The organism is Anaerovibrio sp. JC8 (assembly GCF_002100115.1).
In the GTDB taxonomy this organism is placed as follows: domain Bacteria; phylum Bacillota; class Negativicutes; order Selenomonadales; family Selenomonadaceae; genus Anaerovibrio.
Genome location: NZ_ANBM01000002.1, coordinates 115,344 through 173,014 on the forward strand (window position 1 = coordinate 115,344; position 57,671 = coordinate 173,014).

The 57,671-nt window shown below is 44.0% G+C and carries 53 protein-coding genes (2 of these 53 cut by a window edge); 3 read left to right on the forward strand and 50 right to left on the reverse strand.

Annotated features, from left to right (window positions below):
- The 4 genes from rnr to pyk form a co-directional block, all read right to left on the reverse strand.
- On the reverse strand, positions 1-452 hold the beginning of the coding sequence (rnr, locus tag D081_RS02245) for a ribonuclease R (protein ID WP_085022509.1). It extends 1,912 nt beyond the left edge of the window; only the first 452 of its 2,364 coding nucleotides appear in the window; the start codon lies at positions 450-452; the stop codon falls past the left edge of the window.
- Positions 453-536: 84 nt separating this feature from the next.
- Positions 537-1,298, reverse strand: coding sequence for a carboxylesterase (locus D081_RS02250; protein ID WP_233127394.1), 762 nt, complete (start codon positions 1,296-1,298; stop codon positions 537-539).
- 62 nt (positions 1,299-1,360) lie between these two features.
- Positions 1,361-1,585, reverse strand: a complete 225-nt coding sequence (gene secG / locus D081_RS02255; RefSeq protein WP_085022511.1) for a preprotein translocase subunit SecG — start codon at positions 1,583-1,585, stop codon at positions 1,361-1,363.
- Positions 1,586-1,657: 72 nt separating this feature from the next.
- Positions 1,658-3,076 (reverse strand): pyruvate kinase, encoded by a 1,419-nt coding sequence (pyk, locus tag D081_RS02260; protein WP_085022512.1) that lies wholly within the window; start codon positions 3,074-3,076, stop codon positions 1,658-1,660.
- 201 nt (positions 3,077-3,277) lie between these two features.
- Here pyk and D081_RS02265 point away from each other — a divergent pair, with 201 nt between their 5' ends.
- Positions 3,278-5,545 (forward strand): anaerobic ribonucleoside triphosphate reductase, encoded by a 2,268-nt coding sequence (locus D081_RS02265; RefSeq protein ID WP_085022513.1) that lies wholly within the window; start codon positions 3,278-3,280, stop codon positions 5,543-5,545.
- A gap of 102 nt (positions 5,546-5,647) precedes the next feature.
- Here the strand turns inward: D081_RS02265 and D081_RS02270 are convergent, their stop codons facing one another.
- Both D081_RS02270 and D081_RS02275 read right to left on the reverse strand, forming a co-directional pair.
- Positions 5,648-6,217, reverse strand: a complete 570-nt coding sequence (locus D081_RS02270) for a hypothetical protein (protein WP_085022514.1) — start codon at positions 6,215-6,217, stop codon at positions 5,648-5,650.
- Positions 6,214-7,497 carry an AAA family ATPase gene (locus D081_RS02275; RefSeq protein ID WP_085022515.1) on the reverse strand — a complete coding sequence of 428 codons (1,284 nt, stop codon included), beginning with the start codon at positions 7,495-7,497 and terminating at the stop codon, positions 6,214-6,216. The genes D081_RS02270 and D081_RS02275 overlap by 4 nt, the downstream gene beginning before the upstream one ends.
- 331 nt (positions 7,498-7,828) lie before the next feature.
- Here D081_RS02275 and D081_RS02280 point away from each other — a divergent pair, with 331 nt between their 5' ends.
- Entirely contained in the window at positions 7,829-8,488 is a 660-nt protein-coding gene (locus tag D081_RS02280) for a hypothetical protein (RefSeq protein WP_143272098.1), read from the forward strand.
- A 211-nt stretch (positions 8,489-8,699) separates the two neighbouring features.
- Here the strand turns inward: D081_RS02280 and D081_RS02285 are convergent, their stop codons facing one another.
- From D081_RS02285 to D081_RS02485, 40 genes are all read right to left on the reverse strand, one after another.
- Positions 8,700-9,593, reverse strand: a complete 894-nt coding sequence (locus D081_RS02285; RefSeq protein ID WP_085022517.1) for an alpha-1,2-fucosyltransferase — start codon at positions 9,591-9,593, stop codon at positions 8,700-8,702.
- A 55-nt stretch (positions 9,594-9,648) separates the two neighbouring features.
- The gene (locus tag D081_RS02290) at positions 9,649-10,566 is read right to left on the reverse strand and encodes a glycosyltransferase (protein ID WP_085022518.1); all 918 of its coding nucleotides are present in this window, start codon (positions 10,564-10,566) and stop codon (positions 9,649-9,651) included.
- 679 nt (positions 10,567-11,245) lie between these two features.
- Positions 11,246-13,039, reverse strand: coding sequence for a glycosyltransferase (locus D081_RS02300; protein WP_085022520.1), 1,794 nt, complete (start codon positions 13,037-13,039; stop codon positions 11,246-11,248).
- 129 nt (positions 13,040-13,168) lie between these two features.
- Positions 13,169-14,518, reverse strand: coding sequence for a hypothetical protein (locus D081_RS02305; RefSeq protein WP_085022521.1), 1,350 nt, complete (start codon positions 14,516-14,518; stop codon positions 13,169-13,171).
- 26 nt (positions 14,519-14,544) lie between these two features.
- Positions 14,545-15,294 (reverse strand): cytidylyltransferase domain-containing protein, encoded by a 750-nt coding sequence (locus tag D081_RS02310; protein WP_085022522.1) that lies wholly within the window; start codon positions 15,292-15,294, stop codon positions 14,545-14,547.
- A complete protein-coding gene (locus D081_RS02315; protein WP_143272100.1) occupies positions 15,294-16,238 on the reverse strand; it encodes a Gfo/Idh/MocA family protein in 945 nt (314 codons plus the stop codon). Before D081_RS02315 ends, D081_RS02310 begins: the two co-directional genes overlap by 1 nt.
- On the reverse strand, positions 16,235-17,215 hold the full coding sequence (locus D081_RS02320; RefSeq protein ID WP_085022524.1) for a Gfo/Idh/MocA family protein: 981 nt from the start codon (positions 17,213-17,215) through the stop codon (positions 16,235-16,237). Before D081_RS02320 ends, D081_RS02315 begins: the two co-directional genes overlap by 4 nt.
- Positions 17,216-17,259: 44 nt before the next feature.
- Positions 17,260-18,411 carry a UDP-N-acetylglucosamine 2-epimerase gene (gene neuC / locus D081_RS02325; protein ID WP_085022525.1) on the reverse strand — a complete coding sequence of 384 codons (1,152 nt, stop codon included), beginning with the start codon at positions 18,409-18,411 and terminating at the stop codon, positions 17,260-17,262.
- Positions 18,408-19,403, reverse strand: a complete 996-nt coding sequence (neuB, locus tag D081_RS02330) for an N-acetylneuraminate synthase (protein WP_085022656.1) — start codon at positions 19,401-19,403, stop codon at positions 18,408-18,410. The genes neuC and neuB overlap by 4 nt, the downstream gene beginning before the upstream one ends.
- Before the next feature lie 11 nt (positions 19,404-19,414).
- On the reverse strand, positions 19,415-19,984 hold the full coding sequence (locus D081_RS02335) for a NeuD/PglB/VioB family sugar acetyltransferase (protein WP_085022526.1): 570 nt from the start codon (positions 19,982-19,984) through the stop codon (positions 19,415-19,417).
- Position 19,985: 1 nt separating this feature from the next.
- Entirely contained in the window at positions 19,986-21,065 is a 1,080-nt protein-coding gene (locus D081_RS02340; protein ID WP_085022527.1) for a nucleotidyltransferase family protein, read from the reverse strand.
- The gene (locus D081_RS02345; RefSeq protein ID WP_085022528.1) at positions 21,058-22,236 is read right to left on the reverse strand and encodes a LegC family aminotransferase; all 1,179 of its coding nucleotides are present in this window, start codon (positions 22,234-22,236) and stop codon (positions 21,058-21,060) included. Before D081_RS02345 ends, D081_RS02340 begins: the two co-directional genes overlap by 8 nt.
- A gap of 38 nt (positions 22,237-22,274) precedes the next feature.
- Complete coding sequence (locus tag D081_RS02350; RefSeq protein ID WP_085022529.1) at positions 22,275-23,483, reverse strand: polysaccharide biosynthesis protein; 1,209 nt, start codon at positions 23,481-23,483, stop codon at positions 22,275-22,277.
- Between the two features lie 59 nt (positions 23,484-23,542).
- Entirely contained in the window at positions 23,543-24,754 is a 1,212-nt protein-coding gene (locus D081_RS02355) for a polysialyltransferase family glycosyltransferase (protein WP_085022530.1), read from the reverse strand.
- Between the two features lie 55 nt (positions 24,755-24,809).
- The gene (locus D081_RS02360) at positions 24,810-25,781 is read right to left on the reverse strand and encodes a glycosyltransferase family 10 domain-containing protein (protein ID WP_085022531.1); all 972 of its coding nucleotides are present in this window, start codon (positions 25,779-25,781) and stop codon (positions 24,810-24,812) included.
- Positions 25,782-25,806: 25 nt separating this feature from the next.
- Positions 25,807-26,961, reverse strand: a complete 1,155-nt coding sequence (locus tag D081_RS02365; RefSeq protein WP_085022532.1) for a glycosyltransferase — start codon at positions 26,959-26,961, stop codon at positions 25,807-25,809.
- Positions 26,962-26,967: 6 nt separating this feature from the next.
- Complete coding sequence (locus D081_RS02370; RefSeq protein WP_085022533.1) at positions 26,968-27,717, reverse strand: glycosyltransferase family 2 protein; 750 nt, start codon at positions 27,715-27,717, stop codon at positions 26,968-26,970.
- Between the two features lie 45 nt (positions 27,718-27,762).
- Positions 27,763-28,680, reverse strand: coding sequence for a VirK/YbjX family protein (locus D081_RS02375; RefSeq protein WP_085022534.1), 918 nt, complete (start codon positions 28,678-28,680; stop codon positions 27,763-27,765).
- 86 nt (positions 28,681-28,766) lie between these two features.
- On the reverse strand, positions 28,767-29,264 hold the full coding sequence (gmhB, locus tag D081_RS02380) for a D-glycero-beta-D-manno-heptose 1,7-bisphosphate 7-phosphatase (protein ID WP_085022535.1): 498 nt from the start codon (positions 29,262-29,264) through the stop codon (positions 28,767-28,769).
- An 8-nt stretch (positions 29,265-29,272) separates the two neighbouring features.
- A complete protein-coding gene (gene rfaD, locus D081_RS02385; RefSeq protein ID WP_085022536.1) occupies positions 29,273-30,274 on the reverse strand; it encodes an ADP-glyceromanno-heptose 6-epimerase in 1,002 nt (333 codons plus the stop codon).
- A gap of 3 nt (positions 30,275-30,277) precedes the next feature.
- On the reverse strand, positions 30,278-31,285 hold the full coding sequence (rfaE1, locus tag D081_RS02390) for a D-glycero-beta-D-manno-heptose-7-phosphate kinase (RefSeq protein WP_085022537.1): 1,008 nt from the start codon (positions 31,283-31,285) through the stop codon (positions 30,278-30,280).
- A 15-nt stretch (positions 31,286-31,300) separates the two neighbouring features.
- Complete coding sequence (locus D081_RS02395; RefSeq protein ID WP_085022538.1) at positions 31,301-32,482, reverse strand: glycosyltransferase family 9 protein; 1,182 nt, start codon at positions 32,480-32,482, stop codon at positions 31,301-31,303.
- Complete coding sequence (locus D081_RS02400; RefSeq protein WP_158087530.1) at positions 32,466-33,410, reverse strand: glycosyltransferase family 9 protein; 945 nt, start codon at positions 33,408-33,410, stop codon at positions 32,466-32,468. Before D081_RS02400 ends, D081_RS02395 begins: the two co-directional genes overlap by 17 nt.
- A 109-nt stretch (positions 33,411-33,519) precedes the next feature.
- A complete protein-coding gene (locus tag D081_RS02405; protein WP_085022657.1) occupies positions 33,520-34,545 on the reverse strand; it encodes a glycosyltransferase family 9 protein in 1,026 nt (341 codons plus the stop codon).
- A 1-nt stretch (position 34,546) separates the two neighbouring features.
- Positions 34,547-35,023 (reverse strand): D-glycero-beta-D-manno-heptose 1-phosphate adenylyltransferase, encoded by a 477-nt coding sequence (gene rfaE2, locus D081_RS02410; protein ID WP_085022540.1) that lies wholly within the window; start codon positions 35,021-35,023, stop codon positions 34,547-34,549.
- A gap of 29 nt (positions 35,024-35,052) precedes the next feature.
- Entirely contained in the window at positions 35,053-36,054 is a 1,002-nt protein-coding gene (locus D081_RS02415) for a bifunctional heptose 7-phosphate kinase/heptose 1-phosphate adenyltransferase (RefSeq protein ID WP_233127395.1), read from the reverse strand.
- Positions 36,055-36,065: 11 nt separating this feature from the next.
- Positions 36,066-37,601: a hypothetical protein gene (locus tag D081_RS02420; protein ID WP_085022542.1), complete on the reverse strand. Its 1,536-nt coding sequence runs from the start codon at positions 37,599-37,601 to the stop codon at positions 36,066-36,068.
- A 157-nt stretch (positions 37,602-37,758) separates the two neighbouring features.
- A complete protein-coding gene (locus tag D081_RS02425) occupies positions 37,759-38,688 on the reverse strand; it encodes a hypothetical protein (RefSeq protein ID WP_085022543.1) in 930 nt (309 codons plus the stop codon).
- 297 nt (positions 38,689-38,985) lie between these two features.
- The gene (gene hemL, locus D081_RS02430; protein ID WP_085022544.1) at positions 38,986-40,305 is read right to left on the reverse strand and encodes a glutamate-1-semialdehyde 2,1-aminomutase; all 1,320 of its coding nucleotides are present in this window, start codon (positions 40,303-40,305) and stop codon (positions 38,986-38,988) included.
- A gap of 236 nt (positions 40,306-40,541) precedes the next feature.
- Complete coding sequence (hemB, locus tag D081_RS02435; protein WP_085022545.1) at positions 40,542-41,519, reverse strand: porphobilinogen synthase; 978 nt, start codon at positions 41,517-41,519, stop codon at positions 40,542-40,544.
- Positions 41,519-43,036, reverse strand: coding sequence for a uroporphyrinogen-III C-methyltransferase (cobA, locus tag D081_RS02440; RefSeq protein ID WP_085022546.1), 1,518 nt, complete (start codon positions 43,034-43,036; stop codon positions 41,519-41,521). The genes hemB and cobA overlap by 1 nt, the downstream gene beginning before the upstream one ends.
- Positions 43,037-43,467: 431 nt before the next feature.
- Positions 43,468-44,400 carry a hydroxymethylbilane synthase gene (hemC, locus tag D081_RS02445; RefSeq protein WP_085022658.1) on the reverse strand — a complete coding sequence of 311 codons (933 nt, stop codon included), beginning with the start codon at positions 44,398-44,400 and terminating at the stop codon, positions 43,468-43,470.
- A 1-nt stretch (position 44,401) separates the two neighbouring features.
- On the reverse strand, positions 44,402-45,694 hold the full coding sequence (hemA, locus tag D081_RS02450; protein WP_233127396.1) for a glutamyl-tRNA reductase: 1,293 nt from the start codon (positions 45,692-45,694) through the stop codon (positions 44,402-44,404).
- On the reverse strand, positions 45,657-46,304 hold the full coding sequence (locus tag D081_RS02455; protein WP_085022548.1) for a bifunctional precorrin-2 dehydrogenase/sirohydrochlorin ferrochelatase: 648 nt from the start codon (positions 46,302-46,304) through the stop codon (positions 45,657-45,659). The genes hemA and D081_RS02455 overlap by 38 nt, the downstream gene beginning before the upstream one ends.
- Before the next feature lie 231 nt (positions 46,305-46,535).
- Entirely contained in the window at positions 46,536-47,207 is a 672-nt protein-coding gene (locus D081_RS02460) for a response regulator transcription factor (RefSeq protein WP_085022549.1), read from the reverse strand.
- A gap of 209 nt (positions 47,208-47,416) precedes the next feature.
- Positions 47,417-48,703 carry a type II secretion system protein GspD gene (locus D081_RS02465; protein ID WP_085022550.1) on the reverse strand — a complete coding sequence of 429 codons (1,287 nt, stop codon included), beginning with the start codon at positions 48,701-48,703 and terminating at the stop codon, positions 47,417-47,419.
- The gene (locus tag D081_RS02470; protein ID WP_085022551.1) at positions 48,688-49,287 is read right to left on the reverse strand and encodes a hypothetical protein; all 600 of its coding nucleotides are present in this window, start codon (positions 49,285-49,287) and stop codon (positions 48,688-48,690) included. Before D081_RS02470 ends, D081_RS02465 begins: the two co-directional genes overlap by 16 nt.
- A 129-nt stretch (positions 49,288-49,416) precedes the next feature.
- The gene (locus tag D081_RS02475; RefSeq protein WP_085022552.1) at positions 49,417-50,865 is read right to left on the reverse strand and encodes a glucose-6-phosphate isomerase; all 1,449 of its coding nucleotides are present in this window, start codon (positions 50,863-50,865) and stop codon (positions 49,417-49,419) included.
- Positions 50,866-50,940: 75 nt separating this feature from the next.
- Positions 50,941-52,308, reverse strand: coding sequence for an MATE family efflux transporter (locus D081_RS02480; protein ID WP_085022553.1), 1,368 nt, complete (start codon positions 52,306-52,308; stop codon positions 50,941-50,943).
- Positions 52,309-52,357: 49 nt separating this feature from the next.
- Complete coding sequence (locus D081_RS02485; protein WP_085022554.1) at positions 52,358-53,116, reverse strand: YdcF family protein; 759 nt, start codon at positions 53,114-53,116, stop codon at positions 52,358-52,360.
- 370 nt (positions 53,117-53,486) lie between these two features.
- Between D081_RS02485 and D081_RS02490 the strand changes: the two genes are divergently transcribed.
- Complete coding sequence (locus tag D081_RS02490) at positions 53,487-53,831, forward strand: cupin domain-containing protein (RefSeq protein WP_085022555.1); 345 nt, start codon at positions 53,487-53,489, stop codon at positions 53,829-53,831.
- A gap of 73 nt (positions 53,832-53,904) precedes the next feature.
- Here D081_RS02490 and D081_RS02495 read toward each other — a convergent pair whose 3' ends face one another.
- The 4 genes from D081_RS02495 to nagA form a co-directional block, all read right to left on the reverse strand.
- On the reverse strand, positions 53,905-55,359 hold the full coding sequence (locus D081_RS02495; RefSeq protein WP_085022556.1) for a cell wall metabolism sensor histidine kinase WalK: 1,455 nt from the start codon (positions 55,357-55,359) through the stop codon (positions 53,905-53,907).
- A complete protein-coding gene (locus tag D081_RS02500; RefSeq protein WP_085022557.1) occupies positions 55,343-56,041 on the reverse strand; it encodes a response regulator transcription factor in 699 nt (232 codons plus the stop codon). The genes D081_RS02495 and D081_RS02500 overlap by 17 nt, the downstream gene beginning before the upstream one ends.
- Before the next feature lie 34 nt (positions 56,042-56,075).
- Entirely contained in the window at positions 56,076-56,954 is an 879-nt protein-coding gene (locus tag D081_RS02505; protein ID WP_085022558.1) for a LysR family transcriptional regulator, read from the reverse strand.
- Positions 56,955-57,023: 69 nt separating this feature from the next.
- Positions 57,024-57,671: the 3' portion of an N-acetylglucosamine-6-phosphate deacetylase gene (gene nagA / locus D081_RS02510; RefSeq protein ID WP_085022559.1), read on the reverse strand. The gene runs 516 nt beyond the window's last position; 648 of the gene's 1,164 nt are visible here — the last part of the coding sequence; its start codon lies beyond the right edge, outside the window; it ends in the stop codon at positions 57,024-57,026.

Consider the following 57,671-nt stretch of genomic DNA (forward strand, 5'->3'; position numbering starts at 1 on the left):
TGGGTAACCTCCACCACTACCTTGTCCCCGGTCTTGGCACCCAAAAATTGTCCTGCGGGAATATAAATATCCTCCCTTATACGGGTATCATCAGGAGATACAAAGCCGAAATTGCGGCTGGCGGAAAAAATGCCAACAATCTTGCTGTTGGCCCGCTCTATGACCTTATATACCTCCCCCTCCTTGGAACGTCCCGGAGTGACAGCGTACTGAGGAAACAGGCGCACCTGCACCTTGTCGCCGTTCATGGCAGTATTAAGGCCGGATTTTAAAATGAATATGTCATCCTCATTCTTTTGCATCCCCTCAGGGGTCACAAAACCAAAACCACGGCTGGACAGGGCCAATGTTCCTGTTACCAGATCCTCAGCCGCAGGCTCCTTATGAATTATTTTATTTTTTACTTGTTTTATTTTCTTGTTTATTTTTTTATGTTGTAATTTTCTCTTCATGTTTATCTCTCAAAAATATGCAATACATTATATGTAGTCATGGGGTTGCTGAGTTAAACATTTAGTCCCATGACTATTATCATTTTATGAGTGCTCACGAATAAATTCGTCAATAAGGGCAAAGGCCTTATCCCGCTCGCAGCCTATTGTTATCAAATGGCCAGACTCCTCCAGCCATACCAGTTCCTTTTCATAGCTTCCGGACAAATCGTATATTTTGTTGGCACTGCGGTCCCGGGCAGTGTGATCGTTGTGGCTATGTATTACCAGCATAGGGCACTTCACCCGTGGCAGCTCCCGCTTAGTTCTGTCAATGAGGTCAAGGAGCTCATGAACGGACATCATTGGATATTCCCCATAAGAGGCATTGCACACCTGGGGCACATCAAAATGCATCCGCTTCTTTTTAGGCCAGTATTTGTTACAGCAAAATTCCTTGGCCGGCAGCCTGTAAAGCTGTTTGTCCTCATGAATATAAATAGGGGCAGCCAAGGAACAGCAGCATACCACATGAGCATTGGCGGACAATATAATGCTAAGCAGACCTCCCATGGACTGGCCCACTACAGAAATTTTGTCGCACATAGAGGCCAATATGGAATAACCATCACACACGGAATCATACCAGTCCTCCGCCGTCATATGAGCCATATCCTCGGTGGTGGTTCCATGACCGGCCAGACGTACCCCCAACACAGTATAACCCCTGTCGTTGAGATAACGTCCCAATAAAGACATTTCTGCCGGAACTCCGGTGAATCCGTGAATTAAAAGAATGCCGTGTGGGCCTCCCTTCATGAAGAAAGGCTCGCCGCCGTTAATAATCATGGTGATTATTCCTTTCATAAATAAAAAACGCCTACTATCTACCATAAAGCTATGATGGATAGTAAGCGTCTGGTGTCTAATCACATAGTCATCTTTGCGATAACCAGGGTGACTACTGCAAAAAGAATTGCAAAGACTACAGTTACTCTTGCCAGCAATGCATCCATACCACGGGCACTGCTGCTGAATACTGTGTCACTGCCGCCGCCCAGGCCCATGCCTGCAGACTTTGGAGACTGAGCCAGCACTGAACCGATCAGTACAATAGCTACCAATGCATCTATTACCATTAAAACCGTAAGCATCTACGGACCTCCTATTCCATCTCAAAGTATAGTATATCATAACACAATATATTAGGAAATACAAGAGATGGATTAGTCGATGGTTCTGATCTGAATCTTATTGGTGTTGTTGCCCTTACTCATGTTGATGCCGGAGGTTACCACAGCAATGTCGCCCTGCTTTACGAAACCGGATCTGAGAGCGGCACTGATGGCTGCCCCGGTGCGGTCCGGCTCATCATCCCAGATACGGCCGTTAACCAGCTGTACACCCCAGCGCAGGTTCAGCTGACGGGCCACCTTGGAGGTGGTGGCATAGGCAATGATGGTTGCCTGCGGACGGTACTTGGACACCATCTGAGTGGTAAAGCCGGTCTCAGTTGGAGTAATAATGGCAGTGGCATCCAGCTCATAGGCCAGCTGCACAGTGGAATGGGCCACAGCGTCGGTAATGCTCTTCTTATGCTCCATCCCCTTGGTGATGAAGCGGTTTTCGTAATGAATGGACTCCTCAATGCGCTTGGCAATGGTGCTCATGGTCTGCACTGCCTCCACCGGATAATCACCGCTGGCAGTTTCACCACTGAGCATAATGGCATCGGTACCATCAAATACGGCATTACCTACATCAGAAACCTCGGCTCTGGTTGGACGAGGATTATTGGTCATGGACTCCAGCATCTGGGTGGCTACAATTACCAGCTTGCCCGCCTTGTTGCACTTGGCAATAACTTCCTTCTGGATAACAGGAACATCCTCTGCCGGAATTTCCACGCCCAGGTCGCCACGGGCTACCATGATACCGTCAGCCGCATCGATAATGGCATCAATATTCTTTACGCCCTCAAGATTTTCTATCTTGGCAATGATTTCCATATTGCCGTTGTTGTCCTTAATGAGCTTGCGGATAGCCTCCACATCGCTGGCACGCTGAATAAAGGAAGCGGCCACAAAATCCATGTCATGCTCAATACCGAAGAGAATATCCTTTTCATCCTGCTCGGAAATTGGCGGAAGACCAATGGCTACGCCCGGAACAGCTACACGCTTGCGGGTGCTCATCGGACCGTTATTCAAAATGGTGGTCACGATATCCTGACCCTGAATTTCCTTTACCTCCAGACCCACAAGACCATCGGAAAGAAGAATGGTATCCCCTGGCTTTACCTCGTTATAAAGGTTCTTGTAGCTGATAGGAGCCCCGGTTTCATCTCCCGGCTCATCGGACTGGGTAAGACGGAAGGTGTTGCCCTTGGTAAGCTGTACCTTGCCCTCCTTAAAGGAGCCCAAACGCATCTCAGGGCCCTTGGTATCCAGCAGCAGCGGAATAATGGTATCAGTGTGACGAGCCGCCTCACGCACCTTTTCGATTCTTCCCAGCTGTTCTGCGTGGTCACCGTGGGAGAAATTAAAACGGGCACAGTTCATGCCGTTCTTCATCAGCTCTTCAATAATCCCCGGCTTATCAGTGGTAGGACCCATGGTACATACGATTTTTGTCTTCTTAAACATTTGCTCAGCACACTCCTTACATTATTGCTATTTATATATCTTAAATTGGTTTATTAAAAAATGTTATACTTAGCCTATTCATTCTATTCTATTGTACCACGATTGTCTAGCACAAACGTGGTAAAAAATCAAGAATTGTTATTCATTGTGGTTTGGTATATTCTATAAAGGACAGTTTTTGAAATTAAGGAAGTGTACATAATGAAATTAAAGCACGTTATTAAGCGGTCCGGCACGGTGGTGGATTATGATTCCTCCAAGATTTTTAACGCTATTGCCGGTGCCAGCAAGGCTGTAAATGATTCCCTGTCCACAAGGGATATTCAGAAGGTTGTGGACCAGGTGGAATCCGCCATTGAGAACTGGGAAAATATCAACGTTGAGGATATTCAGGATATTGTAGAGAAAACCCTCATGGAGCAGGATTACTATGAAATAGCCAAGCGCTATATCATGTACCGCCAGCGTCATGCCAACCGTCGTGAGGCCCAGAAGCATCTCATGAACAGCTATCGGGATATCTTCTTTGCTGACGCTGTGGACTCCGACATGAAGCGTGACAACGCCAACATCAATACCGATGCTTCCATGGGCATTATGCTGAAGCTGGGTGCCGAGGGTGCCAAGCACTTCGTGGACAACTACATGCTTCCGGAGGAATTTGCCAAGGCAGATAGGGAAAATTATATCCATATTCACGACAAGGACTTCTCCCTGATTACCCTTAACTGCTGCCAGATAGATCTGCTGAAGCTGTTCCATGGTGGCTTCTCCACCGGCCACGGCTTCCTGAGAGAGCCTAATTCCATAAGAGCCTATGCGTCTTTGGCCTGCATTGCCATTCAGTCCAATCAGAATGACATGTTTGGCGGCCAGTCCATCAATGCCTTTGACTATGCCATGGCAGAGGGTGTCCGTAAGACCTTCAGAAAGGCTATGGCTGATGAGGCCTACAAGGCATGTCTCTACCGCTTTGGTGGCAATAAACTGCCGGAAGCAAGGGATTTCCGCAAGAGCTTTATGACAGCCATGGACTATGATAACTGCGTTTTCACCGATGGCGAGCCAGTAGCCGATGACAATGCTCTTAATACCATTATTGATGCTCTGAGTAAGGTACTGCCTGCTGACATTATAGACAGCAAGCCGGAGTTAAAGGAAGATGCAGCCAATATTTACAGACTGGCCTGTGACGATACCACCGAGGAAACCCATCAAGCCATGGAGGCTTTGATTCATAATTTCAACACCCTCCATTCCCGGGCCGGTGCCCAGGTTCCATTCAGCTCCATCAACTATGGCATGGATACCTCGCCTGAGGGCCGTCTGGCCATGCGGGAGGTAATGAATGCCATCTGGAACGGTCTTGGCAATGGTGAAACCGCCATTTTCCCAATTTCCGTATTCCAGCTGAAGGAAGGAGTTAACTATAATCCTGGGGACCCTAACTACGATCTGTTCCAGCAGGCCTGCAAGACCAGTGCCAAGAGACTGTTCCCTAACTTCGTTAATGTGGACGCCCCATATAACCTGCAGTACTACAAGCCTGGCAACTACAATACAGTAATTGCCACCATGGGCTGCCGTACCCGTACCATCGGCAACGTAAACGGTCCTAGCGAAGTTGGTAGCCGAGGTAACTTCTCCTTTACTACCATCAATCTGCCAATGCTGGCCCTGGAGGCTGACGGCAACATGGATAAATTCTGGTGCCTGCTGGATAAGTACATTCAGATAAGCCATGACTATCTGCTTTTCAGACTTCAAACCATCAAGCACAAGCATGTATATAACTACCCATTCCTTATGGGACAGGGTATCTGGATGGACAGCGACAAACTGAAGGCTACCGACTCCATTGAGGAGGTCCTGAAGCACGCTTCCTATTCCATTGGCTTCTGCGGTCTGGCTGAGTGTCTTGTAGCCCTCGTTGGCAAGCACCACGGTGAAAGCGAAGAAGCCCAGAAGCTGGGTCTGGAAATCGTGGGGCATATCCGTGAAAAAACCGATGCCTACTCCAAGGCCGAGAGCATGAACTGGACCTGCTTCGGAACTCCGGCGGAGTCCACTGCCGGCCAGTTCCAGCGGGCCAACCGCAAGAAGTTCGGCAAAATCAAGGGCGTAACCGACAGGGCTTATATGACCAACAGCTCCCATGTGCCTGTTTACTACGATATCAAGGCTCTTGATAAAATCCGTATTGAGGCTCCATACCATGAGCTGGAAAATGCCGGTCATATCGCCTATGTGGAGATGAACGGTGACCCTTCCAAGAATGTAAAGGCCTTTGAGGCCCTGGTTCGGGCCATGCATGATGCCAATATGGGTTACTTCTCCATTAACCACCCTGTAGACCGGGACCCTGTTTGCGGTTACACTGGCATTATTGAAAATGAATGCCCACATTGCAAACGGAAGGAAATCATCACCGGCCGGAAGATTGTGAAGAGACCTGTGTTTGATAAATAATAAAATATAAGCATCAAAAAAAGCTATCGCTATGAAGTCTAGAAATAGATTTCATGCGATAGCTTTTTATTCCCTTCGGTCACTTCATATAACAATCACTACCTATAAGCTAGACACAAACCGCTCCTCAAACTCACGCTCCGAATATGTATAGACATTTCTAAACAGATAACCTTTAAAATATGCCAACCCAAACCGCGGATTCTTAGCCTTGTCATTTAATTTTTCCAATATACATTCTTTATTATTCTTACTAGGTAGATTCTTTGATTCATTATAGACAAGAATATAATCGACATTATTCCTGAAATAGCTAGCATTACCCTGAAAATTCGATAACACCTTATCTGCCTCTGTGAGCGGATCACACAAAATAACAAAACTGTCATATATTTTTTGCTTTATATCTTTTTTAGGCTTAGAATGGTGTACATCACCATTCTTAAATTCTATAAACGTAAATTGTCCGTCTTTACATGAAAGAGCATCATTTGATTTAAGACTAAGGTTTCTGTCTAATCCACCCACAGTTTCAGCATACCAGTCTTTTATCATATCGAAATCAATTACTTCTGCTTCACATTGAGTCATATATGTCTTATTATCCTCATCATACGATGTTTCCTTTAATGTAGATAACGCGACCTGAAAATGTTTAGGAATATTATTCATGATTCCATCCCCAATTCCTGTTCCATTTCATTCAAACGATTGAATGGAGCTGCCATACTACCATATATTTCATCTATACTATCAGTAACATCCACCAAAGTAACCATATTATCATCTTCTACTTTAGTCTTATAATAATTAACTTTATCCAACCTATCATACTTTCTAGAAAATACCTCAATAGCATTCAGAAAATATGGGCTATGAGTAGTAAGCAGGATAGTCAAATCAAAAACTTTTTGGAATAGAACTAAGAACTCCGCATAAAGTATCTGCCATTCAGGATGGAGATGAATTTCTGGCTCATCCAAAATCAAAACATCTTTCTCTCTTAACTGATGATTCTGAATCAAAATCTTAAGAATAGCAAACGCCTTAACACCAGCTGATAAATTTGTCGCATTTAGAGGTTCCTTCCAAGCCCCCCGTCTTAAAACCAACTTATTGTCCTCTTTGTCAAACTCACCAGGAACGGCCTGATTTATAATCGCAAACACCTTACTAAGATCCTTTTCGTTTACTATACTGGTTACAACATCGATATCAATCTGATCACTTAGGCGAGTTGCTAAATCTCGTGACAATACGAAATCGCCACCCAAAAAACCCGAAGATACATTGTCTATAACGAATGGATTGTCAACACAAACTGCATTATGACTAATATTGAAATCGTATTCCACGCTTTTACAGATATTTTCGCTTATCACAGTACTAACCATATTAGATTTTATTTGCATTTTTACACTGGCATCATTCTTAGTCTGTAACGAATTTATTTGATACTGAAAAACCCTAGAAAACATGTTACTAACTCTTTGACGAGAAATCTCTTCATTGGTAACCTGCAAAATTTTCCTTATACGGCGTTCAAGTTCAACAGACTTTTCATCATCTAAAATGTCATTCAGGTTGACATTATAGTTGGTTAAAACATATTCTTTTCCCCTTTCAACAATATTATCATATGTCAGTAATTGCTCATTCTGTAAGACTTTTGAGAATTCAATAATGTCACCAAAATTTCCACCCAATAAAGTTGAATTTTTATGTGGAAGAGGAACTATTTCCGCCACCGTATTAATAATGGCATTAGCTAGGCTATGGCAACGCTGATTGTGTATAATACGGTCCATGTTTACAAAGCCATTAAACATAGCATACAATGCCTTCCCTACAGTACTCTTTCCAGTATCATTATCACCAGCAATAACCGTTATTCCATTCAATTCTATTTCCGCATTTTTTATTTTCGCCAAATTTTGTATTGATAATCTCATTTTGTATTAATACCTCTTCACATTACATTGCAAACACTGTCTTCGTTAACACGAAGTACGCCACTATCATTTTATAAACTATCTACAATTATTGCAACAAATATCAAACGTGATTCGTCATTCTACACTATAACATCCACCACTTTATTCGATGAAAATATATGTTTTATCATACATATCAGCAATCATCTTCAATTATGCAGATATAAAGTAATATCACTCTATGACATATATTTATTTTGTTATTTAAAATAGTGTTATAATAGTATAGAAAACGTTTTAACTTCGATATATATCGACGATATACTTATTAAAGGTGAGGTAATGGATTGTGATGTTGGTTAGCATATGGCTTATAGTTTTTTGGATATCTATATTAATACTACTTATAACCTATTTTATTCACTTGCTTTCTGAAGATTACTTCAATCGAAATTTTATTATGGACGATAATCGTTGGGGACGGTGTTATCAAGCGATGATGGTGGCTACTACCATTATGATAGTACTGTTGGGTTCTTTAGATAAAAATTTATTATGCTTTGCACTTCTTTCATCGGCCTTATGGATATTTGTAGATTATTTTCAACTGTGTATAACTGACCATAGAAAATGCTTATTTGCAAAAAAACGGCGTCATAGTTGTAATAGATTACCAGATGAGAGAATAATTAATGAATGGATATGGCTAACTGTAGATAATGGGTTTACGGCAATTTTTTGGAAAACCATGTTTATGTTATTCAAGTTTTTTGCAATTATATTCGTGGCTCAGTACTGTTGGACTTTTGGTATAATAAGTTCTCCATTTGTCGAAATACATAGTCTGTCTTTTAATATTGGTGATGAAAATTCTGGTTCTATTGGCATAATTGTTTCTACTATTGCTTTGTCCTTTGCTTTTTTATGGAGAAACTATATAGAATTGCAGACTCGTAGAATTATTTTAGAGGCTTTAGTGGAAACCAAAGGTCTAAAACAGAAAGTATAGTTAACAATAAGGTATACGTGATCCTGTCTGCGGCTATACCGGCATTATTGAAAATGAATGCCCACACTGTAAGCGGAAAGAAATTATTACAGGTCGTAAGATCGTAAAGCGAAATAAAATTTAATATAGCAAGAAAAAAGCTATCGTTATGAAATCTTATTGAAGACATCATTAAACGATAGCTTTTATTTTTTATATGACATCCTTGCAATCAAAGCCTGATCCATCCACTAGGCACAACATCGTCATAGCTGTATTGCTCACTAACCATCCACCTTTTTGGGGCTACCACAATCTTATTCTCAGCCACTCCCAACCAGGCGCCCCACCAGCTAAAGGAACTGTTGGCGATAATGTGATGCCGGCAAAGGCTCATTAATCTCATATCCTCGTAGCCATTATCTTCACTGTTATTATCCACAAAATAAATTTCTTGGTTAGTTTTTATATTTTCCTTTGCCCAACCAATATCATTGGAAAACACAAACAGCTGTATATCACCGACCTTACCAGTTATATACTCAACGGCTCTTTGATAATAATCCAGGCCACAGACATCAAAATTCGTAGCCAGATAATCCCCCCGTCTGACATGGAGAGCCACCGGATTAGCACAAGACTTGATACGCTGGCTAACTGTAAGGTTTTTACCGACCAATTCAGGAAGAAATTGAAAATCTGCTAATAACTCCTGACGAATGCTGCTGAAGTATTTCTCAGATTGCCAGTAACCAGTGAGACAAACATTTTTGTTTTTGGCCTGCTCCGGTACCGTATCATCATAGACAGGAGTTTTTTCTTTGATACTTATTCCACTTGGACCAAGCAGACTGCGAATTTTACTCTGAGACTTATGCCTAAATATATTGCGGGTAAAATGCAAATGTTTTAGTGCCCAGTCCCAATACTTGCCAGCCTCATTAATTTTTTTGCAGTTCAGCGGAAAAATATCCAGCTGATAAAGCCGTCTCCCGCGATACTTATTGATTTCGTACCAGCTCATATCAAAAATAATCTCTGTATTGTTTTTTAAGGCCAGCGCTTTGGCCAAGGCGTACTGAAACATTTGATTTCCCAGCCCGTCCGTCAAATGTGCAATTATCATTTTTCCTCCACAAATGCCGTTTTAATGTAATATAACATTGCCAATCATGACCTGATTACTTTATATCAATACCTCGCTTCAAGAGAATAAACATAAATATACATTTTCTTCTAAAATCTAAAAGATTAACTATTTTCTCCTTAGCTTCTTTAGAAATAGACGTAATCGACTTATCATCGCGAATTAGATGGTATTGATGCTTGGCCCAGCCCTCTTCCAGTTTTCTGTATATGGTAGAGTTTCTTAACTGAGGCTGACCATCAGCATATTCTAATAGCCTTTCAAGAACCTCAACCATATCGTGGCGCCTCTTGGCCAGCTTTTCAGCAGATCCCATAATACCGGCCGCATTTTGCCAATAACAATAAAGAGGCTCATTAACAATAATACAGCTGCGGCTATAGTAGAGATAAAAAAAAGACGCGTAATTATCTTCATGGTAAAGTCCAGAAGGAAACTCTACCCGCTTAGCCAAATCACTGCGATATATTGTATTCCATGCTATAACCCAGAGAGCACCTTGACCATAATACTTACAAAGATTATCCTTTTCAAGCAAATGCTGCCGGGAATTTCCTGAAAACAGTACTTCTTTTTCGTAGCCCTTTCCATCGGTTTCACAATAGCCACATTTAACCATATCTGCATCAGGATGTGAAAGAGCTTCCTTCATCATTTGGGAAAACATATCCGGTTTTACCCAATCGTCACTGTCCACGAAAGCAATATAGTCACCTTCAGCAGCTTTCACGCCAGTATTGCGGGCCGCACCCAGGCCGCCATTTAATTGATGAATAACCTTGACGTTATCATATTTTTCAGCGTAATCATCACAAAGCTTACCTGAAGAATCCTCTGAGCCATCATCTACCAATATTATTTCTATATCTTTATATTCCTGTGCTAACAGAGAAGTCAGACACCTCTCCAGATATTGTTCTACATTGTATACTGGAACAATTATTGAAAGCATTATATACTTTTTCCTTTCGATTTTAATAACATAGAGTTACCACATCATAAAGTAATGTGAAATTTAAACTCAAAGGCATTTCTATCAATGAGCTATTTCCCATCTATCATAGTTTCCCCTCTATAACGTCAAATTTGATTGCTAAAGATTTGTTCACCTATCTATAATTGAAAGCCAATTATAAAAGAATATCCGTCCATTTACACAATAAGTCTTCTTGGTATTATACCCATTTGATATTTTATCCACTCTTTGGGTAATCGTCGCATATTACTTTCCTTTATCACTAAACTAGATAAATGTTACATCTGTCACTATTGAGTTTACCCATTAATCTTGTTCCAAGCACTATAGATTATAGTCAACCAATAACCTATCAGGAAAGGGGTCAGTGCAACACCGATAAAAAGACTTAGCGCATACACAAACAGTAAAACGATTGAAACATAAATTACCAATTTCAAAAAGTTACTTTTTTTATCAAGCAAACACGTGAAATCTGTTGCAATAAGCCCAGCAAGCGTACAGATGACAGCCAAAATGATTTCATTGCCATCATTACATAATGCTCCTATATAGAATATGGAAAATACTACAATTAATCCCCACGTACTTCTCTTAAGTCTCTTCATTACGTCACAAAATGGTATAATAATCACCCTCCCGCTAAACTTAATAATCATTTTTCTGCTTTTATAACGCCACGTCTAACATATGGTTCATCCAACTCTTCATCATAATAGAACAACATATATCCTGGTGAAGTGGTTATCTTGTATCCATATGCTTGTAAGAATTTTGTTATATCATTTTCGGCATTCGCTTTATGATAGGCACAAAGCAACATAGTTTGAATTCGCCCTAATGTCGTTTTAGCACCTTCTAGCATAGGTAATTCAAATCCCTCAATATCTGCTTTTATAAAATCCAATTTTTTGTTTTCAAAGTAATCATCAACTGCAACAGTTGTATCACTTGTTTTTGAATCAATATACTTTGGAACAATTTCAACTTTATCACGATACGGTTGAAACGTATACTGCAGTGCCTCTAACCAATCGGGGTTACATTCAAACACGTACACTTTCTGCGCATCATCTATAACATCCAAAGAAAAGAATCCTTCCGCTGCACCCATATCTGCAACATGTTTACCCTCAATATCAGCTTTTCTCACTGCATAATGATGTGGAGATAATTCATCCTGTTCCTTGTATATTTCACGCATATAATTTTTGACCTCATGCTCGGACATACTACGCTTCATATACATTTTCTTGCCATTATGAATTACATACCGTAATCCTATTGCTTCATCCAAGAATACATCTATATCAAAGTTTTTAAATTTATCTACAAACGGATAAGGAAAAACTGGAATCCCCCCCCCTATATATGAATAATTCTTCAAATAATCAAGTATTTCCTTTTTCTCCGCATCTCCATCTATGCTCTCTAAATATTTTACAGTTTCATAGATTTTATTATAAATGAATGCTTTGCCACGCTCTTTTTCGCGAATAGACGCTAATAAATTCAGTCGACATCTTTTAATCAAAAATTTCATCCAATTAATATTCATATCTTTAGCCCACCCAAAATTTAATCTTATTTTTTCTGCAATTTTTTCAGTAACAAACTCTGGCCAATAAATAAACTTCCCCTTTAAGTGATTACAAAAATTCCCGTCATCATTCAGCTTTTTCCACAATAATTTCTTGTATTTTGCTTTGTGAAGTATTGGAAATTTATCATAAACATATTGATACTCATAATGTAAAAGGTCTTTATCCGCTAAACAACTATATGTTAGTTGACCATCACTTTCCCCTATGGAAATTAAATACTCTCCTAAAAAAAACGATTCTGATGTCTGTAATACTCGCAAATATAGATCAATGTCAACCAAATATTTTAAGTTTTCATCAAAAAAAGGGAATTCCTTCATATTACGAAACATGGTTGCACTAGGTGCACCTATACTATTGATACGAAAAAGTTCAGCTACATCCTTTTGTAACCGTTTTTGATGTTTATCCGAACTAAACGTAGGCCTTGCCTCTCCATCACGATATTGTAGTGTAGCAGTATATATCATAAAACAGTTAGGATGTGCCTTAAAACATTCAACCATTTTCCGCAAGCTATCCTGCCTTGTAAAAAAGTCATCGTGATGCATAAGTTTTATATATCCCTTAGGAGGTAGCATATGCTTTCTAGCCATATTAATAACTTGATTGCAATTTTTCGTAGCCCCCAACGAAATATCATTTCTGTGATATACCAAATTAGGCATATGCAGTGACTGTATCAGTTTATAAACATTATCTTTTCGCGAATCATCTGATATAAACAATGTATAATTATGATAATCCTGCTTTATAATGGAATTAATCAATCTTTCCAGTGTAGCAGGATTCTCGTAACAGGGAACACATATTGCTATATGTTCATCATCCACAATAGATCCCATTTTATTTTCTCGCTTTCCATTTCGCCCTAAAATGATTATTAATTTTAAAATATTTTTCCTGTTCAGTGTAATATTGAATATTGACTTTGCATAGCTCTAATTCCAAAATTAAGATCGTATATCCATTAACTACCACATTCTTTCTTTAAGAATTACGTTATTAAGTGTAATAACTTTCAACGCTCCGGTACCAACCAATGAATTTGTAGCTATGCCAATAGCCTCCACATCTTCTTCATGAATAGTATCCGCATCAAAGGTATATGTCCATTTTCTACGTGGCTCCTGGAAATCAAAATTATCTAAATAGTAACGTCCTCCACGTAGTTTAAAAGCTAAAAACGGCTGCGGGCCAAAGCTGTCCTGGTCAGTTTCAACAACTAAGATGCATTTTCCTTTATATCGTTTGACTTCAGTATTAAGATGTATAGGTGTGTCCGATAACTTTAATACTTTTTTCGCTGCTTCTGAGGCTTTAGCATTTACCCACTTAACATTTGGAAATCTTTTCTCAGCCGATTTCAGCATATCATACATATCTTCTATATCCGGCCTCATATCCCTAAAATCGTGGTCTGCAAAGGCAATTATTGTGTCTTCCCCCGCATCAGCACGGGCAAAAGCCTTGTCCACCTCATCCTGCGTCATACACCGCATACGAGTCCCAACATTCAAACAACGGAAAATTGTACGCCTACAATCGCCTGGCACCTGATAATCATCATGTGATGGATGATATGGTTCCCATGTAGAAGGAGCCCGTCTCCAGTCGCCATTACGCCCGTCGGCAATCCCACCTTGTTCTCTATCATACTCCGTAAATTCTACGGCCTGATTTGCATAATCAAATGGAATATATTGCTCCAACAGCCAATGACTATCCGGTCGCTCAGTATGATAACCTGGCCTAAAACAATTCGGGAAAAAGCCCTTGTCTATTAGACGCCGTGCCAAAGACTGCAAGATATGAGGTGAATTAATATAAGACGTTGCACAACGATTTGCTTCGCCATATGTACTCATCGGATGAGCATGCCACTGAAATTCATCATACTCTATGTCATGCAGCGCATAGAATTGTTTGTAATGATCCCAAACATTATGATACCCTAATGCCCTGTCGCGAGGATTGGTGACAAAATCAGCCAAATCAACAATGAACCAACTATAAGTCCACCCATTACCATAGGAATCTTTATACTTTTTTCGAAATCCATCAGACGTCAGGTCAGACAGCATATCTTCCACTTCATACCATGTACGGCAGTAACTTTGAAATCTCTTGCTGAATACATAACTGGCAACTTCTTCAAAACCGCCTAAATCTATTTCCTTCCTTTGAATCTTTTCCAGTGTCTCATATGATGGCTTTAAACGAATGCCCGTCAAGCCATAAACTCTATCAAAAGTGGCGGTAATCGACTCATTTAACGGACCTTCTGTATCAATACAATGAACAACATATACGTTTCCATTCATCACGCAGTTCTCCTCTTATGACAAAATCAACCTATATTATCCCTTATTTCTCCGAAATCATAATACTTTGAAAATAAATAATTCGCAATAACTTCCATCAATTCAAAATCATTTTCATGGTCCAAATCCAACACTGCTGTGTCAAACATTTCAATAACTTCGCAATACCCATCCAAGACGCCTTTACCAGAATTTAAGAACTCCGGCGAATACGCATACAACGAGGCATTCATGTCAAATATCTCCGGAGCCTGCTGCCTAGCTGTAAAATTAGAATCTATTACCTTTTTATAGCCATGCTCTGTCTTCTTTACCTGGTTGAAATACGGATTTCTGCGGGCAGTAGCAACCGTTGTAGTCACATCCGCCTTTTTTTCAATATGCTTATTAATAACGTTTTCCAGGTCTATTACACGACGCAACGGTGAAGTAATATCCAAATCAACGACCATATCATATTTATATTCTTTGCGGGCTTCCATAATCTTCAAGCAATTTTTTATTACAGCCACTTTTCCTACTACATCACCACTTAACTCGGGCACTCGCTTTATTGTTTCAACTGGTCGTAAACCAGACTCTGCCATCATTGCCAACAATTCATCGCTATCCGAATTAACGACAATATCATATTTGATTTCAGAATGGCCTTTTAAATATAAATCAATAACAGATAATGTATAGAACGGCAGTGGCCTACCTAAAAACGGCTTTATATTTTTATTCTTTATTCCCTTTGAACCAGCTCTGCCGCAGATCGTAAATAATGTTCTCATTATACTTCTCCCTGAGTCAGTCTTAAGACATCTATCGCATGTTTAATATCACTGTCTTCGGCAACCTTACCTTCTATCATATCCAGAAAATGTTCAAGTTCCCGAATCTGATAATCATCTCTTTCCTCCTGGAACTCCAGCACTTTATTGGACGATAAAAAAGAAATCCTGTTATTTGCAATATCACCAACAATAGTGTCCTCTTCTGTAAATAACATCATTTCTCTAATGGTTTTCCTACCGAAATAATCCAGATGCAACTCCACAACCTTATTAGTATATTCTGCAATATAAATGGCATAATCGTCACTATCAATATCCAGGTTTGATTTTTTGCCAACCATGGCATTTACCTTACCAGGCTTACCAAACAAAAAGGTCAGATAATCCCATTCATGTATCAAATCTATTGAAACACCTCCACCCATATCTTTGTGGGCACTGTAGGTATTTCTGTAATCCTGTCCCGGACGCCAGTCTGGCAAATAACTGGAAGAAATACTTCTCACAGATATTATCTTCTCGGTATCTATATTTTTTTTGATATACTGAATGACTGCATTATATCTTAGTGGACAAGCAACATAATAAACTGAACCACCTCTAGGGACATACGCGTTAGCCGCCTCTAACTGGGCCATGGAAGTAATCGGCTTTTCAATAAAAAAGTGCTTACCGTGGCTAGATACCTTATTCAAGGTATCTAGATGGCATTCAGTTGGATTAGTTATAAAGATAACATCATAATCCATGGGCATCTCATCAACAGAACCATATACATTATTTATCAAACTGTAAACTGCTTCGCTGCCTTTTTTCGCACATCTTCTGACAGCATCTATATTAAGTGCTATTTGTCTTTTCTCACAAATATGACTTAAATTTATTATGTGCCGCTTTGCAATTGAGCCAACACCAATAAAACACACCTTGAGTTCTGTCACTTCTGCTCCTCCAATGAGTCTATCAGCTTCAGAATTTCATAATCCTGAGCAAAGCCATATTCAGCATTTTTGTCACCATTTACAACGGAGAAAAACTCCTTCAATTCATTTTTATAGGCATTTTCCACAACAAATGCCCTGTAGCCCTCTTTATGCTCTTCCTTCTCATGTAAATGAACCTGTACCAGTGCATCTTTATCGTTACAGTATTCCAGCAACGAATCCGGTGTACCACTCCACTTATAATACTCTTTTTCCCGATATGCCTCTAATCTTCTTACTGCTACAGGCGAAACCACATCAACTATTAAACATCCTTTATTACCATTTTCGTGCTTCATCGTAATAATGTAATTATCATTATAATCAATATTTAGCTCCGTTTGGCAATCAGAAACTACACTATAATCAATTACTTTACCAAATGTCTTCGAAAGCCACGGCAATTCTATTGCCATGATTTCCCTGCACCCATTAGTGCGCTTATCTCCAATAAAGAAATCCTTATAGTTTTCCCATGGATGCCAATCTGGCAAATATTGACCAATATGATACACATAATTCCACTTACCACTTGGTGAAATCTTTTCCCGTAAATATCTTATTTCTTCTCTGTACAAAAAAGTAGATGATAAGAACAACGTGCACCCATTCTTTTCGGCCAACTTCATATTTTCTACATAGCCATCAGATACCAAATTAAGCTCCGTGAAAACATGCCATTTGTTATTTAAGCATTCAGCAATTATCGCATTATGCGATAGTGGAGAAGTACATACTAATGCCGTGTCAATCTCTACGGCTATTTTTGCTGCAGAAATAGTAGAATACGTTGCTATACCATACATTTCTCTGGCTTCTGCCTGACGATCTTCACGTCCATCTACACCATATATAGCAAACTCGGGATATAGCTCTTTTATAAGCCGTATCCTGCGCTTTCCCATCGAGCCTAAACCAACCACCAATATATTCATGCTGCACACTCCACCATAATCTCTAAAAAATGCTTATACTGATTTCAAACATCATAAAATGGCTTTTTCAAATCAATATGACCGTTAAGAACAGTTGCCGTTGCCCTTTGTGCAATATGCACTGCTGCAGTTCCATCACCATATGGACTTATCACATTTTTGCATACTGACCTATGTTCATCAGATAATGCTTTTTGTATCGCATTTATAATACTTTTCTTGTCAACACTGCAATTAATAATACTTTCAGACTGTAATCTTCCTCTTTGTCTGTCCCCTATATTTACCGTAGGAACATGAAATGCCGGCGTTTCTATTATACCACTGGACGAATTCCCCAACACAAACTCAGAATACCTCATAAGGGACAAATATCGCCTTATTCCAAGTGAAGTATATACATGAAGATTATTTATTCTTGTTTCTGCGTCATCCAGCAACGCATTAATTCTGGCACCACCTTGGTCAGCATTAGATTTTGTTACAATAAACTCAATAGCTGGAAACTCCTTTATTGCACAGACAAACTCATTTATTTGTCGCTCTACATCCGCGCCTTCCATTGTAACCGGATGATAGGTACATAACGCATATTTACAATCACTCAATCCAATACTTTCCAACGCTCCTAATTTGCTCATATCAGCAACAGTCAGTATATTATCTATACTGGTCGAACCATAATTAAACACCCGGTCAGGAGATTCACCCAATTGGATTACCCGTTTTCTGCTATCCTCATTCGTTACAAAATGAAGATAACTCATCTTGGTTATTGAGTGGCGAATCCATTCATCCATAGCCCCCTCAGTAGTGTCGCCACCACACATATGGAATATCGGGGTTCTAGTATTTCCAGCTGCTATTGCAATAGCCAAAGCTTCATATCTGTCACCAAGCAAGATAACGGCATTGTACTGTTCCCTAGTAAATAACTCTGTAAATTTTACCAGAGTCTCGGCCTGGTTATTAGAAATATCCAATTCAGTTTCAGATTCAACAGAAATAGGCAGCTTCAAATCCACCCTATCCCCAATTTCATTTATGGTCATTCCGTAGTTTTCGCTTAAATGAGTACCGGTGACAATTAAATCTGCCCTGAATTCTATATTTTCTCTTTTTCGTAATTCTTTTATCACTGGCGACAAAAGACCGTACTCTGCCCTTGTTGCAGTTACAATAGCTATTTTTTTCATAACTCTATTAGTTCATCCTCTGCAAAATCTCTAATAGCTTTTTGCCCCAAAACCTCATTCCATCGCATTGGGCTTATCCCCGTCCCTGGCCGCTTAGTTGTCAGATTATCCTCTGTAAATGCTTCTCCGGCCTTAATATTTTTGGCAGCGATAATACTCTTTCTGGCTACGGAAACATTAGCCATTTCTGAAGCTGCCGGCACTTTATTGCCATCCCCCAAAGCCTTTTCCACATTTCTAATAGCAGAAATCATCGCCTTTAATTCATCCGGTTCAAGACTAGCCTTATGATCTGGGCCTTCCATGTTCCTGTTAAGAGTAAAATGCTTTTCAATGACAGTTGCCCCAATAGCTACCGCAGCGACAGGCACTTCTATTCCCTTGGTGTGATCAGAATAGCCCACCTCACAGTTACATCGTTCTTTCAGAGTCAACATTGCTCTGAGATTGACATCCTCCATTGGGGCTGGATAATTGGTCGTACAATGAAGTAATTTTATTTTTCCTGCCCCATTTGTTTGCAAAGCTTCAATAGCCGCATTTACCTCATCAAGATTACTCATTCCCGTGGAAAGAATTACTTCTTTTCCTGTCCTGGCTATTTCTACAAGATAAGGATAGTTAGTAATTTCACCTGAAGGTATTTTCCATATATTCTGCAATCCATCGAGAAAACGAATACTCTCAATTTCAAAAGGCGTTGATAAAAATTGAATGCCTGCTTTCTGGCAATAACTAGCCAACTCCACGTATTCTTCCTGCTTCAGAGTCAATTTACTAAGCATCGCTTCCTGAGACTCTTCTACGCCCAGATTTTCTTTCTGATACTCAGCCATTTTTGCCTGTTTTGAAGCCAGCTTATGTGGATTAAAGGTCTGAAACTTCACAATATCTGCGCCACATTTTTTTGCTTCATCTATCAGCCTTTTGGCAATATTTATGTCTCCATTATGATTAACGCCTGCCTCAGCAATAATCAATACCTTCTGCATAATCTTCATCCCTACCTAATAGTTACACCTGCCGGAATTATCTTATAAGGTTCTACCTTTCGGCATTGAATAACAGTAGCATTTGCCCCTATAAAGGCATATTCGCCAACATCGACCTGACCACAAAGTACTGCTCCAACAGCAACATGAGTAAAATCTCCCACCATACATTCGTGTTCCACAAGCGCTTTCGTGTTAATTATTGTCATTTTGCCAATCTTTGCTTCAGCATTTATAATGGTCCCCTTGCCAATAAATGTTCCTTCTCCTATTGTAGCAGAACTGGACACTACTGCACTTGGGTCTATCATAACTGGCAGTTTAAAACCAATTTCTTTAAGCCGACTATATATTTTCTGACGTATTATTCCCTTACCCAAGTAGCCAATGCCAATAGCGGCATTTCTTATACCACTATCAAAAATCTGCCGCAAATTATCATCTGTGCCAAGATATTCGTACTTGGATATGACTTTTGAGACATCAGTATAACCTACAATATGGTATTTACCTTCCCGCTCTATAGTATCAGCAACACTTTTTCCGTGCCCACCGAAACCGACCAGTACCAAATCTTCCATATCACTTCTCCGAAATAATATTCAGCTTCTGCTCCATTCGCTTCATTTCTTCAAATTCGCCCATATCAAGGAATGAGTCCTCACTTATCGGATAGGTTCCCACCTTACCACCGTTAGCCATGACTTTTTCCACCAAATGAGTCATATGGAACATGGTATCGTCTGGTATAAGGTCAATAGTCTCCGGATTAATTACATACATCCCTGTATTTATGAAGTAAGAGAGCTTTGGCTTTTCTTCCATCGAGATTAACTCACCATTTTCACCAGAATTGATTACTCCATATGGAACAGTTATATTCTTTAAAGCCGACACCATAGTGATATCATTGTTATTCTTTACGTGATAATCATATATATCAGCATAATCCGCTCTAATAAGCGCATCACAGTTAGTTACAAACAACGGACAATCAAACTTTTCCTCAATCAGCTTAATGCTACCGCCGGTACCAAGCGGTTTATCTTCCTCGACAAATACTATCTCATAATCAGGATCCAAATCATTAAAGTATGACCGCAGCATTCCCTTTTTATAATTGACAGTCATAAAATATTTATCAATACCATAATCAACATAACAATCAATTATTCTTTCCACTATTGGCGTAGCACCGATGGGAATGAGAGGTTTAGGCAAAATCTTAGTATATGGATAAAGTCTAGTACCCTTGCCACCAGCCATAATAACCACAGGAATCCCCTTAAGACTCTTCTTGGACTTACTGATATTACCATTTCTCTCCAAAATGATGATATCCTTAATTATTTTTTCATCATCAACTATTGGCAGAGCAGTAATGGACCTCGCCAACATTATTTCTCGTGCCTTAAATCGCTCGTTTTCCTTGACAAAAATTGGGTCCCTTTTCATAAAATCTTCTACTGAAGCTGACAAGTCCCCCGCTTTCAAAATCCAACGCCGAATATCCCCATCGGTTACACAACCAATAAGATGGTTTTCGTCATCGACAATGAAAATCAAGCTACATTCAGAGGCATGTGCATCAATTCTTGCCATGGCATCCACAACCTTTAATGGAAGTGAACATACAAAACCGTCTATTCGCTCCTTATCCATGAGCAAACTCCTCCAAAACTTCTTTTACCTGCTGTACTACGTACTCTATATCTTCCTTAGTTATCTGAGTACTGGATGGCAAATTCAAAATTCTCTCCGCATAATATGGTGCTTTTTCAAGTTTATAGGTTGCCTCATGTACATACGGAACCTGTTCGTTGATAAGCCCCCAAATAGCTCTGGTCTGAACGCCCCGCTTCTCCAAAGCAGTGATTATTTCCCGCATGGTGGCCTGTACTTTATCCCTATTAATTTCTAAGGAATAAAACCACATATTAGAAGAAATATCTTCCCTAAATCCAATCATTTTACCCAATTCAAAGCCATCAAAAAGCTGGCAATATAGCTTGAAGTTTTCCTGCTTACGGTGGATGAATTCTGGCAATTCTTCCATCTGGGCTACACCCAGTGCCGCCTGCAGATTAGTCATACGATAGTTATAGCCCACTTCATTATGAATGTAGTAATGCACATCATCCTTGGCCTGAGTAGACAAATATCTAATATGATCTACCACTTTGGTGTCATTAGCTGTAATAGCTCCACCACCACCGGTAGTTATAATCTTATTTCCATTAAAAGAATAGCAACCAAAATCACCGATAGTACCAGCAAATTTACCAGTTAGTGGACCATCAGTATATTTACTCCCCAAGGCCTCGGTCGCATCCTCAATAACCTTAAGATTATACTTCTTTGCAATATCCATAATGGAAACCATATCTGCCATATTGCCAAATACATGCACCACTACGACCGCCTTGACAAGGTGTCCGTTATATGAAAGCTGCGTACCATCAAAGCTACACTCTTTCTCGCAGAATTCCTGCAATTTCAATGGGTCCATACAGAAGCTATCATCACAGTCAATAAACACCGGTGTAGCAAACTGGTACTTTACCGGATTCACTGCCGCAATAAAGGTAAGAGGTGGAACCAATACAACATCCCCTGGGCGTACCCCTGCCTCTACCATGGACAGATGCAGTGCTGCCGTACCACTCTGACAGGCCGCAACGTTGGCCGTATGCAAAAACTTAGCCAGTGACTCTTCCAACTTCGTAATGTAGGCGCCACCAGTGGATACCCATCCCTGGTCTATGGCATCATCCACATATTTTCGCTCATTGCCTTCAAAATTCGGTATAGATAAAGGTATAAATCTGCTCATTACTGTATCTCCCACTAACTATAATATTGCCTTCCCCATTACATTTTACTATCCAACGACTTTCCAGTCTCAATATGCTCAAAATTTGGCAGATAATCCGCCATAATAGCCACCACATCTTCCTTGGTAGTGCTATCCTGCTCAAAGACTGCCGTTAGCTTATCAAATAATGATTTAACCTTTGCCTTATCCGGAATCTGCTTATCAGTAACAATTCCCAAGGATTTAAGCCGATTCATATCCACCTTTTCACTACCAGTATAGAATTCCTCATAAGCCTTTTCACCAGAAGTATTTGAGCCAGAATAATGAACCGGATATTGCTTGCTGCCATTTTTCAGCTCCGCAGTCTTATCAATGGCCTCCTCATCACTTGCACACTCCAGTACTTCATAGCCATGTGCTTCCAAAAAGGCCGTAGCAATCTTATCAAAGGTCATCATCTGTGCTTCTTCCAAACGTGGGAAGAAAATCTCTCTGTTATTCCCCAGCATGCAGGACAGCATACAAATCTGTCCACTTTCTTCTGGAGAAACAAAATAACGCTTTACGTCAGATGGAGCGCTGAGTGGCTGAAGCTTTTGCAATCTAGCAATAAACCCAGCCGGAAGTGAACCATTAGAAAAGGCCACATTGGCAAACCTGGCCGTCTTAACTGGGAATTTATCGGAATAAGCAAATATAACATCTTCCATAATGCGCTTACTTGCACCCATAATATTTACCGGATTAGCAGCCTTGTCAGTAGACACGCAGAAATACTCCTCAGGTGGAATCTCAGCCAGCAAGTCTAACAATTTCTTTGCTTGAAGAACATTATTCTGTAAAAGTGCTTCCACAGAATAAATATCCTTCTCTGAGCGCACATGCTTGTGAGCAGAAAAATTAGCTACGATATCAAAGCCGCCACGACTACGGAACATCTTTTCAAATACAGAAGATGCAAAATTCATAGGATACGGTACATAATCTTCCGGAACAAACATCCCTTTAGTGGAACGCAAATCACGGGTCAACTCAGCCAGTCCGTTTTCATTGGTATCCACCACCACTAACGCCCTCGGCTTAAATGGCAAAATGGCCTTGATAAAGGAGGAGCCAATGGAACCAGCTCCACCAATTACCAACACTGACTTTCCTGCTATCTTTTTGGATAACATTCCTCTATTTGCTTCAATATCTGCAAGAAACATACTCCGCTCCCGCTTGGTAACATATTTATTTATGAATTTGTCTAAATTAAACACTTTGTTACTCCCACTACATTACCACACACCAAAAATAGCATTATATAATACCACAGTTATCACTTTGCTATTTTTAATAAGCAACTATCCAATACATATCTTAGTTCTTCTTCTGTATTAGGTATAAATAGCTTTTGTGGATAAAGTTTTAACAGTCGATCAAACAGTCCATTTTCAAAGCCATCTTTTGCTTGTATTAGTTGATCTAAAAGAATATAAAAATTATTGTCTTCAGGTCTACCTATAACCGCCTCATACATACACGCTGAGCTTGAATTTATCGTTATAAAGATGGAATTTTTTACATGCAGATTACTACAAATTACTTCCCATGGAATTGCATTATTGGGAAGTATATTGATATTATTGTCATCAAATTCATGCTTCATTGAATACCAGGTACGCGGGTGAAATTTCATATATTTTTCTATATTAACCCAACTTATAATTTTTTTAAACCAATCTTTTTCCGCTTCATACATAGCAGCTAATTTAAAATGTTTTCTGTATGTATTCGCAAAAATGGTTCTAGTTATAATATTGGGATTTTTAAGGTACGACGGCATTGCCTGATACCCTTGATCTAAAAAAATTACAGACCTGTCTAATTCCTGGCCATAAATATCACGCCACTTAAATACCATGTTAATGAGATTGATAAAACTCTCATCTGTTCTGTCAATCTTAGGAATTTTAACGAAATTGTAATTATCATCATAGCAAACAGAAAGGACTGGCTCATAAAGGTAAATACTATCAAAAATATATTCCTCAACCCTATACCCAAAATATGACATAGTCCCTTCATCCAAAAGATTCAATTTGCAATCAGCATTAATACTTTTAATTTGCTTCAATAATAATTTAATCACAGGGTCTAGTGTTATAAAGAAAACTTCATCATATTTATTTTTTATAAATTCCCCGTTTCCACTAACATTTGAAGCTAGTACATATTTATCTCCGTATATATATTCCATTATTCTATTTTTAAGCATATCCATATCATTACTAATGGCCTTAAAAAAGCCAACGCCATCTCTATGGTATGTAGTATTGCGAATATACTGATGCAATCCTTCTTTCTTGTGACGAAAGAAAAACACATTATTGAAAAGCTTAGTTTTTACTATTCGATTTATAATCTCATCATCATCTTGATGATTATTGCGTATAAGAATATCTGCATCCTCATGCATCAATAAATGATATTTTATATTTAGTGCACTCAGTAATTGGAATTCTGTAACACATACAAACAAATACCGCACCCATCGCATCCCCTTTAATTGAAGCTATTAATATAAAACGATAACTACCATCATCTCATTCCCCAAAAATCATGCGTTTCAGTCGGGCTAGTCTTTTACACTTTCGTGAAGGCCAAAGGGTAATTTCCTTTGCTTCTGCACTTTCATCACAAGGGCTGGCTTCCATCGCTTCTACAAAGACAGCAAACACATTATACTTGTCCAGTGTAAGTTCTTTTGCCTTTTTTATTGCCGAATAATGCTTTTCATAAGGATCATCTGCAATGATCTTACGAATAATCTGTACGGCTTCTTCTGGCTTTTCTATATCAATTTTTGTCATAGTCTCTGATGGATAGTAATCTTCTATATTACTGCATCCATAGTAAATAGGATAGCTCTCTGCCAGATATGCATTCATTAATTTTTCTGTAAAGTAATTTTCCTCACGGCAATTTTCAATTACAATGTGGTATTTATAAGGAGCAATTACATCCCATGTATCCTCGAACTCGTTAAAACCACGACCAAATAAATCTACCTTATCGCCAAGTTCTTCTTTTAATAATTTCACAAATTCTATCCGTTTGCGATGTAATGGTGTAAGAGTCTTATTTGAGCTTATTACGGACAACAGCTTTGTTTTGGGAACACGCTCCATATTTTTCAGTTCGTCATAGTCTTTGTCCTGCTCCGGCAGCCAGCTGCCATTAACCATTTTCGCTCCCACACTCCAGCGCAGGCTGGAAAACTTACGCGCACAGGGCACACCATAATCCCTATTTTGACTACTAATTATGTTACTGAATTGTTGTATAAAAGGCTTGCGGAATTTACATGTGGATGTTGGTTCCCCTCCCACATAATAAGTATTTTCAGGTGGGCATTTCGCTGTAACCTTCTTATCTATACCATACAGAACAAACCAGTAATCACACTCATAGGTATCATCATTGACAAAAAACTGATAATTTCCCCATATTCCTTTACGGCCTGGAGTCTGCTTGATAATATCTACATCATCTGTACTTACTTTTACCTTCACCATAAATAATCCTCCCAGGCCCCATCATTTAAACATTATCATATGTTTCGTCAGCTAACGCTACAATATTTCTTGCTAATTTTTGAGGGGAATAGTCATTATAAGCACGTGTTAATTCCTTGGCATATATCATCCTATTTTCACTATAGCCATTAATAAACAATTCCAATTTCTTACGTAAGTCTCCCATGTCATTGTTTTTGAATGCCATGCCAATATTATATTCTTTCAAAATCTCAGGATTAACATTATCGGCCGCAATAATCGGTTTTTGATACCCCATGGCATTACTAATTAGTGCAGATGTATGGTATAAATACCGCTCATTTCCATAAGGAATAGCAACTGCATCAACGCTGGCAATAGCCTTTTGCCAATCAATACCAATTAATGGTTTATGCAGGAACTCCACACTATCATGAGCCTTATATTTATTGATAATCCTTTCAAAATCAGCTGCGTCGTCAGCAGTCTGCGTTGCACCCTGTACAAACAATTTCACATTACGTTTATATTGCCCGCCCAAAAAAGCTTCTAAAAGTGATTCTAAGTTTTTTTCCCGACGATACTGACCGTAAAACCCAATTGTAAGTTTCTCATCATCCTCAGGAAGGTACGGAACATACTTTATATCTCGCGGTTCATAATTAGGAGGACCATACACGCATAAATGTTTTGCGGTTAAATTCAATTTATCTTTGGCAAAAGTCTGTACCCCAATACGGATATTAGGCCGATTATCAAATTTTTTCGCCATTGCATTTAATCGGTCTGCTTCATTTGGGGTTGCACCATGAATCAAAAATAACACCGGCACCGGTGAATTTTGCAATGGATTATGCTGAAGGGCACGCAAATAGCGGTACGTTGCCGACGGAAAAATAATGGCATCAAATGCGCCCTGTGTTGCGTATTCATACATAGCTTTATACCATTTTTGCCGATGCCATTCTCTTTTTGCTGACAACAGCATTTTTTTTACCCCATGAGCACCACGATAAGAAACTCCTGTTCCCGATATATGATGAACCGATACACCATAATTCCATTTGAACTCATGTCCCTCCGGCACATAAAACTCAACAGTATGCCCCAAAGCAGACAATTCCTCTACCAAAATGCGGTCAAAATCTATTTCATGCCCCCCTGGGGTTACCACACTCTCCATGATTGCAAAGCGCATATTCTACTATTCCTCCCGTTGCTTATAATAAAGCTTAACATATTTTGTCATCGTATAAAAATAATGATTCAACGCAAAAATCAATCCCTGTTTGCCATCTAACAGACCCAACCGCAGAATATAAAATCGGAAAAAAGCAAACAGCGGATGAAATAAAATATCTGCGAAGGATGCACGTTTCCCTTGCGCATGCATACGTTCCGCCATCAGAGTTGTGTATTGATTAAACTTTTCAAAATATCGATCCCAATCATTATACGTGTGATGGTGCATTACACCTACCAAATCATAGTACGGAAGAGTAGTCTCAACATGCTCGTGGACTTTTCCTATCCAATGTATTGAATCACGGGGATATAAACGGGAGCTCCAATCCGGGGCATGTCCACCATGTTTCATCATCTGACCAAATAATACATTAATTCTTTTTATTCTGTAAGCAGCTTTCTTGTCGGAATATGCTATTGCCTTTATTTCCTCTCCTGCTTCCTTAGTCAGGCGCTCATCTGCGTCAAGGTAGAAGACCCACTTGGCATCTGTCTGATTTAATGCAAAATTACGCTGCCCAGCAAATCCTTCATCGCCCATAGGATGAACCACAAATCTGGCCCCTAACGCTTCCGCCTTAGCCTGTGTCTTATCCGTACTACCAGAATCTATAACTATTATTTCATCAGCAAACAATGCACTCTTTATACAATCTTCAATATTTGATTCTTCATTTTTTGTTAAAATCACAACTGCCAAATTTGGCATGTAATCACCTCAATAAAACCTTCAGAGAATACATGAAATTTTTCTCTATTTCTTTAATGCAGACAGACTATCTGATATGGATAGATCGATTTCATCCAATAAGCTGAATCTTTTTCTGTACACAGCACGTTTTCTTACAGGTACCTCTTCCATGCTCTTGCGTTGCTCTGCCAGTGGTAATTCATCAAACCGTTTATCCTCAGTATGATTACCACCTGCCTCCAACCAAAAATCGCTAAAGGAGGTCTTCAGCTTGCGGTCCATGCGCACATGATTATTGGCATAATAGCCATCATTCGTTACCGCATATATATGCCGCAAATCAAGACCTCTGGCCAGTGCCTGAGCAATGTAAAGAATAAGGTTCTTTGTACGGTAGCTATGACAATGCTTCGTCACTTGCTTGATGACATCCTTGGCGTCCTCCATATTAGGGCCCTGCATGGCTCCAATCCACATGGACCAATCACCATTTTTATCAGTGGCAATCCAAAATATTATCTGATAAAGCGGTAATTTATCCAAGCGCAACATGACAGAAAGCATCCCTTCCTTGCGCTGTCCCGGCTCATAAAACAATGACGCCCACAGCTCCTTGCCGTGAAATTCCATACCACTCCAAAGCTTCAAATCTCTGCCCTGATAAATATCCAGCAACGTCTTTGGCTGTAATTTTTCCACCAGATAGTCCATATGCTGCCTGACAATTTCTACCCGTTCATCAAAGGTTGATTTCATATAAAAAAATGCCCTGGTAGGCTGTTCATAGACAAACGGATTCAACTGCTGTATTTTCTTCAATAATGGTGTGCTATGAAGATAATGCCATATAGCATTTATACTGTTGCAATTAGTCAAGCAACGGACCAAAAAAACATAGTAACGGCGTTTCTCCCGGATATTATTCAGATTATAGATTCTGTGACCAATGATCCTATATCTCTTAAAAACACTTTCCTGCATATAGTATCACCTCTTGTCAGCTAAAATGCCAATCGGCAATATTCTGCCCCACTGAAAATGTATTAACTCACTATTACATTATGCTGCTATCTAACAATTGGAAAAATAATATCAAAAAGGTTGCCGCCTGTATATCGTATGCCTGTTACCCCAGCGGCTTCGGCGCACTCCACATCTCTGGCACCATCACCTATAAGGAAAGAATTCGCCAAATCAATATCATGTTCCTGCTGAGCCTTAAAAAGCATGCCGGGCTTTGGCTTGCGGCAATCACACTCTATGGCATATTCCTTCACTTTCCCCGTAGGGTGATGAGGACAATAGTAAATACCATCAAGATGGGCCCCATGCTTTTTCAGGTCCTCATTCATCCAGTTATAGAGCTTCATTATGTCAGACTCTGGATAATATCCTCTGGCAACTCCGCTCTGATTAGTAATGACAATAGCCAAATAGCCATTGTCATTGCAAAACTTTATGGCGTCTATGGCGCCCTCTATCCATTTAAAATCCTCAATCCTATGAAGGTAATGCACCTCTTCATTCAAGGTACCATCCCGGTCAAAAAAAACCGCTTTATTCATATCACTACCTATTTGCCGTACTTAAAATAACCACCGTCATCCAGGAAATCGCAATATTCCTTTACGGCTTCATACATATCATAGAAGCCCTGGTCATAGCCGGCCTCCAGCAGTTTGCTGGTATCAGACTGGGTGTAGTTCTGATACTTGCCCTTTAAGACCTCTGGGAAATCACGATACTCGATACGGCCGGTGCCCAATGCCTTGATTACGCTGTCAGCCACCTCATTATAGGTGTGGGCCACACCGGTGCCGCAGTTGTAAATGCCGCTTGGCCCATTGTGCTGCCAGAACCACAGATTCACCTTTACCACGTCCTTGACGTAGATAAAATCACGCTTCTGACCACCATTTGGTACAGGGGTGCCATCGCTGAAATTGCCCCAGCCTTCAAACAGGCGGCACACACCGGTTTCCTTAACCTGATGATACAGCTGATAGAAAATGGAGGCCATATTGCCCTTGTGATGCTCCTGAGGACCATATACGTTGAAATATTTCAGGCCCACAATCTGGCTCTGGGTATCGGACATGACCTGACGGACATAGCGGTCAAAGAGCAGCTTGGAATAGGCATAAGGATTTAATGCATCCTCACACTCGTCACCCTCACGGAAGCCGTTTTCCCCACCACCATAAGTTGAAGCAGAGGAAGCGTAGAGGAAAGGAATCCGATGCTCCATGCAGAAATGAAGCACAGCCTTGGAATATTCATAGTTGGCCTTCATCATGTAGTTTACATCGTATTCCATGGTGTCGGAGCAGGCCCCCTCATGGAACACCACGTCCACATCCACGCCATCAAAATCCTTATTTTGAATAGCAGCAAGGAAGTCATCCTTGTGCATATAGTCAATAAACTGCAATCCCCGTAAATTACGATAGGACTGACTATGCTCCTTACGGTTATTTAAATCATCAACAATCAGGATATCACTACGCCCCTGACGGTTGAGCTCCTTTACAATATTGCTGCCGATAAAGCCGGCTCCACCAGTTACAATAATCATTTATCAGTCATCCTCCTCGGACTGGCTATGCTGCAAAAGCACAGCTTCCAACTCATCCTTGCTTACGGCGTAAGTACCCAGCTTGCCCACAACTACGCTGGCTGCCAGATTTGCCAGATATGCTGCCTCCCGTGGTATCAGCCCACCGGCAATACCAAGAGCAAATACAGCAATAACCGTATCGCCGGCACCGGATACATCAAATACCTCCTGAGACTTAGTAGGAATATGAACTGCCTCACTTGGGGTCACCATGGACATACCGCACTCAGAACGGGTAGCCAGTACATTCTTAATCTTGAACTTGCTCATTATATAGGTCGCCGCCTGCTGAATGGCTTCGTCGCGGTTCTTTATAGGCTTTTCCAAAATCTCGTTGATTTCCTTCACATTAGGGGTGATGTAATCAGCATTGGTATATTTGTTCCAGTCACGTCCCTTCGGGTCCACCAGCACAGGAACATTGGCATTGTTGCACATTTCAATGACACTCTCGCAAACCTCATCGGTGCAGGCCCCCTTGCCATAGTCAGACAGAATAATAGCATCCACATCATCCAGGGTCTGCTCAACAAAGTTTAACAGACGGTTGGCATAAAGAGGCTTTACCGGTTCAGTGTCCTCAAAATCAAGACGCAGCATCTGCTGATGTCCTCCGATAACCCTCAGCTTTGTGGTGGTAGGCTCCTCACGGTAAATAATACCCTTGTAGTCAATACCACGGGAAATAAACTTGTCCACCAGAGTCTGGCAATGATAGTCATCACCCACAAAACCGGCAATAGATGTTTTGCAGCCCAAAAGAGCCAAATTGTGTGCTACGTTGGCCGCACCACCCATGGTGTCCTTAGTGTCAATCACTCTTGTAATTGGCACAGGAGCCTCCGGGGATATTCTGGTAACCTCGCCGTAGTAATACTTATCCAGCATTACATCGCCGACTACAAGAATATGCACCCTGGACATGCCCGAGGTCACAAATTCCTTCAATCTATCCTTGTTTGTGGTCATGATACTATTTCCTCCTTACTCCGCTTTTGTTGCTTCAACAACCCGGCATTGATAGGCGCCATACTCCCGTGGCACATTGCCTGCCTGGTCTTCATATTTTGCCAGCAGCTCCCATACATATTTCATTACGGTTGCTACTGTAATATTCTTCATACATGCCAAATTACGCTCACCTTCGTGGGGACATTGATGAATCCCACATGGGTGACAAGGCTCAGGACTTTTTACAAGTACGTCCTTGGCATCATAAGGGTAAAATCCCGGCACCGGGGAAGCCCCAAACATGGTAACAACTGGTACCCCCTGGGATACCCCCACATGCATCGGTCCTGAATCCGTAGTCAGCATAAGGGCGCATTTTTTCAGCATGGCTGCCAGCTCTGCCAAGGACAGCTTTCCAGTAAATATTTTTATCAAATTACTTTCCTTGTTTTTCATCTGGCCAATACACTGCTCAACAATATCAGTGTCCATAGGGCCGCCAAAGAAGGCCACACCATAGCCCTTATCCAGTAGTTCATCAGCACATTGTGCAAAATATGAATCGATCCACCGCTTGGTTATCCAGCTGGCCCCAATATTAAAGGCCACCACCTTTGTATCGTCTGAGTAATTCTCCTGCCAGATTTTTTCAGCTCTGGCTGCATCCTCTTCACTAACCCACATTTCCAGGCCGCCATCATCGATTTTCTCTATGCCCAGACATTCCTTTAACACGTCCAGATGAGCATGAACCTGATGCTTCCAGCCTGGCACATACTTAAATGGGGGGAATAAATGGAAAGGTCCCTGACCAATATGATGGGCCACGGAAGGATTGTTTATTACCTTGGAAAAGAACAGGGAAAACAGGGGCTTGCTGTAGCCCACAATAGTCCCGGCCCCACTGAAGGCTGCCAGGGCTGATGCCCGTTCATTGCGATGCAAATTTATTACCAGATCATAATTCTTCTGCCGCACCTTCATGATGAATTTTATAAATGCAGGCAGAGAATTATCTTCACCTTTTTTATCTATCAACAGACACTCATCCAACCATTTATTGTGCACCACCAGGTCTGACAGCTTCTTGTCTGCCAGCAGGGTTATTCTGGCTTGGGGATAATTGGCCCGCAGGGTACGAAGAACCGGTGTTGCCAGCATCAAATCCCCTATATGCATAAGGTTTATGACCAAAATGTTATTGTATTTTTTCATATAAGTCCTTTGCCTTTAGTTTTTTTATGCACACATTATCACTGCACGGTCCCTTGCCCCAGCAAGGTGAACATGACTCGTTGGTGTAGAGATAATGACTGTTTTCATTTTGTGGCCCCCATACCGTGGGATCGGTTGGTCCAAACAAGGCTATTGTCGGACAGCTTACTGCTTGGGCAATGTGCATAGGCCCTGTATCCACCGTGAACATGGCTTTGGCATTTTTTATAAATACAGCCAGCTCCTGCAAATTCAGCGTCCCCGCAAAAATATGGTTTTCAGGCAGGTCAGCCGCCCTTGCATAGTCCACGAGACTGCTTTTTTCCTTTGTTCCTCCAATAAGATATACGGGATAACTGTTTTTTAACTCCTGAATAAGCTGAACCGCCATTTCCATAGGCATATTTTTTCGCTCATAGCTGCCAAAAGGACATAATACATAATACTTCCCGGACTCAATGGAATGATCATTCATTTTTCCCTCCATAGAGGAAACAGCTTCCTGTGGAGGATTTAATACCAATGAGGTATCATCCGTGGAAAAGCCGAAGGGGCTTAATACTTCCAAATGATTTTGGGTTTCATGCTTTATACCCTTCCTCACATGGCTGGCAGCCCAAGTCAAAAAAAGACTGCCATGCTGGGCATCATAGCCCAGACGATATGGTATTCCAGCCAACCAGGCCACCACGGCCCCCCTTACCGCAAAGTTCATGCATACAGCCAAATCAAAATTATTATGCTTCAGCTCCCGTGAGATTTTCCACATTCCGGACAGCCCTTTGTGTTTGCCACGCTTATCGTAGACAATAACCTTATCTAAATAAGGATTCATCTGGGCTACACTTTCCGTAAGGGGAACAGTCAGCATTGTTATCTCCGCTGTAGGCCACTGATTACGGATCGCTCTGGTAACAGGTGTGGCCAATATCACATCTCCTATGAAGGCCAAATCTATAATCAATATTTTGTTGGGATTTAATTGACTAGGTTTTATTATTGTGGACATTTCATACCCTGTTTTTCTATTTCAGTGGTCATTTCCCCACCAGAATCTGCTTTAATTTCTTTTCCACCGCATCAGGATGGATTACAGACAGGCATTCCAATCCCTTAGGGCAGGCCCGCTTCCAGCAATATTTGCATGGACGGTTGGCCTCAATGGCATTGTCCAGCTGGCCATAAGGTCCATTGCGGTTGGCGTCCGTCGGTCCCATGACCATCACTGTTGGTGTTCCCAGGCCGGCTGACAGATGAACCGGACCCGTATCGCCGCCTACCACTGCCTGGGCGTTTTGAATAAGGTAGGCCAGCTGCTTTAATGTGGTCTGTCCCACCAAATTAATTGGGGGGATTTCCGCCGCTGCTTCAATATCCGCCGCCAGGGTGCTGTCAAGAACGCCGCCACCAATAATTACTGGAATTATTTTCAGTCCGTAAAGCCAGTCGCTAAGCTGGGCATAGTAACGGGTAGGCCAGCGTTTGTTGGGCCAGTTGGCCCCAACCGCCAGAACCACATAAGGATTTTCCATACGGGCTCCGGCCTGCTGCATGGCCCCCTCAGCAGCAATTTTGTCCCGCTGGTCAATCTCCATAGGGAATACAACCTGGTCAACCCTGCAGCCCAGCTCCCGGGCCACATCAAGATAACGCTCCACAATATGTCCCTGGGAATTGGGCCCCACAACAGGACGGCTGATTTTGTGGCTCATTTCCCGCATATTGCAGGTTCCCAGACGAATCCGTGCCTTGGCATTCCAGACAATGGCTGCCGACTTGAAAAGCCCCTGCAAATCCAGGGAGGCATCATAGCGGTCTGCCCTGATTATCTTGGAAAATGGCCCATAATTTTTCAAAAAGCCCTTAAAGGACTTAAATTTCTTCTTTTCAAAAACAATTATATTGTCTATATAAGGATTGTCCTTCAGCAAATCGTAGGCTGGTGGCTCCACCACCCAGGTGATTTTTGCCTCAGGATAGGTCTCCTTGATGGCGTAGGACACCGGCAGGGCGTGAATCACGTCGCCAATGGCACTCAGCTTTACAACCAGAACACTTTTTATATTAGCCATTGCTGTCACCCGCCTGAATCTTTCTTATGATATTGGTGGTGGACCGACCTTCTACCAGATTCACCAATTCTACTTTCCCACCATATTTCTGCACTATCTGACCCTCTGGCAAGGTTTCCAGGGTATAATCCCCGCCCTTCACATAAACGTCAGGATGAACCTTGGTAATAAGTGCCTCCGCCGTGGGCTCGTCAAATATTACCACATAATCCACACATTCCAGGGCATCAGCCACCTCTGCCCGGTCCTCCTGGCAATTGATAGGACGGGCTGGTCCTTTGATGCTCCTGACAGAGGCATCACTGTTAAGGCCCAGCACAAGGCAGTCACCAAAGGAACGGGCCCTTTTCAAATATCTCACATGTCCGGCGTGGAGGATATCAAAGCAGCCATTAGTGAAAACCACCTTTTGGCCCCCCTCCCGCAGGATCTGACAAAAATCTGCTATTTTTGAACCGTCTATAAGCATAATATGCACCTGATGGTAAGGAATAATCCTTACATATTTTTCTTGATATAATCTCTTAATTCCCGGGTACTTACAGTGGAAGTACCCATTTTTCTTACTGCAATTCCGGAAGCAATATTGGAAAGAGTTGCCGCTGCCAAAGGCTCCACTCCCGCTGCCAAAGCCAGAATAACCGTTGCCACGCATGTATCGCCGGCACCGGATACATCAAATACCTCACTCTTGTCAGATACCGGGATATTATCTACTCTGCCATCAGCCCTAAAAAGAGTCATACCCTCTTCACCACGGGTAATAAGTACCCCCTTGGCCTCCATTTTCGCCAGAAGCTCTCTGCCGGCTGCCATAAGTTCTTCTTCATTATTGAGGGTACGGCCCACTGCTGCCGCCAGCTCCGAGTCGTTCTGCTTAATATAATCCACAGTTTTAAACCGAAGAATATCATAGCGGGAATCAACAATGGTAGGAATGTTATGCTGGTGACAATAACCGAAAATCTGCTGTTTCAGCTGCTCCGTAATGGTGCCACTACCATAATCACTGAGCACCACCCCTTTAACCTTCGGCAATACCGCCGCCAAATACCGACTTAGCTGTGTCTCATGCTCAGGCTTCATAGGTGCCTTGTTTTCCTTGTCAATGCGGACAATCTGCTGACTGACAGTGGTTCGCCCCCCGGCAATAACCCTGGTCTTGGAAATAGTGGGACGTTCATCATCTCTGACCAACCCCTCCACATCTACGCCACGGCCTTCCAGAATTTCTGTCAGGCCTCTGGCACCGCTGTCATTGCCCAGGAGCCCAGCCGCATGAACCTTGCCCCCAAGAGTAGCGGTATTATTTACCACATTGGCAGCACCACCGGCCACCACCTTTTCAGCAGCCTGCTCCAAAACCAGCACCGGAGCCTCTCTGGATATTCTGGAAATGGTGCCCTCCAGATAGATATCAGCTATCATATCACCAATTATCAGCACTTCAGAGCCCTGCATCTGATCTATAACATTCAACAATAAATCTTTATCCATCATCGGCTCCTTAATTACCACGGATTAAACTGCAGAGTGAAGTTCACCTGATGTCTCTTTGCCCTGTAACGGGAAATAAGCTGCAGACAGTGGAATTCGTGGAACCAGTACAAGTCCATGTCTGCAAGGGTATAGTTACTCATATCAAAGGCTGTTCCCACTAAAACCCGGTCCCGGTCATTAAATTTATAACTAAACCCTGCTGCCAGCTTGCGGGAATAATCATCCAAATCATAATCGAACACGGAATTCTTGCTATTGGCCTGTGAATAGCTATATCTGGTGTAATATGACCAGCGCTTATCCACGTCACGTCTTATCAATGCAACGTACCCAAAGCCTTTGATACGGGAATGGTTGGCAGTCTCATCGGTAATGGAATAAGTGGTACTTAAATCCAACTTATGATTGCCCCCCAAATCAATAGGATTATGACTTAATGTTAGGCCATAGTAAGAATGCATACTATGAGTATTGCCCTGACTCCAATGACCCCTTTCATAAACCAGGCCAGCAGTAAATGGTATCTCTCCCAAAGAAATACTCTTGGTATACCTAAAGGAAGGTGCTTTTTTAATCCACTTATTATTGCCACTTTCGTAATAACCGGTCATCAGCTCAAAGGTACCAAGATTATTACTGTAAACTATGCCACCATGACTATGAAAACCAAGTTTCCCGGCATATTTTACTTCTGAATTCAAATACAAATTTTTAGCCAGATAGAAGTCAAATTCCTTGCTTATCCACCAGCCATCGTCATTGTTGTAACCCACTCTTGGCAAATCCATCTGGTCGTCTTTGCCATCCAACCTAAAGACTCGTTTCTTGACAGAATAAACCGGCACATCTCCCAGCCAAAACTTCATCTCATGGCAAATCATTTTATCTCCAGGATAAATCTCAATTTTAGCCGCAGTAGTGCGATAGTCCGGATGCTGGGCAGAGCATTTGGTTATATATCCATCAAAAAGCACAATTTTGTCAGGGTACATTTCAATGCGCTTGCCCTTAATGTACTCACGGTCAATTTTACCATTTACATCTTCCATGCTGCCAGTCTTCTTGCCATAATTGTATTGGATTTTATAGCCATCCACTACAATCTTGGCCTGACCTGGGGTCATCTGAACCACATGCCCCTTTCCGGGAACATTCACTTCTGTATTATCCAGATTGCCCTTCACTTCCTCTGTCTGAAAACGCTGGGCATCCAAGGAAGTAATATTGACCTTGCCGGTGGCATAAAAATCACCGGTTCGCTGGTCGTAGAACAGCTCATCCCCTTCCAGGGCCACCGGAACATGCTTGTTGGGGTCCAGAGGATCCCTCAGATTCTTGCGCATTTCAAAGGCATCGTGTATAAGTTGTTTTTGCTCATCCTCTATGGCATTTTCCCGTTCAGAACGCTTGTTATTTTCCAAATAATCCAACACATCTGCATTGGTGTCGGTGCTGGCATTATATTGGGAAGCTGCTGTCAGTGATGGCAGGGCCAATGTGGCCAGTACCACGCCTGTATACAGTATTGCCTTGGTTTTTCTATTCATCGGATTTAATCCCCTATCTAAAAATGGGCGTACTTGCCCCTAATTGCATACATACTCTACTATATGATACTCCTTTTAACCTCATAACACAAGAAAGCCTCTTCCGATAAGTATAAATTATCGGAAGAGGCTCTATTTTTTCATCTAATCTTTCAAATCAGAACTGCTCTGCACTGGTGGTAGGAATAGCATATACTGTGCTGTCCTTTGCGGTCTGGAGGTACATTTCTGTTCCCTCAGGAAGATCGATGTTCTTGCCCTTTACAAAGGCACCGCCGATGATACCGATAGGTCCAAGGATAATCATGCTGGCCAGGCTGGCACCGGCTGCCATACCTAAACGCTCCATATTCTCCTTGGCTTCCTCACCCAATGTCATGTCAATCTTGGTGCCGTCAACGGCCTCAATGTCCTTGAAGTCAATCTGAATCTTGGCATCACGGCCGAAGTTCTTGGCCTGGGATACCTCAGTAATCTCACCTTCACCAAGAGCACCTTCCGTAATGAGGAGCATGTCATTTTCGATAACATCCTCTGCTGCCCGGAACTTAATTACGTCACCCTTCTTCAGCTCCTTGGCATTAACCGGAGTAACCAGAGCAATCTTTACCAGGGTATTGGCTGGTACATTTACCTGTGTCAATGGAATAGTAGTACTGCCAAAGGCGAAGGTTGCCAGATCCTCAATGCGCTTCTTGATGGATGCATCAGAATTCTTGCCGTTAATCTGCAGCTCCATATCGCTGATGCGCTTCTGGATAGGGTCCGCACTTACCTTGTGAGCAATGGTCCACTCCAGTGCATTGAGCTGGGTAACAAGGGATGGGCCGGAAGAATTATCAAAGGCTGCATCATACAGGGCATTGATACGGTTCATCATGCCGCCGCTGGTATTGGTGCACTCGTAATCCTTCTCCACTTTCTTAATACGTTCCACAATGGCACCGGTCTGCTCTTGACCGTAGGTGACTACCTCCACAGCAGCCAGCTTGCCATTGGCTGTGTTTGGTACCTCTGCGGCTGCGGTGCCCAGAGATGAAACCAGGAACACGCCGCTTACAAGGATGCTAAATAATTTCCTAAACATTTTCAAATCCTCCCCGATTTTTATGTTTTATAAGTTGTTGTAAAGGGAGTGAACTAGTGTGTTTCACGCCGTCACAGTACTAAAAAATTTTATTGCTCGTATATAGTGGTAAAAAACATAACTCGCTTCGCTCAGACAAATGATTTTTCCCACTATGATCAAGGTATAGCAATAAAATTTTTCTTAACGTACTGGTACTCAATGTTCAACACACCAGCTCACTGCCCTCTTATCCTCCTCATAACATCATATACAATTGTAACCTTTGAATCTGATTAAAATATGAATAAAAATAGATTATTTTAGGAATTCGGCCACTTTTTTCAAGGCTACGCCTGCGGCTTCGATGGTTCTGTCAATGTCCTCGTCTGTGTGGGCGCCGGACATGAACAGGGTTTCGAACTGGGATGGGGCCAGATAAATGCCCTGCTCAAGCATGGCCTTGAACCACACCTTGAAGGCCTCCTGATCGGATGCGGCAGAGGTGTCGTAATCCACTACTTCCTTGTCATTGAAGAAGAAGCCAAACATGGAGCCTGCCTGCTGAACCTGGAGGGTTACGCCGGCCTCCTTGGCCTTCTGGGCAATACCCAATACCAGCTTCTTGGTCTTAATGGTAAGCACACGGCTATAATCCGGTTCGCCCGGCTCTGGCTCCTGGGTAATAATCTTCAAGGTTTCCAATCCAGCAGTCATGGCCAGCGGATTGCCGGACAAGGTACCAGCCTGATAAACAAGACCAGCCGGGGCGATATGAGTCATAATATCCCGACGGCCACCGTAGGCTGCTACTGGCAGACCACCACCAATAATCTTGCCCAGACAAGTGAGGTCAGGCTTAACAGCATAAGCCTTCTGGGCACCGCCCAAGGATGCTCTGAAGCCGCACATTACCTCATCAAAAATCAACAAAGAACCCGTCTCTGTGGTGAGCTTTCTCAGTAAATCAAGATAGCCCGGCTTTGGCAGTACCAGGCCCATATTGCCGGCCACAGGCTCCACAATAACTGCAGCAATTTCCTTGCCGCTCTTTTCCATAACCTCTGTAAAGGCTTCAAAATCGTTGTATGGAATGGTAATAGTATCATTGGCAGTACCCGGGGTTACACCAGGGCTGTCCGGAACGCCAAAGGTGGCCAGTCCGGAACCGGCCTTTACCAACAGGCTGTCACTATGACCATGATAGCAGCCGATGAACTTCAAAATCTTGTTACGGCCAGTAAAGCCACGAGCCAGACGCAGAGCACTCATGGTGGCCTCTGTGCCGGAATTTACCATGCGGATAACCTCAATGGAAGGATATACCTCCATTACCAGCTTGGCCAGCTCACTTTCAATGAGAGTAGGTGCACCATAGCTGGTACCACGGGTAGCCGCCTCCTGCAGGGCCTTTACCACCTGTGGATGGGCATGACCCACCACCATTGGGCCCCATGAGCCCACGTAATCTATATATTCATTGCCGTCAATATCAAAAATATGGGAGCCCTCAGCCTTGGCGATAAAAGGAGGGTTGCAGTCAACATTTCTGTAGGAACGTACTGGGCTGTTTACACCGCCGGGCATTAAGGTCTTCGCTTCTTCAAAGGCTGCGGCAGATTTCTCTAAATTAAGCATATTATAATCCTTTCCTGTTAAATATAATTGCTTTCAGTACAGTAAGGATAATGCTGTGTTTCACGACGTCCCGGCACTAAAACTTTTGATTGCTCTTATATAGCGGCAAAAATCATAACTCGCTCCGCTCAAACATAATGATTTTTCCCACTATAATCAAGGTATAGCACTAAAAAGTTTCTTAACGTACCGTGACTAATTGTTCAACACATCATCACCCTTACTTGTCTCATGTTTTACCTTTCCATAAGCCATTTGGCGGCGTCGATTGCATGATAGGTAATAATAATATCGGCTCCGGCCCGCTTCATGCTGGTAAGGGTTTCCAGCACAATGCGTTTTTCATCAATCCAGCCATTGGCTGCAGCTGCCTTCACCATGGCGTACTCACCACTGACGTTGTAGCATGCCACCGGAAGATTAATGCGGTCACGGACCTTGGTAATGATGTCCATATAGGCCAGGGCCGGCTTCACCATAATAATGTCAGCCCCCTCAGCCAGATCAAGCTCCACTTCCTTCATGGCCTCGCGGCTGTTGGCAGGGTCCATCTGGTAAGCCCGACGGTCACCAAACTGTGGTGCGGAATCCGCCGCATCACGGAATGGGCCATAGTAGCCGGAGGCATATTTTACCGCATAGGACATAATGGACACGTTAATAAAGCCGTTTTCATCCAGGGCCTCACGAATGGCAGCCACCCGGCCGTCCATCATGTCGGATGGAGCAATAATGTCTGCACCGGCCTGGGCCTGGCTTACGGCTACCTTCTGAAGCAGCTTCAATGTGGCATCGTTGTCCACATAGTGGCCGCACAGCTGGCCGCAATGGCCGTGGCTGGTATACTGGCAAAGACATACGTCGCCGATAATAACCAGCTCCGGCACAGCCTCCTTGATGGCCTTAATGGCACGCTGCACCGGGGAATTCATATCCCAGGCACTGGAGCCAATTTCATCCTTGTATTCCGGCAAACCAAAGACCTCAACGGATGGAATGCCCAGCTCATGAATTTCCTTGGCCAGCTCCACCGCCAAATCCACAGAATAGCGGTAGCAGCCCGGCATACTGGAAATTTCCTCTTTTTTGTTTTCCCCCGGAATTACAAACATAGGATAAACGAAATCCTTGGCAGAAAGTGAGGTCTCCCTTACCATGGCACGTACATTTTCACTGATACGCATACGACGGGGACGCAGCTTCTGGTCAATCATCAAAATGCCTCCTTAAGGGCCTCTACAAGACCATCAATGGTATATTCTTCAGCCTCAACGCTAACCGCAAGGCCGTGCTTCTTCATGGTGTCAGCCGTAATAGGGCCGATAGCCGCCAACTTAGCCTGCTTCAATAAGCTTGTATCGTTACCAATCAGTTTAAGGAAATTGATAACAGTGGAGGAGCTGGTGAAGGTTATGGCATCAATCTGGCCATCAGTCAAGGCCTGCTTAATGTCCTCAGCGGCAACCTCCCCCATTACGGTTTCATAGGCTGTTACTACATCCACCTCAGCTCCGGCTTTACGCAGGGTATCCGGAAGGATTTCCCGTGCCTCCGCCGCTCTTGGAATCAGCACCTTGGTACCTTCCTTAATCTCGCCCTTCAATGCCTCAATAATTCCCTCCGCCTGGTAGCGGTCCGGAACCACATCGGCCATGAGGCCACGGGTCTGCAAGGCCTCTGCAGTGGCAGAGCCAATGGCACACAGCTTGGCCTGGGCCAAAGCCCTGGCATCCTTGCCCGCCTGCTGGAGACGCTGCCAGAAATGTTCTACACCGTTGGCACTGGTAAAGATAAGCCAGTTGTACTTATTAAGCTCAGCAATAGCCCCATCCAAGGCCTTGTAGCCATCAGACGGTGCCTTTATTTCAATAGCTGGTGCTTCGATGCACTCAGCACCCAAATCTTCTAATTTAGCTGTCAGCTTGGAGGCCTGGGCCCGGGAACGGGTTACCAGCACCTTCTTGCCAAACAATGGCTTCATGGCGATATTATCAAACCATGCCAAATCCTTCCGGAGATTTACCACGTCCCCTACCAGGAAAATACATGGTGGCTTGATGGCCTCTCTTTTGGCCATATCAGCGGCATCAGCCAGAGTGCTGGTCCACACCTGCTGCTGAAGCTTGGTTCCCCAACGGATAATGGCAATAGGGGTATCGGCTGAACGGCCGTTTTCAATCAGCTTGGAAGTAATCTTCGGCAAATTGGCTACACCCATAAGAAATACCAAAGTGTCCGTAGCCTTGGCCAGCTGTGGCCAGTTAATGTCCGAGGTCTCCTTGGTAGGGTCCTCATGACCGGTGATTACGGAGAAGGAAGCTGCCACCCCACGATGGGTAACCGGAATACCAGCATAGGCTGGTACGGAAATGGCAGAGGTAACTCCCGGCACAATCTCAAAAGGCAGATTGTTTTCCTTCAAAAGCAGGGCTTCCTCGCCGCCCCGACCGAAAACAAATGGATCACCGCCCTTAAGGCGAACTACGGTCTTGCCCTCCTTGGCCAAATCCACCAGCAGCTGACAAATCTTGTCCTGGGTCATGGTGTGCTGGCTGGAGGCCTTGCCCACATAGATGTATTCTGCATCCTTTGGAGCATACTGTAAAATACGTGGGTCGGCCAGACGGTCATATACCACGGTATCAGCTATTTTCAGGCAATCACATGCCTTGAGGGTTAACAGGCGATAGTCTCCAGGACCGGCGCCAACGAGAAATACTTTTCCTGCCATACTGTTCTCCTTATGTTATCTCCTTAATATTGGCAGATAACAGTTGCCTATCGCAAGAACAGGTCACTAAAAATATTTTTTACTATTATTGGAATAGCGATAAAAATTATAACTCGCTACGCTCAAACAAATAATTTTTATCACTAATGCAGGTATGTAAAAAATATTTTCTTAACGCGACCTGTTCAACCGCGCTAGTCAACTGTCATTTGCCACTTCATGTACTATAATTATCACTTAATAAAGCGGGGGAATTTTTTCGCCTGCAAGAACGGAGTCCACCTGCCGGAGGCTCATCATGGGCACTATATCTTTGAACGGCAAGATGTATGTGCGACTATGTCGCCTTCGAAGACGACTAAACACTCATTACATGATGATTTGGACGGAGGGATGAAGCCGAAAAAGTTTCACCGCTTCTTTTATCTTTATTACAGCTCTATACCTAACTCAGCTAAAACATTGCGGCCGCCGGCTTCCAGAAGCCGATCTGCCAGCTGCTGTCCCAAGGCTTCTGCATCCGCTGGCTGGCCCATGATGTGGTCTCTGTAGACCTTGCTGCCGTCCAGAGAGGCTATAACTCCCTCCACATTGAGGACGCCATCATTCATAGTGCCGTATACGCCCACAGGGACCTGACAGCCACCTTGAACTCGGTTTAAGAAGGACCGCTCGGCCTTGGTGCAGGTCAGTGTATCCTCATCATTAAGGAAGGCCACCAGCTCGTTGACTTCATAATCATCGGCTCTGGATTCCACAGCCAATGCCCCCTGGCCTACTGCAGGCAGACATACCTTCTTGTCCAAAACATCCGTGATGCGGCTGCCAAAGCCCAAACGCTTCAGTCCTGCTGCCGCCAGAATAATGCCGTCAAAGTTTTCCTCCTCCAGCTTGCGAAGGCGGGTATTTACATTCCCCCGAAGATCGCAGATGGTAAGGTCCGGTCTGACACTTAAAAGCTGTGCCTTCCGTCTGAGACTGGAGGTACCGATTTTCGCCCCCTGGGGCAGCTCACTGAAAAGCTTGTACTTAGGGCTTACAAGCACATCCCCCGGGTCCTCTCGTTTGGTAACCGCAGTGATTTTAAGCCCCTCCGGCACCTCCACCGGCATATCCTTCAGGCTGTGCACTGCAATGTCTATTTCGCCATTGAGCATGGCGGTTTCCAGCTCCTTGGTAAAGAGACCCTTGCCGCCGATTTTGGCCAGCGGAGCATCAAGGATTTTATCTCCCTTGGTGGTCATAAGCACCCGCTCCACCACCAGGCCGGGATACTGCTTTCTCAGCCTGTCGGCAATGTGATCAGCCTGCCATAGGGCCAGCTGACTGCTACGGGTACCGATTACAATTTTATCTTTTTTCATTTCATTCATCTATGGATTCCTCCTGCAGCTTAAACAGCTTGCGGATGGCAAACTTCAGCACTCTTTCCCGTGAAGTGCCTGCTGTATTGTTAACCATGCGCATAGGATCCCGAAGCATCTTGCGCACTATCATATGGGTCATTTTTTCAACGGCCTTGTATTCTTCCTCAGTAAGGTCCGGCAGCTTTCTCATGGCTCGCTTAAGCTCCCGCTCACGGATGAACTCCGCCTTGTCGGTAAGCTGGGCCATAAGTGGCTGCATGGAAAGGTAGTTAAACCGCTCCAAAAGGGCATCCACCTCTTCCTGAATTATGCGCTGGGCTCTGATAGCCTCACGCTGACGCTCCTGAAGATTATCGTCAACCACTGCCTCCAAGTCGTCAATATTAAATAGCTTTACTCCGGCGAGACAGCCCACATCAGGCTCCACGTCCCGGGGTACAGCAATATCTATTAGCATCAATTGCTTGCCACGGCGTGCCCCCATGACATGAATCATGTCCCGCTTATAAATAACATAATGTGGAGCACCGGTGGAGGTAATAATAATATCCACCTTGTCCAGCAGGGCAAAAACATCATTAAGATCCACAGCTGTACCGCCGTACTTGTCTGCCAGCAGCTCTGCACGCTCAATATGGCGATTGGCCACATACAGCTCCTTCAGGCCTTGGCTCATAAGATGGGTTGCAGTAAGCTCCGCCATCTTGCCGGCACCAAAAAGAAGAACACTGCAATTGGAGAAATCTCCAAAGGTGCCCTTGGCCAGCTCCACCGCAGCATAGCTTACGGATACAGCATTAAAGGCAATCCTGGTCTCCGTCCGCACCCTTTTTCCGGCAGCAATGGCCCGGTTGAACATCAGATTCAAAATGGTGCCGGTGGCTCCCGCCGTCTGGGCAATGGCATAGGCCTGCTTCACCTGGCTGAGAATCTGTCCTTCTCCAATAACCAGTGAGTCCAGACTGGCTGTCACCCGCAAAAGGTGCTCAATGCATTCCTCGTCCTCATATTTATAGGTGTACTGCTGGAAGAATTCCGGCGCGCACTCCGTTTTGTTCAAGTCACACCAAAAGCTGGCCAGGGCATTGCTGCTCCCCCGGCGCACCACCGCATATACCTCACTGCGGTTGCAGGTAGAAAGGACCACAGCCTCGTGGAGATGCTCATACTTATATAATTTTTTTAGGCCCTCACGGATGGTTTCCGGTGAAAGGCTGAATTTTTCCCGCACTTCAACTGGAGCTGTTCTGTGGTTAAGACCCAGCGCTATTAATTGCATTCCTGATTTCATGTTTCGCCCTATCCAAATCATGATTATAAATTAAATCTATTATTTCCGGCGTCAAGGCCTGACGCCATATTTTCTGTCTTTGCTGAGAGGTGGAAGCTCCACTCCCGCTCGTATCCCGTATAAGCTCCTGACGCAGCTGCTCAATAAACTCCGCTATTTCCCCAAAGCCCTGATGGTACCGTTTTTCCATATCCTGCCTCAACAAACGGGTAAAGGCAGGACTAGCACCCTCGCTGGACACGGTAAAAAGCAATGGCCCCTGATTCACCACTCCCGGCACTGTAAAATCGCCCAGCTCCGGCTCACTGGCCACATTGACGAGTATCCCCAGCTCCCTGGCATCCGTGGCAGCCTGACGGTTCACGGCCCTGTTATCCGTGGCACAGAAGGCACAAAAAAAACCTTCCAGCAATTCTCTGCTGTAAGTCTCCTGTTTCCATATAATTTTCTTATCGCTGGACCAGTCACGAATCCGCTGATCAGCCTCAGGGGATATTACCGTTATCAGGGCATTATTTTCCAGCAGCCGCTGTATCTTTCTGCAGGCCACCTGACCGCCCCCTATCACGGCACATTTTCTATTGTCCAGCTTTAGGTTAATTGGATACATTTTATCCTCTTCAATGAAACGATTAAATGATGAATCTAATTCATTATTTAATTATAACGCAGTTGTTCAAATTTTTCTATGCAATAGAAAAATATTCCTCTTGGCGTTTCAACAAGGTGCAACAAAATACCTTCACCCTGTTATACTGCATTTATGCAGATTTTCCAACGTTCAGGGGAAATCTGCAAACTAAAAGAGCCACGGCAGCACTGCCATGGCTCATTGGTTGTATTAGTCAAGCTTCATTATATTGTGCTTCAAAACATATATAAGGGCCTGGGTACGGTCGTTAACATTCAGCTTACGGAAAATGTTGGTAAGGTGATTCTTTACGGTCTTCTCACTGACAAACAGGGCCTGGGCAATATCCTGATTACTGAAGCCCTTGGCAATACAGGAGAGAACATCCAGCTCTCTGGCAGTAAGGCGCTCACCGCGGCCTGTGCGCCACAGCTCCTTGGCCTTTTCGTTAATATCATCATCTACGCAGAGGCTGCCAAAAATGCGCTCCTCCAGCTCAGGATAGATATAGGCACCGCCCTCGTGAACGATATGAATTGCCTTAACGAGCATCTCAGGCTCTACATCCTTTAACAGATAGCCGGAAGCGCCGTTCTTGAGCATTTCCAGCACGTAGTTGTCGTTATCGTGAATGGTCAGTGCAATAATCTTTGTATTGCACTTGGCAGCCTGAAGCTGGCTGGCAACATCCAGGCCATTAAGACCGGGCATATTAAGATCCAGCAATAATATGTCAGGCTGTAACACCAAAGTCCTAGCCAAGGTTTCCTGGCCATCCTCAGTCTCCCCAACAACCTCTATATCATCTTCAAAATTCAGTACTCTTTTAAGACCCTGTCTCAAGAGAGCATGATCATCAGCAATCAGTACTCTTATTGCCATTATCAATACCTCACTTCATTCAGTAAAAAAATGCAATCAATCTGCACCCCAACATTATACCATATTTACTGTTCCTGTTGAAGCATTTTCCCATAGCCATTTTTTACCATCTTTTTTCATAAGACCTTTGTACTAGTGGTCTCACAAAAAACTCTCCAATGATAGTCTACCACCCGCCAATGAATTATTTATGAAATCAAACAACAATATTATCGCAAAATATTTGCCTTAATAAAAATTGTAATTTCCTCCTCTGTTGTTTTGGTGGAGGTTGCCTTGAAAAAATTCCCCAAAATAGGAATATCACCCAAAAACGGAATCTTCTGAAGCTGCTTAACCTCCTCCCTGCTGATAAGACCACCAATAATAAGGGTTTCCCCATCCTTCAGCCGCACCCTGGTCCGAGCTGAACGCTTATGGAAGCTGTAGGCGTTCATTTCCTTCACATAGCTGGGAGCGCTCACCTCAATGTTAAGCTGGGAATCAATATAGCCATCATCATTAACGAAGGGTCTGCACTGCAAAATAATCCCCGCCGGCCTGTATCTGATGGATGTGGTGGTGGCAGTGTTGGTGATGGAGACCTCCGGAACCGGCACCTCACCCCCTATATTTATTACCGCCTCCTGTCCCTGCATAGTCACAATATTTGGTCGTGACAACACTCTGGCCTTCCCCTGGCTGATCAGTAAATCCAAGGCAGCATCATAGGAAAAATCGTGAAATAGTTTGGTCCATTCCCAGGTGACGCCCAGCTTTTCCAAATCTTCCCGCTTAACAGCCACCACCCGGGCCTCCAGTGACACCTGTTGTGCCGGTACATCCAGCTGCCCCAGCAGCCGACGTACATCACGGGCCTCCTCAGCCGTTCCATATACAAGAAGGGAACGGGTATTTATATCCACTGCCACCCGGGAGGCTTTATTGCTGTTGCCAACACTACTGTAAGTGTCACTTCTCCCCTTATTGTCCCCTTTTATGATATTCTCCTCTATGCCGAGTCCCCCATTTTTCTCTTTGTTTTCGCTTTTTCCAGGATTTTCAGATGCTTTGTTTTTTGTGGAGCTTTTGTTGGCCTTCCTCATATCTCCCACATTTTTATTCTGAAAATACAGCTCCACATCCCGTTTCAGTTCTTCCAAATCCCCATAGGCCACGGGAATCACATGAACCTGTCCCATGCTGGAAACAATATCTCTGCCCCTGCCAATAATAAGGGTACCCTCCTGCTCACTTATATCAAGACCGCCGGCCACAACGATTCTGTCAATGGCCTCCCGTGGGGTCACATCCTGAAAATTCACGCTGACATGGCTGTCAGCACTGCTGTCCATAATGACATTTATATTCCCCTCCCTGGCAGCGAAGCGGATGAGCTCTGCGGCACTGCCGTCGCTGACCCGCATGGACAGGGCCTCGCACTGCCCGTAAAAGCAGCTGAACAGATTTATAAGGCATCCCAATATTCCTGCTATAATTATTACTTTTCTACCCACAATTCTCTCCCATTAACCTTCACTTTTACACGATGTCCTTCGATCGACTCCACTGAAAGGTCTCCCGTTCCTTCCCCCGGGTACAGCATATATTGGCTGCCCCCATATTCCAGCAGTACAGCCGTCCCCTCTTTTCCTTCCATGACTCCCCTTATATGAGGTGCCTTGGGAGCTGCTTTTTTATTGCCGGAAGCATTACTGCCCCCGCCTGTCGTGGCTCTGATTCCCCCATTCTCTCCGCCCTCCTTGGCTCCTTTATTGCTCTTTGGAATTATCTTTGTTCCTTCATTTTCCCCAAAGGGATTGTGAAGCCCGTGAAATTCCTGCACCCCCTTCATTCCCTTTATTTCCTTAAAGCCCGTCTTGGAGGGCCTGTCCTCCTTATCTGCACTTCCCTCCGAAAAAGCAGTAATGGCCTGAGAGGAGTCTCCCAGGCCATCTGTTGCCGTCAATATCAGAAAAAGAAGGGCGCAGACCGCTATAAACAAAGCAATCCGCGCCAGCATACATTCCTTCAATATTTCCAATAACTGCAATACATGCCGGCCAGCCTTTTCAGCGAGGAATTTTAACATTCCCTGCATTTTGCTACTCCTTTTCGACATATTATGCTGACGGAAAAACCATGCAAAAGGAATACACGCTTGCGAATTCCCGCCGTATAATATTGCTCTATTAAATTTTTAACTGCAAATATTTTTGCCTGTTATGAATTACTTTTTCAGAGCCTGAAGGCTTGGTCCCATAATGCGCTTATAGGCCTCAACGCCAGGCTGGTTAAAGGCATCCACATCAGCCAGCTCGCCCTCGTAGGCAATGGTCAAAGCCAGCATATAAAGGAGCTCACCCAGATGATAAGCATCCAACTTAGGCAGTGAGAACAGGGCATTGAAGCGGTTGTTGGAGGCCAGTGCATCCGCATTGGACTGACGGGCCACCTCCAGGGCCTGACTCATCTTTACGCCGGAAATATCTGCCAGCTTCTTAACCTCCGGGAAGGAATTAGGAATAACGAAGTCTGTATCCCAGTTTTCCACCCGAATGAACTGTACCACCTTGTTCAGCTTGCCCTCCTGATGCTGCTGGGTCTGGGCATGCATATCCGTGGTGCCCACAGCCACGATTGGGGTACGTCCGTAATAAACATCCTTGCCGTTTCTGTCCTTCTGCTTTCCAAGGGACTCAGCCAACAGCTGAATATACCACTCGGAAACGGATTTCAGATAGTCACCATAAGGCATCATAACTTCCATGTCACGGCCGTACTTTTCGGAAGCAATATACTTCAGCACTGCATTCAGCAGGGCCGGATTCTGCCATACATCTTCATTCTGGCAGGCAATATCCATGTCCTTGGCACCGTTGAGGAAGGCCTCAATATCAAAGCCGCACACTGCAGCCAGTACCAGGCCCACATCGCAGAAAATGGAGAAGCGTCCGCCCACTCCGTCCGGAACGCTGTACTGCGGCCAGTTGTTGTCCATGGCCAGCTTCTTCAGGATGGTTGGCTTTTCCTCGTTAGGATCAGTAACGGCAATTACCTCCACCTCAATATCCGGATTCTTTTTCAGCTCCTCATAGATAACCATGAAATTGGACATGGTATCCAGGGTGCCGCCGGATTTGGAGATAACCATCAAATCCACCACCAGCTTGCGCTTCAGATGGGATTTGGCAATACGTGCCGAACGCTCCAGCTCCTTGATCAAATCCCCGGTGCGCCGAGGGTCAATGTTGTTGCCGCTGAAGTAAATCTTTGGCATGCCGCCGCGCTCCTCGGTGGTCATGGAATTCCAGAACTCACCGCACTGCACATCGAAAATAACCTTGTCTCCCAGATAGGAGCCGCCAATGCCAAGGGAAACCACGGCATCCACACGGTTCTTTACGGAATCGGTAAGCTCCTTCAGATGCTTGATGGAAGCAGGAGAATTGAGGTGCCCCTCCTCCACGTAAGGCAACTGGGAGAAATAAACCTTCTCCGGGGTGCCGTCCTTGGACAGATGCCCACGGATTATGCCCTCTTCACGCATTACCTTGATGGCCTTGTTGGCCTCATCAATTTTGCCGGCCAGTTCCTTCACGTCTTCCTTGGTAACCTTGCCGTCACCCACCAGATTGCCGTAATCAAAAGTGAAACCGGATTTTAATTTTAACTCCATAGAAAATCCCCCTTATAAATCTTTCACCTTACATATTTCTCTACAAAGCACAAAATTCCTTGTTAATTTATAAAATTATTCCTGATTTTGGGCTCTCTTTATTTTACGGATATTTTTCTTCATCTTGTGCAAAGTATAATAATAGGCCAGGGCCAACGGTATGCATGACCCGAACCAGGCCGCCGGGCTGGCAATGGTGGCACCCCAGAAGCCCAGGGTATCCACGAAGCACAGACCGACAATGGCACGCATTACCAGCTCCATAATTCCCGCAAAGGTTGGCACAAAGCTCTGGCCCAGCCCCTGAAGGGTGTTGCGGTAAATAAACAGCAGTGCCAGCACAATATAGCAAACAGAGGTAGTCACCAGATATACCTGTCCCAGTTCAATAACCTCCAGCTCATCTGCACCTACAAAAAGCTCCATAAAGTTAGGCCCGAAAATTACGTTGAATATACCCACCAGAATACTGAAAGCCCCGGACATAAGGATGCACTGGTTAACGCCCTTTTTGATGCGGGCAAACTTTCCTGCACCGTAATTCTGGGCAGTATAGGCCGCCATTGCAATACCAAAGGACATCATTGGCATCAGGGCAATGGTCTCCACCTTCTGGGCTGCAGCAAAGGCTGCCACCGGCACCGGTCCCAGGCGGTTCAGGGCCATCTGAACGATAATGGTACCCACGGCAATAATGGAGGTCTGAAAAGCCATAGGAAGGGCAATGACCATGTGCTTTTTCATGAAATCCCAGTCAAGATTTTCCCAATCCCGACGGCGGATTCTTAAATATGGCACCTTTTTCCAAATGTAGGTCACCACAATAACCCCACCGATAAACTGGGAAACCAGAATGCCATAGGCAGCTCCCGGAATTCCCCATTCAAATACCAGCAGGAAAAGCGGCTCCACAATAATGTTTATAACGAGGGCCGTGGCCAAAATGTAGGTTGGACGCCGGCTATCCCCCAGAGCCCTTATGAGATTGGCCTCCAGCATGAACACCACCGTAATGGGAATACCGGCGCAGACAATGGAAATAAAGTCCACTGCCCCCTCCAGAATCTCCGGCGGCGTATCCATGAAAACCAATATATTCCTGGAAAAGGTGTAGCCGATAATGGCCAGAATTACGCCTACCACCAGGCCCAGCACCAGACAGGCCGCAGCACTTCGATGAACACCCTCGTAATCCTTGGCCCCAAAGCGCTGTCCCGTAAATATGGAAAGGCCTGAGGAAAGGCCAATAACAAAGCCCACCATCAAAAACATGATGCAGCCGGTACAGCCCACTGCTGCCAGGGCCTCAACCCCCAGAAAGCGGCCTACTATCAGGGTATCAACGAAGCCGTAAAGCTGCTGGAAAATATTGCCTCCAATCAGGGGCAGGGTAAAGAACAGTATTAACTTGGCAGGACTGCCTTCAGTTAAATTTTTTGTCATAGATATAACCTTACTTTCGTAAACACGGGAAACGTAGTGAATTAGTGATTTAGTAGCTTAGATAACGGGTAACCATACTTCGCAGCTTCTCCTGCAGGAATATGGTAGTATCAGCCAGGGCATCAGCACTGGGCCGCAGCTTGTGAATATTAAAGCTCTGGGGATGGCTGGCACGAAAATCCGCCGGGGCCGGTATTACATCAATGCCCTCCTTGGCAAAGTTAAGCACTGAACGGCTCATATGAAAGGCTGAGGTAACCAAAACAGGCTTGTGCCACCCATGCTCCGCCATAATTTGTGCCGAATAAATTGCATTCTGCCGGGTATTAAGGCTCTGGTCCTCGATAAGGATATCCTTGGCGGGCACTCCCAACAAAGTAAGCTCTCGTTGGGCAATATGGGCCTCGTTGCCACTGTCATCATAAACCTGGCCGCCGCTGACAATAACGGGCAGACCAGTCTTTTTGTAAATCTGGGCCACCAGGGCCATGCGGCTGCCTGCCGCCCCGGAAAGAGTTCCTTCCCCATCCAATGACGGGGTGCCGGACAAGGCACCGCCCCCCAGCATAATGATGCAATCTCCGTCAAATTTATCCGGCATGGAATAATCATTTTCCAGGGTGCCAATCAGCAGGCTGGAAAACCATGTGGTGGACAGCAGATAAAATACTATGGTAATGCCTCCCAAAATGGAAGCAATTTTTCGTTCTTCCCGGCGCCACAGCCAAACAGACATCACCAGAAACAGCACAATAAATATTCCCGGCGGCATCAGCAGGCTGGCACCAAATTTTAATATATAAATCATAATCTTCTCCATAATTTAGGATTATTATTGGGCAGGGGACTGCTTGGTTGAACATTGAGTCCCAGTGCGTTAAGAAACTTTTTATTGCTATTCTTTGCTTATAGTGGTAAAAATCATTTGTTTGAGCGACGCGAAGCCAGTCCTGTAAGAGCGAAGCGAGTTATGATTTTTAGCACTATATAAGAGCAAGAAAAAGTTTTAGTGCTGGGACGACGTGAAACCAAGCAGTCTCCTGCCCTGATATTTTAAAAGAATTTTTTTCCTTTTAAAAGGGAAAAAATTGAACATTTGCGTTATAATGTTACTATATTATCATACTTTGAGAAATATGGTTATCATATTATTTCAGTAAATGAAGGAGAGAGAAATTATGCAGACTTTAACAAGCAACATCGTAAAGGCTGAGAACAAGGCCGGCGGCAAGGGTACCATTACCATCGAGAAGCTTCTGGGGGAAAAAGAGCTGGGTGGTAACGACATGTTCGCCAAGGTTACCATTCCACCTGGATGCTCCATCGGCTTCCATGAGCATCATGGCAATGCTGAGACCTACCACATTTTGCAGGGTGAGGCCCTCTACAACGACAATGGCAAGGAAATGACCATTGGTGTAGGCACCACCACCTACTGCCCTGACGGGGAAGGCCACGGCATCGAAAACGCCTCCTCTGACAAGGATCTGGTATTCATGGCCCTGATTTCCAAGACCCTGTAATTCCACAAAAAGCTGAATAACGTAGCTAAAAGCCCGCTCTGCACCTTTGCAGAACGGGCTTATTTTTGTTCTATTAAACCTCTTCCTCAATAACAGGAATCATCAAAATAAACTTGGTACCCTTGTCCAGCTCACTTTCCATGGAAATGCCAATGTCGTGATTATCGGCAATCCACTGGGCAATGGACAGGCCCAGGCCGGTGCCCCCCGGCTGCCCTGCAGCCTTGGTACGGGAGCTGTCCACCCGATAGAACCGCTGGAAAATCTTTTCCTGATCCTCCGGTGCAATGCCAATACCATTATCGGCAATTTCCAGACACATATACCGTGGCATGGCGTGGCTGTCAATGGTGATGGTGCCCCCCTCAGGGGTATATTTAATACCGTTTTCGAGGAAAATACGGATAAGCTCCTTCATGATGACCTTGTCACCCAAAATGTAGCCTTCCTCGTTGCGGAGAAGCTCAATGGTATGTCTGGTATCCGTAACCTTCAGCTTTTTGTAGACGTCCTCCACCAGCTCGCTGAGCTCCAGAGGAACCTTGTTCACTATCTGGCGGTTCTGATCTGCCCGGGCCAAAAACAGCAGCTTTTCAATAAGCTCCTGCATATCCTCTGCCTCGGTCTTTATGGCCTGAATGCCCTCCTCCAGGGTTTCAGCATCTGAACTACCCCAGCGGCTCAGCATATCCGCATAGCCCTTAATGACTGTCACCGGAGTACGCAGCTCATGAGAGGCATCGGATACAAAGCGCTGCTGTACCTTGAAGCCTTCTTCTATGCGGTCCAGCATCCGGTTAAAGGTGGTGGCCAGCTCCGTCATCTCATCATGGCTTGGTGGCACCTCCAGCCGGGCACTCAAATCACTTACCTCAATGGATTTAGCGGTACCGATAAAGTCCCTCAATGGCCGGAAGGCCCGCTTGATTCCCAGATAAACAATAAGCACCACCAGCAAAATACCCAGGGCCGCACCCAAAACGATACGCTCCTGAACCTTGGCAAACATAGGCCGCTCTGCCGTAATAACCCGGCTAAACACCAGCGTGTAATTGCGTCCCTTGAATTCCATAGGCACTTCATGATAGTAAATCATAAAATGCTTCAGGCGAACCAGCTGATACTTGTCAGACATCCAGAACATCTTGTCCATGACAAAATTGTCCCGCAGCAGCTCCACAGAGGCAAAATGCTTGTCCGTATCATAAACCACCTTGCCATCCTCATTCAGCACCCGCAGCACTACTCCCGGCAGCAGCACTTCCTCCGTAGCCTCATGGGGCTTTTGTGCCGCCTGGGTCATAAAATTGGGGTCCTGAATTTTATCCAGGGCGATCTCCACACTGATGGTCATTTCCATTTCCGCCTGATGGTAAATTACGTAGTACATACCCACCACCGAGGCCACACAGGCGCACCCCAGCAGTATGGTTATTACCGCAGCATACATCAGGGTAAGGCGGGTGGAAATCTCCCATTGCTTGGGATAATTGATGATTCTTTTCCAGAGACTAGTCTTTGACGACATAGCCTACCCCCCGCATGGTATGAATGTATTTCTCGTTGAACTTATCATCCAGCTTGGCGCGCAAGTAGCGGATATATACATCCACCACATTGGTATCACCCATGTAATCATACCCCCAGACCTGGGAAAGAATCTGGTCACGGGTGAGCACGCTGCGCTTGTTGCGGATAAGGTATTCCAAAAGGTCGAATTCCTTTTTGGTCAGCTCCACCAGTACATCATCCACCATAACCTCATGGCGGACAATATTCATGGTAAGATTCTTCAGCTTGAGCTCCTCCCCGCTGGAGGTCTCAGGGGAATGCTCGGAGGCAGTGTGCTTTCTCAGGGCCACCCGCATCCGGGCAAAAAGCTCAGGAATGGCAAAAGGCTTGGTAACGTAATCATCGGCACCGATATCCAGGCCCTCTACCTTGTCATTTACGTCATCCCGGGCAGTGAGCATAATAATGGGCACATCAGAAAGCTCCCGAACCTTTCTGCAGATTGTAAGACCATCCATATCCGGAAGCATTACATCCAAAAGCACCAGGTCAAAATCCCCCTGAATTATGCGCTCGTAGGCACGACTGCCGTTTGATTCCGTCTCAGTTTCAAAGCCCTCATGCTCCAGCTCCATCTGCAGGAACCGGGCAATGCGGGTCTCATCCTCCACGATAAAAATCTTTTTTCCCTCTGCCATATTTATACCTCGCTATACATGACTTACAGTAGTCTCATTTAACGTACTTCTGGCGGAACATCTCGATGAAATGCTGACAGCTGCTGGAAAGAGTGCGGCTCTTCAGCCAGGATACAACAGTATGGGTGTAGATTTCTGCCTCCTCAAGATGCTTGAACACAATATCATCTGAGCGCATAAGGCTGCGGGCAGACAACGGAACCAGGGAGATACCAATACCCCGCTGGGTCCACAGCATATTCTGAATCTGGCTGTCGCTGACACTTAAAATATTTGGCTCAAACTTGGCCTTCTGGCAATGGGACATGAAGGCGGTTTTCCAGCGCAGTGGCACCAAAAGCGGCTTGTCCTTCAAATCTGTAATGTGTATAAATTCACTGTCAGGGTCGTCGCAGAAGCTCTTGTGCATGGCCAGAACCAACGGCTCATCAGGCAGAATAATGGACTCATAGGAGGCATTGTCCACCTGGGTACGGGTAATGGCAATTTCAATAATATGGCTGTCCAAGAGCTCCAGCATGCGGGCACCCTCGCCCTCCCACACCTGGAAGGTCACCAGCGGATATTTCTTGGTAAAATCCTCCACCAGCTCCGGTATCAGCATGGAGCCCGAGGAGGTTATGGTGCCCAGCTTAATAGTGCCGGCCACACCGGAGCCTATATCAATAAGCTCCCGCATGGTGCCATCCACCATGCCCAAAATGTGCTTGACCCGGGAATAAAGCAGCATTCCCGCATCAGTGAGGCGAATACGGCGGCTGCCACGCTCAAATAGCTTTACTCCCAAAGAGGTTTCCAGACGCTTCATCTGGCGGCTGAGGGCCGGCTGGGCCACATTGAGGCGAATGGCCGCATGACTGATATTGCCTTCTTCAACGATGGCGTAAAACGCCTGCATATCTTTAATTTCCATAGAATCATACCTTCCGAAATATACATATATTTACATATATAATATACTTTTATATTAAACTATGCAAATTTATTTCAAATAAATCGTTTTTCCTGCACAAATTGTTATAGCTACATTTACATTTGCATCAAAAACTGCAAAATCTGCCATTTTCCCAACCTCAATGGAACCCATATCCCCTTCCATGCCTATGCCCCTGGCAGGGGTTATGGTGGCGCACTCCACCACCTGCCATACTGGAACATGAAGATTATTGGCATAATTATATATGGCACGGTCCATGGTAAGGACACTGCCGGCAATGGTACCATCCTCCAGCACCGCCTTGCCGTCAGAAACAAATACCTTCTGTCCCCCCAGCTCCGATTCACCGTCCCCCAGGCCACAGGCCCGCATAGAATCCGTAATCAGTACAGTTCGGGTATTACCCTTGACCTTGTTTACGATGCGCTGAGCACCGGGAGCCACATGAATATTGTCAGCTATCAGCTCGCAAAACGCATCTGAATCCAGGGCAGCACCCACCACCCCTGGATTGCGGTGATGCAGTCCTGTCATGGCATTAAAAAGATGGGTTATATGGGTTGCTCCCCGATTGATGGCATCCATGGCGCACTCATAGTCCGCCGCCGTATGCCCCAAGGACACCCTGATGCCCGCCCCGCGGCAGTTTTTTATAAAATCGCTGTCCGCCGGCAGCTCCTCAGGAGCAATGGT

Coding starts and splice junctions, on each gene's coding strand:
- D081_RS02250 (WP_233127394.1), bottom strand. CDS start 1,298: ATGAAAGGAATAATCACCATGATTATTAACGGCGGCGAGCCTTTCTTC.
- secG (WP_085022511.1), bottom strand. CDS start 1,585: ATGCTTACGGTTTTAATGGTAATAGATGCATTGGTAGCTATTGTACTG.
- pyk (WP_085022512.1), bottom strand. CDS start 3,076: ATGTTTAAGAAGACAAAAATCGTATGTACCATGGGTCCTACCACTGAT.
- D081_RS02265 (WP_085022513.1), top strand. CDS start 3,278: ATGAAATTAAAGCACGTTATTAAGCGGTCCGGCACGGTGGTGGATTAT.
- D081_RS02270 (WP_085022514.1), bottom strand. CDS start 6,217: ATGAATAATATTCCTAAACATTTTCAGGTCGCGTTATCTACATTAAAG.
- D081_RS02275 (WP_085022515.1), bottom strand. CDS start 7,497: ATGAGATTATCAATACAAAATTTGGCGAAAATAAAAAATGCGGAAATA.
- D081_RS02285 (WP_085022517.1), bottom strand. CDS start 9,593: ATGATAATTGCACATTTGACGGACGGGCTGGGAAATCAAATGTTTCAG.
- D081_RS02290 (WP_085022518.1), bottom strand. CDS start 10,566: ATGCTTTCAATAATTGTTCCAGTATACAATGTAGAACAATATCTGGAG.
- D081_RS02300 (WP_085022520.1), bottom strand. CDS start 13,039: ATGGGATCTATTGTGGATGATGAACATATAGCAATATGTGTTCCCTGT.
- D081_RS02305 (WP_085022521.1), bottom strand. CDS start 14,518: ATGAATGGAAACGTATATGTTGTTCATTGTATTGATACAGAAGGTCCG.
- D081_RS02310 (WP_085022522.1), bottom strand. CDS start 15,294: ATGAGAACATTATTTACGATCTGCGGCAGAGCTGGTTCAAAGGGAATA.
- D081_RS02320 (WP_085022524.1), bottom strand. CDS start 17,215: ATGAATATATTGGTGGTTGGTTTAGGCTCGATGGGAAAGCGCAGGATA.
- neuC (WP_085022525.1), bottom strand. CDS start 18,411: ATGAAAAAAATAGCTATTGTAACTGCAACAAGGGCAGAGTACGGTCTT.
- neuB (WP_085022656.1), bottom strand. CDS start 19,403: ATGCAGAAGGTATTGATTATTGCTGAGGCAGGCGTTAATCATAATGGA.
- D081_RS02335 (WP_085022526.1), bottom strand. CDS start 19,984: ATGGAAGATTTGGTACTGGTCGGTTTCGGTGGGCACGGAAAAAGTGTT.
- D081_RS02340 (WP_085022527.1), bottom strand. CDS start 21,065: ATGGATAAGGAGCGAATAGACGGTTTTGTATGTTCACTTCCATTAAAG.
- D081_RS02345 (WP_085022528.1), bottom strand. CDS start 22,236: ATGAGCAGATTTATACCTTTATCTATACCGAATTTTGAAGGCAATGAG.
- D081_RS02360 (WP_085022531.1), bottom strand. CDS start 25,781: ATGGTGAAGGTAAAAGTAAGTACAGATGATGTAGATATTATCAAGCAG.
- D081_RS02365 (WP_085022532.1), bottom strand. CDS start 26,961: ATGCGCTTTGCAATCATGGAGAGTGTGGTAACCCCAGGGGGGCATGAA.
- D081_RS02370 (WP_085022533.1), bottom strand. CDS start 27,717: ATGCCAAATTTGGCAGTTGTGATTTTAACAAAAAATGAAGAATCAAAT.
- D081_RS02375 (WP_085022534.1), bottom strand. CDS start 28,680: ATGCAGGAAAGTGTTTTTAAGAGATATAGGATCATTGGTCACAGAATC.
- gmhB (WP_085022535.1), bottom strand. CDS start 29,264: ATGAATAAAGCGGTTTTTTTTGACCGGGATGGTACCTTGAATGAAGAG.
- rfaD (WP_085022536.1), bottom strand. CDS start 30,274: ATGATTATTGTAACTGGTGGAGCCGGCTTTATCGGCAGCAATATTGTA.
- rfaE1 (WP_085022537.1), bottom strand. CDS start 31,285: ATGACCACAAACAAGGATAGATTGAAGGAATTTGTGACCTCGGGCATG.
- D081_RS02395 (WP_085022538.1), bottom strand. CDS start 32,482: ATGAAAAAATACAATAACATTTTGGTCATAAACCTTATGCATATAGGG.
- rfaE2 (WP_085022540.1), bottom strand. CDS start 35,023: ATGCTTATAGACGGTTCAAAAATAGCAGATTTTTGTCAGATCCTGCGG.
- D081_RS02415 (WP_233127395.1), bottom strand. CDS start 36,054: ATGATGGATAAAGATTTATTGTTGAATGTTATAGATCAGATGCAGGGC.
- D081_RS02420 (WP_085022542.1), bottom strand. CDS start 37,601: ATGAATAGAAAAACCAAGGCAATACTGTATACAGGCGTGGTACTGGCC.
- D081_RS02425 (WP_085022543.1), bottom strand. CDS start 38,688: ATGTTTAGGAAATTATTTAGCATCCTTGTAAGCGGCGTGTTCCTGGTT.
- hemL (WP_085022544.1), bottom strand. CDS start 40,305: ATGCTTAATTTAGAGAAATCTGCCGCAGCCTTTGAAGAAGCGAAGACC.
- hemB (WP_085022545.1), bottom strand. CDS start 41,519: ATGATTGACCAGAAGCTGCGTCCCCGTCGTATGCGTATCAGTGAAAAT.
- cobA (WP_085022546.1), bottom strand. CDS start 43,036: ATGGCAGGAAAAGTATTTCTCGTTGGCGCCGGTCCTGGAGACTATCGC.
- hemC (WP_085022658.1), bottom strand. CDS start 44,400: ATGAAAAAAGATAAAATTGTAATCGGTACCCGTAGCAGTCAGCTGGCC.
- hemA (WP_233127396.1), bottom strand. CDS start 45,694: ATGAAATCAGGAATGCAATTAATAGCGCTGGGTCTTAACCACAGAACA.
- D081_RS02455 (WP_085022548.1), bottom strand. CDS start 46,304: ATGTATCCAATTAACCTAAAGCTGGACAATAGAAAATGTGCCGTGATA.
- D081_RS02460 (WP_085022549.1), bottom strand. CDS start 47,207: ATGGCAATAAGAGTACTGATTGCTGATGATCATGCTCTCTTGAGACAG.
- D081_RS02470 (WP_085022551.1), bottom strand. CDS start 49,287: ATGCAGGGAATGTTAAAATTCCTCGCTGAAAAGGCTGGCCGGCATGTA.
- D081_RS02475 (WP_085022552.1), bottom strand. CDS start 50,865: ATGGAGTTAAAATTAAAATCCGGTTTCACTTTTGATTACGGCAATCTG.
- D081_RS02480 (WP_085022553.1), bottom strand. CDS start 52,308: ATGACAAAAAATTTAACTGAAGGCAGTCCTGCCAAGTTAATACTGTTC.
- D081_RS02485 (WP_085022554.1), bottom strand. CDS start 53,116: ATGATTTATATATTAAAATTTGGTGCCAGCCTGCTGATGCCGCCGGGA.
- D081_RS02490 (WP_085022555.1), top strand. CDS start 53,487: ATGCAGACTTTAACAAGCAACATCGTAAAGGCTGAGAACAAGGCCGGC.
- D081_RS02495 (WP_085022556.1), bottom strand. CDS start 55,359: ATGTCGTCAAAGACTAGTCTCTGGAAAAGAATCATCAATTATCCCAAG.
- D081_RS02500 (WP_085022557.1), bottom strand. CDS start 56,041: ATGGCAGAGGGAAAAAAGATTTTTATCGTGGAGGATGAGACCCGCATT.
- D081_RS02505 (WP_085022558.1), bottom strand. CDS start 56,954: ATGGAAATTAAAGATATGCAGGCGTTTTACGCCATCGTTGAAGAAGGC.